This is a genomic window from Maritalea sp. (genome assembly GCF_051251695.1).
GTDB lineage: Bacteria > Pseudomonadota > Alphaproteobacteria > Rhizobiales > Devosiaceae > Maritalea.
Window position 1 is genome coordinate 1 of sequence record NZ_JBPOEU010000010.1, and the last position, 57,671, is coordinate 57,671.

Annotated in this window: 52 protein-coding genes (1 of these 52 running past the window's edge); 18 read left to right on the top strand and 34 right to left on the bottom strand. The window is 49.2% G+C overall.

The window, feature by feature from the left end; all coding sequences use genetic code 11:
* The 4 genes from guaA to ACSHWX_RS07370 form a co-directional block, all read right to left on the bottom strand.
* On the bottom strand, positions 1-617 hold a 617-nt coding region (gene guaA / locus ACSHWX_RS07355; protein WP_435667554.1), incomplete at its 3' end, for a glutamine-hydrolyzing GMP synthase.
* 89 nt (positions 618-706) lie between these two features.
* Positions 707-1,159, bottom strand: a complete 453-nt coding sequence (locus ACSHWX_RS07360; protein WP_435667555.1) for a DMT family transporter — start codon at positions 1,157-1,159, stop codon at positions 707-709.
* Positions 1,156-1,674: an N-acetyltransferase family protein gene (locus ACSHWX_RS07365; RefSeq protein ID WP_435667556.1), complete on the bottom strand. Its 519-nt coding sequence runs from the start codon at positions 1,672-1,674 to the stop codon at positions 1,156-1,158. Before ACSHWX_RS07365 ends, ACSHWX_RS07360 begins: the two co-directional genes overlap by 4 nt.
* Before the next feature lie 18 nt (positions 1,675-1,692).
* Positions 1,693-2,244 (bottom strand): helix-turn-helix domain-containing protein, encoded by a 552-nt coding sequence (locus tag ACSHWX_RS07370; RefSeq protein WP_435667557.1) that lies wholly within the window; start codon positions 2,242-2,244, stop codon positions 1,693-1,695.
* A 256-nt stretch (positions 2,245-2,500) separates the two neighbouring features.
* On the opposite strand from ACSHWX_RS07370, the gene ACSHWX_RS07375 reads away from it, so the two are divergent.
* On the top strand, positions 2,501-3,973 hold the full coding sequence (locus ACSHWX_RS07375; protein ID WP_435667558.1) for a DEAD/DEAH box helicase: 1,473 nt from the start codon (positions 2,501-2,503) through the stop codon (positions 3,971-3,973).
* 43 nt (positions 3,974-4,016) lie between these two features.
* Here the strand turns inward: ACSHWX_RS07375 and ACSHWX_RS07380 are convergent, their stop codons facing one another.
* The 4 genes from ACSHWX_RS07380 to guaB all read right to left on the bottom strand — a co-directional run bounded on the left by ACSHWX_RS07380 (position 4,017) and on the right by guaB (position 8,726).
* Complete coding sequence (locus ACSHWX_RS07380; protein WP_435667559.1) at positions 4,017-5,405, bottom strand: HD-GYP domain-containing protein; 1,389 nt, start codon at positions 5,403-5,405, stop codon at positions 4,017-4,019.
* Between the two features lie 80 nt (positions 5,406-5,485).
* Positions 5,486-6,784, bottom strand: coding sequence for an RsmB/NOP family class I SAM-dependent RNA methyltransferase (locus ACSHWX_RS07385; RefSeq protein ID WP_435667560.1), 1,299 nt, complete (start codon positions 6,782-6,784; stop codon positions 5,486-5,488).
* Positions 6,785-6,791: 7 nt separating this feature from the next.
* Positions 6,792-7,217, bottom strand: coding sequence for an MAPEG family protein (locus ACSHWX_RS07390; RefSeq protein WP_435667561.1), 426 nt, complete (start codon positions 7,215-7,217; stop codon positions 6,792-6,794).
* Positions 7,218-7,223: 6 nt separating this feature from the next.
* Positions 7,224-8,726 carry an IMP dehydrogenase gene (gene guaB / locus ACSHWX_RS07395; protein ID WP_435667562.1) on the bottom strand — a complete coding sequence of 501 codons (1,503 nt, stop codon included), beginning with the start codon at positions 8,724-8,726 and terminating at the stop codon, positions 7,224-7,226.
* A 206-nt stretch (positions 8,727-8,932) separates the two neighbouring features.
* On the opposite strand from guaB, the gene ACSHWX_RS07400 reads away from it, so the two are divergent.
* Positions 8,933-10,324 carry a DHA2 family efflux MFS transporter permease subunit gene (locus ACSHWX_RS07400; RefSeq protein ID WP_435667563.1) on the top strand — a complete coding sequence of 464 codons (1,392 nt, stop codon included), beginning with the start codon at positions 8,933-8,935 and terminating at the stop codon, positions 10,322-10,324.
* 11 nt (positions 10,325-10,335) lie between these two features.
* Here the strand turns inward: ACSHWX_RS07400 and ACSHWX_RS07405 are convergent, their stop codons facing one another.
* Positions 10,336-11,169 carry an RlmE family RNA methyltransferase gene (locus ACSHWX_RS07405; RefSeq protein WP_435667564.1) on the bottom strand — a complete coding sequence of 278 codons (834 nt, stop codon included), beginning with the start codon at positions 11,167-11,169 and terminating at the stop codon, positions 10,336-10,338.
* The gene (locus tag ACSHWX_RS07410) at positions 11,166-12,449 is read right to left on the bottom strand and encodes a Ppx/GppA phosphatase family protein (RefSeq protein WP_435667565.1); all 1,284 of its coding nucleotides are present in this window, start codon (positions 12,447-12,449) and stop codon (positions 11,166-11,168) included. The genes ACSHWX_RS07405 and ACSHWX_RS07410 overlap by 4 nt, the downstream gene beginning before the upstream one ends.
* Positions 12,450-12,755: 306 nt before the next feature.
* On the opposite strand from ACSHWX_RS07410, the gene ACSHWX_RS07415 reads away from it, so the two are divergent.
* Entirely contained in the window at positions 12,756-15,071 is a 2,316-nt protein-coding gene (locus tag ACSHWX_RS07415) for a putative bifunctional diguanylate cyclase/phosphodiesterase (protein WP_435667566.1), read from the top strand.
* Positions 15,072-15,082: 11 nt separating this feature from the next.
* On the opposite strand, the gene ACSHWX_RS07420 is transcribed toward ACSHWX_RS07415, so the two are convergent.
* The gene (locus ACSHWX_RS07420; RefSeq protein ID WP_435667567.1) at positions 15,083-16,021 is read right to left on the bottom strand and encodes a crotonase/enoyl-CoA hydratase family protein; all 939 of its coding nucleotides are present in this window, start codon (positions 16,019-16,021) and stop codon (positions 15,083-15,085) included.
* 178 nt (positions 16,022-16,199) lie between these two features.
* On the opposite strand from ACSHWX_RS07420, the gene ACSHWX_RS07425 reads away from it, so the two are divergent.
* The 6 genes from ACSHWX_RS07425 (at position 16,200) to ACSHWX_RS07450 (ending at position 23,928) form a co-directional block, all read left to right on the top strand.
* Positions 16,200-16,856, top strand: a complete 657-nt coding sequence (locus ACSHWX_RS07425; protein ID WP_435667568.1) for a glutathione S-transferase — start codon at positions 16,200-16,202, stop codon at positions 16,854-16,856.
* 72 nt (positions 16,857-16,928) lie between these two features.
* Positions 16,929-17,804: a carboxylating nicotinate-nucleotide diphosphorylase gene (nadC, locus tag ACSHWX_RS07430; RefSeq protein ID WP_435667569.1), complete on the top strand. Its 876-nt coding sequence runs from the start codon at positions 16,929-16,931 to the stop codon at positions 17,802-17,804.
* A 13-nt stretch (positions 17,805-17,817) separates the two neighbouring features.
* The gene (gene cysQ, locus ACSHWX_RS07435) at positions 17,818-18,624 is read left to right on the top strand and encodes a 3'(2'),5'-bisphosphate nucleotidase CysQ (protein ID WP_435667570.1); all 807 of its coding nucleotides are present in this window, start codon (positions 17,818-17,820) and stop codon (positions 18,622-18,624) included.
* Positions 18,625-18,770: 146 nt separating this feature from the next.
* A complete protein-coding gene (locus ACSHWX_RS07440) occupies positions 18,771-19,319 on the top strand; it encodes a helix-turn-helix transcriptional regulator (RefSeq protein WP_435667571.1) in 549 nt (182 codons plus the stop codon).
* Between the two features lie 11 nt (positions 19,320-19,330).
* Positions 19,331-20,527 (top strand): efflux RND transporter periplasmic adaptor subunit, encoded by a 1,197-nt coding sequence (locus ACSHWX_RS07445; protein ID WP_435667572.1) that lies wholly within the window; start codon positions 19,331-19,333, stop codon positions 20,525-20,527.
* Positions 20,524-23,928 (top strand): efflux RND transporter permease subunit, encoded by a 3,405-nt coding sequence (locus tag ACSHWX_RS07450; RefSeq protein WP_435667573.1) that lies wholly within the window; start codon positions 20,524-20,526, stop codon positions 23,926-23,928. Before ACSHWX_RS07445 ends, ACSHWX_RS07450 begins: the two co-directional genes overlap by 4 nt.
* A gap of 353 nt (positions 23,929-24,281) precedes the next feature.
* Here the strand turns inward: ACSHWX_RS07450 and ACSHWX_RS07455 are convergent, their stop codons facing one another.
* The 8 genes from ACSHWX_RS07455 to ACSHWX_RS07490 all read right to left on the bottom strand — a co-directional run bounded on the left by ACSHWX_RS07455 (position 24,282) and on the right by ACSHWX_RS07490 (position 33,536).
* The gene (locus tag ACSHWX_RS07455) at positions 24,282-26,204 is read right to left on the bottom strand and encodes an ABCB family ABC transporter ATP-binding protein/permease (RefSeq protein ID WP_435667574.1); all 1,923 of its coding nucleotides are present in this window, start codon (positions 26,202-26,204) and stop codon (positions 24,282-24,284) included.
* Positions 26,205-26,207: 3 nt separating this feature from the next.
* The gene (locus ACSHWX_RS07460; protein WP_435667575.1) at positions 26,208-26,531 is read right to left on the bottom strand and encodes an ArsR/SmtB family transcription factor; all 324 of its coding nucleotides are present in this window, start codon (positions 26,529-26,531) and stop codon (positions 26,208-26,210) included.
* 40 nt (positions 26,532-26,571) lie between these two features.
* Positions 26,572-28,503 carry a LysM peptidoglycan-binding domain-containing protein gene (locus tag ACSHWX_RS07465; RefSeq protein WP_435667576.1) on the bottom strand — a complete coding sequence of 644 codons (1,932 nt, stop codon included), beginning with the start codon at positions 28,501-28,503 and terminating at the stop codon, positions 26,572-26,574.
* 205 nt (positions 28,504-28,708) lie between these two features.
* The gene (gene cimA, locus ACSHWX_RS07470; protein ID WP_435667577.1) at positions 28,709-30,301 is read right to left on the bottom strand and encodes a citramalate synthase; all 1,593 of its coding nucleotides are present in this window, start codon (positions 30,299-30,301) and stop codon (positions 28,709-28,711) included.
* A gap of 2 nt (positions 30,302-30,303) precedes the next feature.
* The gene (locus ACSHWX_RS07475; RefSeq protein ID WP_435667578.1) at positions 30,304-30,774 is read right to left on the bottom strand and encodes a GFA family protein; all 471 of its coding nucleotides are present in this window, start codon (positions 30,772-30,774) and stop codon (positions 30,304-30,306) included.
* Positions 30,774-32,216 (bottom strand): cysteine--tRNA ligase, encoded by a 1,443-nt coding sequence (gene cysS, locus ACSHWX_RS07480; RefSeq protein ID WP_435667579.1) that lies wholly within the window; start codon positions 32,214-32,216, stop codon positions 30,774-30,776. Before cysS ends, ACSHWX_RS07475 begins: the two co-directional genes overlap by 1 nt.
* A gap of 258 nt (positions 32,217-32,474) precedes the next feature.
* A complete protein-coding gene (locus ACSHWX_RS07485) occupies positions 32,475-32,837 on the bottom strand; it encodes a c-type cytochrome (RefSeq protein WP_435667580.1) in 363 nt (120 codons plus the stop codon).
* Between the two features lie 156 nt (positions 32,838-32,993).
* Positions 32,994-33,536 carry a VOC family protein gene (locus ACSHWX_RS07490; RefSeq protein ID WP_435667581.1) on the bottom strand — a complete coding sequence of 181 codons (543 nt, stop codon included), beginning with the start codon at positions 33,534-33,536 and terminating at the stop codon, positions 32,994-32,996.
* 247 nt (positions 33,537-33,783) lie between these two features.
* On the opposite strand from ACSHWX_RS07490, the gene ACSHWX_RS07495 reads away from it, so the two are divergent.
* Positions 33,784-34,563: a HalD/BesD family halogenase gene (locus ACSHWX_RS07495; protein ID WP_435667582.1), complete on the top strand. Its 780-nt coding sequence runs from the start codon at positions 33,784-33,786 to the stop codon at positions 34,561-34,563.
* Positions 34,564-34,567: 4 nt separating this feature from the next.
* Here the strand turns inward: ACSHWX_RS07495 and ACSHWX_RS07500 are convergent, their stop codons facing one another.
* Entirely contained in the window at positions 34,568-35,788 is a 1,221-nt protein-coding gene (locus tag ACSHWX_RS07500) for an FAD-dependent oxidoreductase (RefSeq protein WP_435667583.1), read from the bottom strand.
* A gap of 53 nt (positions 35,789-35,841) precedes the next feature.
* Positions 35,842-36,849 carry a fumarylacetoacetate hydrolase family protein gene (locus tag ACSHWX_RS07505; protein WP_435667584.1) on the bottom strand — a complete coding sequence of 336 codons (1,008 nt, stop codon included), beginning with the start codon at positions 36,847-36,849 and terminating at the stop codon, positions 35,842-35,844.
* Positions 36,850-36,988: 139 nt separating this feature from the next.
* Here ACSHWX_RS07505 and ACSHWX_RS07510 point away from each other — a divergent pair, with 139 nt between their 5' ends.
* Entirely contained in the window at positions 36,989-38,074 is a 1,086-nt protein-coding gene (locus ACSHWX_RS07510; RefSeq protein WP_435667585.1) for a DUF2865 domain-containing protein, read from the top strand.
* Here ACSHWX_RS07510 and gltX read toward each other — a convergent pair.
* The 4 genes from gltX to ACSHWX_RS07530 form a co-directional block, all read right to left on the bottom strand.
* Positions 38,019-39,350, bottom strand: coding sequence for a glutamate--tRNA ligase (gltX, locus tag ACSHWX_RS07515; protein ID WP_435667586.1), 1,332 nt, complete (start codon positions 39,348-39,350; stop codon positions 38,019-38,021). The two genes, ACSHWX_RS07510 and gltX, sit on opposite strands and share 56 nt — an antisense overlap.
* Positions 39,351-39,369: 19 nt before the next feature.
* A complete protein-coding gene (locus tag ACSHWX_RS07520) occupies positions 39,370-41,043 on the bottom strand; it encodes an NAD+ synthase (protein ID WP_435667587.1) in 1,674 nt (557 codons plus the stop codon).
* A gap of 133 nt (positions 41,044-41,176) precedes the next feature.
* Complete coding sequence (locus ACSHWX_RS07525) at positions 41,177-42,247, bottom strand: hypothetical protein (RefSeq protein WP_435667588.1); 1,071 nt, start codon at positions 42,245-42,247, stop codon at positions 41,177-41,179.
* 162 nt (positions 42,248-42,409) lie between these two features.
* Positions 42,410-43,786, bottom strand: a complete 1,377-nt coding sequence (locus ACSHWX_RS07530; protein ID WP_435667589.1) for a class II 3-deoxy-7-phosphoheptulonate synthase — start codon at positions 43,784-43,786, stop codon at positions 42,410-42,412.
* A gap of 196 nt (positions 43,787-43,982) precedes the next feature.
* Here ACSHWX_RS07530 and ACSHWX_RS07535 point away from each other — a divergent pair, with 196 nt between their 5' ends.
* Entirely contained in the window at positions 43,983-44,714 is a 732-nt protein-coding gene (locus ACSHWX_RS07535) for a VIT1/CCC1 transporter family protein (protein ID WP_435667590.1), read from the top strand.
* Positions 44,715-44,786: 72 nt separating this feature from the next.
* Here ACSHWX_RS07535 and gor read toward each other — a convergent pair whose 3' ends face one another.
* The 3 genes from gor to rpiA form a co-directional block, all read right to left on the bottom strand.
* The gene (gor, locus tag ACSHWX_RS07540) at positions 44,787-46,172 is read right to left on the bottom strand and encodes a glutathione-disulfide reductase (RefSeq protein WP_435667591.1); all 1,386 of its coding nucleotides are present in this window, start codon (positions 46,170-46,172) and stop codon (positions 44,787-44,789) included.
* Between the two features lie 102 nt (positions 46,173-46,274).
* Positions 46,275-46,772 carry a DUF2059 domain-containing protein gene (locus ACSHWX_RS07545; RefSeq protein ID WP_435667592.1) on the bottom strand — a complete coding sequence of 166 codons (498 nt, stop codon included), beginning with the start codon at positions 46,770-46,772 and terminating at the stop codon, positions 46,275-46,277.
* A 14-nt stretch (positions 46,773-46,786) separates the two neighbouring features.
* The gene (gene rpiA, locus ACSHWX_RS07550; protein ID WP_435667682.1) at positions 46,787-47,464 is read right to left on the bottom strand and encodes a ribose-5-phosphate isomerase RpiA; all 678 of its coding nucleotides are present in this window, start codon (positions 47,462-47,464) and stop codon (positions 46,787-46,789) included.
* A 251-nt stretch (positions 47,465-47,715) separates the two neighbouring features.
* Here rpiA and ACSHWX_RS07555 point away from each other — a divergent pair, with 251 nt between their 5' ends.
* Together ACSHWX_RS07555 and moaA are read left to right on the top strand one after the other, a co-directional pair.
* Positions 47,716-48,312 (top strand): L,D-transpeptidase, encoded by a 597-nt coding sequence (locus ACSHWX_RS07555; protein ID WP_435667593.1) that lies wholly within the window; start codon positions 47,716-47,718, stop codon positions 48,310-48,312.
* A 134-nt stretch (positions 48,313-48,446) separates the two neighbouring features.
* The gene (gene moaA, locus ACSHWX_RS07560; protein ID WP_435667594.1) at positions 48,447-49,460 is read left to right on the top strand and encodes a GTP 3',8-cyclase MoaA; all 1,014 of its coding nucleotides are present in this window, start codon (positions 48,447-48,449) and stop codon (positions 49,458-49,460) included.
* Positions 49,461-49,487: 27 nt separating this feature from the next.
* On the opposite strand, the gene ACSHWX_RS07565 is transcribed toward moaA, so the two are convergent.
* Together ACSHWX_RS07565 and ACSHWX_RS07570 are read right to left on the bottom strand one after the other, a co-directional pair.
* On the bottom strand, positions 49,488-49,964 hold the full coding sequence (locus ACSHWX_RS07565; protein WP_435667595.1) for an Lrp/AsnC family transcriptional regulator: 477 nt from the start codon (positions 49,962-49,964) through the stop codon (positions 49,488-49,490).
* Between the two features lie 148 nt (positions 49,965-50,112).
* Positions 50,113-50,619: a thermonuclease family protein gene (locus ACSHWX_RS07570; protein ID WP_435667596.1), complete on the bottom strand. Its 507-nt coding sequence runs from the start codon at positions 50,617-50,619 to the stop codon at positions 50,113-50,115.
* A 101-nt stretch (positions 50,620-50,720) separates the two neighbouring features.
* Here ACSHWX_RS07570 and ACSHWX_RS07575 point away from each other — a divergent pair, with 101 nt between their 5' ends.
* Positions 50,721-52,241: a sensor histidine kinase gene (locus tag ACSHWX_RS07575; protein ID WP_435667597.1), complete on the top strand. Its 1,521-nt coding sequence runs from the start codon at positions 50,721-50,723 to the stop codon at positions 52,239-52,241.
* 32 nt (positions 52,242-52,273) lie between these two features.
* Here the strand turns inward: ACSHWX_RS07575 and cobT are convergent, their stop codons facing one another.
* On the bottom strand, positions 52,274-53,305 hold the full coding sequence (cobT, locus tag ACSHWX_RS07580; RefSeq protein WP_435667598.1) for a nicotinate-nucleotide--dimethylbenzimidazole phosphoribosyltransferase: 1,032 nt from the start codon (positions 53,303-53,305) through the stop codon (positions 52,274-52,276).
* Positions 53,306-53,329: 24 nt separating this feature from the next.
* Between cobT and ACSHWX_RS07585 the strand changes: the two genes are divergently transcribed.
* Together ACSHWX_RS07585 and ACSHWX_RS07590 are read left to right on the top strand one after the other, a co-directional pair.
* Positions 53,330-54,235: an adenosylcobinamide-GDP ribazoletransferase gene (locus ACSHWX_RS07585; protein ID WP_435667599.1), complete on the top strand. Its 906-nt coding sequence runs from the start codon at positions 53,330-53,332 to the stop codon at positions 54,233-54,235.
* A gap of 29 nt (positions 54,236-54,264) precedes the next feature.
* Positions 54,265-54,951, top strand: a complete 687-nt coding sequence (locus ACSHWX_RS07590) for a retropepsin-like aspartic protease family protein (RefSeq protein WP_435667600.1) — start codon at positions 54,265-54,267, stop codon at positions 54,949-54,951.
* 10 nt (positions 54,952-54,961) lie between these two features.
* Here the strand turns inward: ACSHWX_RS07590 and ACSHWX_RS07595 are convergent, their stop codons facing one another.
* The 3 genes from ACSHWX_RS07595 to ACSHWX_RS07605 form a co-directional block, all read right to left on the bottom strand.
* Positions 54,962-55,273 carry a hypothetical protein gene (locus tag ACSHWX_RS07595; RefSeq protein ID WP_435667601.1) on the bottom strand — a complete coding sequence of 104 codons (312 nt, stop codon included), beginning with the start codon at positions 55,271-55,273 and terminating at the stop codon, positions 54,962-54,964.
* Between the two features lie 65 nt (positions 55,274-55,338).
* Positions 55,339-56,343 carry a tRNA dihydrouridine(20/20a) synthase DusA gene (gene dusA, locus ACSHWX_RS07600; protein WP_435667683.1) on the bottom strand — a complete coding sequence of 335 codons (1,005 nt, stop codon included), beginning with the start codon at positions 56,341-56,343 and terminating at the stop codon, positions 55,339-55,341.
* Between the two features lie 80 nt (positions 56,344-56,423).
* Entirely contained in the window at positions 56,424-57,110 is a 687-nt protein-coding gene (locus ACSHWX_RS07605) for a gamma-glutamyl-gamma-aminobutyrate hydrolase family protein (protein ID WP_435667602.1), read from the bottom strand.
* Positions 57,111-57,329: 219 nt separating this feature from the next.
* Between ACSHWX_RS07605 and rimK the strand changes: the two genes are divergently transcribed.
* Positions 57,330-57,671, top strand: the 5' end (the start) of a protein-coding gene (gene rimK, locus ACSHWX_RS07610; protein WP_435667603.1) for a 30S ribosomal protein S6--L-glutamate ligase. It continues 564 nt past the right edge of the window; the window shows 342 of its 906 coding nt (coding positions 1-342); the start codon lies at positions 57,330-57,332; its stop codon lies beyond the right edge, outside the window.

Here is a 57,671-nt window from a genome sequence, read left to right on the forward strand (position 1 = left end):
GCACCCATGGTCCAGTCGCCGGTACAGCCGCAAACATTCATGACGAAGTTGCGGTAAAGCTCGGCGCCTTTTGGCGTATGGTGTACTTCTGGATGGAACTGAACCGCCCAAATGCGACTTTCCTCATTAGCAATAACAGCCAATGGCGCGCCAGTTGAAGTCGCGACAACTTCAAACCCGGTTGGAATTTTCGTGACCCGATCGCCGTGGCTCATCCAAACCTGCTGTTCACCGCCAACGGCCCATTCGTCACCAAACAGAGAGCATGGTTTTTCGATGTTTAGTGTTGCCCGGCCATATTCAGCATCATGACCCGCTTCTACTTTACCATCTAGCGCCACACAAAGTGCTTGTTGTCCGTAACAAATTCCCAAAATTGGCAATCCCGCATCCAGCAAAGATTGGTCAATGTGGGGTGCATGTTCGTCCAGCACGCTTGCAGGTCCACCGGAAAGAATAATTCCGCGTGGGTTCATGTCTTTAAGCGCAGTGGCCGCGCTCGAAAATGGATGGATTTCGCAATAGACATTTAGTTCGCGCAAACGCCGAGCAATTAGCTGGGTAACTTGCGAGCCGAAGTCTACAATTAGGATGGATTGATGTTCTTTTGCTGTCATGGCGACGCTTTACCTTCAAACAGTAGGTTGTGCAACCAGCAATTGGTCTGATTCAGGGCAAAATCTTATGGTTGTTCAAATTTTTCGGCCTAACGCCACACAACCAGCATCAAACCGGCTGACATGAGCGCCACGCCCGCCATCGCCTTGATACTTATGTTGCGCTGCTCCAAATCAAACCATGCAAATTGGTCGTACAATTGGCTAGCAATGATTTGGCCAAAAACGACAATCAAAATGAATGGGCCAACACCCAATTTAGGCACCGCTGAAATGGAAATCAGCACTTGATAAACTCCAACCAACGCACCCAACCACACCCATTTAGGTGCGGCATTGAGTTGAGACAAATTTGGCAAGCTGGTTTTTGTGATGATGGCGATGACGCCGATCGCTGCGGTTGCCAGTAAAAACGCCACAAGCGCAGCGGCGATTGTGCTGTCGAATGCAAGCGACATACGTGCATAAATTGGTCCTTGAGCTGCAATCAACGCACCGCCCAGAAACGAAGCAAAAATCAGCCAAATATTCGCGACGTTCATTTCAGCAACTTATACATGTATGTGGTGGCATGAAACTCATCGCCCACAGCATTCTTTGCAAACTGAGGAATGATGCCCGCGACCTTGTACCCAAGCGAGGTGTAAAGCGGTTCTGCACCGTCCCCGGTGCGGGTATCTAGGGTAATCAGTGATCGCCCTTGCTCGATTGCAGCACGCTCCAGCACCTGCATGACGCGCTTGGCATATCCTTTTCTTCGAAAGTTCGGGTGAACCATCAGTTTTGAGATTTCGGCGCGATGGGGTTGATTGTTTGGCATCCCAACAATTAACTGTCCGGTGCCAGCAATTTGTTCGCCTTCGAGCGCCACAAACATAAGCCGATCGCCGTTTTCGAGTTGTGGCATTATTATTTTCTGCCAAAACGCAGCTGCATCAATTGGACCAAGCGGTGCAACAAAGCCAACGGCTCCATCTTGCGACACCGTCTGACACAGAATGTCTACCAACTGGTCCAGATGCGTCTCAATCTCATCCGCGCTAATTTGCTTTATCATTATTAGAACTCCAGTTCGTCACACCAAAACAAGAAGATATATTGCGCCTGAATGCTCCGGCGTTGAAAACCGCGAGGCCTCAAACAGTTGATAACGTAGGCAATCGCCTGACTTTAAATGATGGGTTACCCCGTCAGCCAGCAATTCGAGTTCGCCTTCCAGCATATAGAGATGATGCTCAAGGCCGCTCAGCGATGGTTGATCATAGGAAATTCGTTTCCCAGGCTCCAAAGCGCAGCGCACAAGTTCTGCACCTAGACCTGTTGCCGGCGGGGAAATGCTTGTTCGGGTAAACCCATTTGCCTCATCGCGCCAAACCTTTTGGCTTTCATAGGGTAAATATGGTTCGAACTCTTCCTCTACCATGGCCAGCAATCTGGACATGGGTAGTTGGTACACAGCGCATAATTTTCCCAATACTTGGGCGGTTGGACTAACTTCAAACTTTTCGAGCCTTGATAAAGTTGCTCGACTAATGCCGCTTTTTATTGCCAATTGATCAAGCGAAAGCGCATGCTCGGCTCGAAGCAGTTTGAGGCGTGCCGCCAAGCGTTCTGGTAGATCTGTCATAGCAATCTCTTAAGCGAGAATAATTCTCTTTTATGAGATTATCAAGTTTTGAGGAGAGGTCAAGCGATTAAGGATAATGGCATGCAATGCAGCCATGCATTAATATCCCTTGACTTGGAGCGCGACATTGGACAATAAAGCGCCAACTTAAAAGCGGCCTTTTATTGGCTGCAGCGCCGACTAGCAACATTTTGTTGTTTTGTAAAAATGGTCAATGACGATCAAATGCAATGTAGTAGGCGTCAAAATTGGAAAGATGCCTCCTTTGACATTTGAATCGTTCGGCCTTAGCCAGCCGATCCTAACATGCTTGGCTAATTTAGAATATTCAGAACCAACTCCTATTCAATCTCAAGCTATTCCCGCTGCCCTTGAAGGCCGCGATATTGTTGGCTTGGCGCAGACAGGAACTGGTAAAACCGCAGCGTTCGCACTGCCGACTATTGCTCGGCTTGCTGAAAACATCCCTGCAACAAAACAGCGCAAAATTCGTGCTTTGATCATTTCGCCTACTCGCGAATTGGCAGCTCAAATTCACGACACAATAAAACGGTTCACAACACGTGTGCCTTTGCGTTCTACCATTATCGTTGGTGGTGTTTCATATCATCGTCAAAAGCATGCTTTGCAGCATGGTGTAGATATTTTGGTCGCCACGCCTGGTCGTTTGATTGACATGATCGATCAAAAGTTCATCGATTTGAGCGCTGTTGAAACTGTTGTTTTGGACGAAGCTGACCAAATGCTTGATATCGGGTTTTTACCTGCTATCCGCTCCATTTTGGAATTGTTGCCTGAAAAACGTCAAACGATGTTGTTCTCAGCGACAATGCCTAAAGAGATCCGCAAGCTAACGACCAACCACTTGACCAACCCGCTTGAAATTTCAGTTATCCCTGAAACCAAAACTGCGGACCGGATTGAGCAAAAAGTTATCGCCATCGGCCAAAAAGCCAAGATGGAATCAATCAGCGATCTTTTGTTGGAGTATGAAGGCGAGCAAATCATCGTCTTTACCCGCACAAAGCACGGTGCTGATAAAGTGACCAAGCGTTTGGGCGTTTCAAACATTCGTGCGGCTGCCATTCATGGTAACAAATCGCACAATCAACGCGAACGTGCGCTGCAGGATTTCCGCAAAGGAAAAACGCGCGTATTGGTCGCGACTGATATTGCTGCACGCGGCATCGACGTTCCAGGTGTTGGTTTGGTCGTAAACTATGACCTTCCAGAAGTTCCAGAAGCATATGTACACCGTATTGGTCGTACAGCGCGTGCTGGCGCATCAGGAATTGCTATTTCACTCGTATCTACTGAAGAATTGGGTCTGTTGGGCGATATTCAGCGCACAATCGGTGTACCGATCTCAGCATTTGACACAAACGGCGAACCAGTTGAATTGGACATTCCGCGTTCATCTGGCGCAAAACGTTCGTTCCGTCGTGGTGGCGGTGGAGGTGGTGGCCAACGTCGTCCTCGCGGTTCTGACGGCAATCACCGTAAAGGTGGCAATGCAGGCGGCAATCGCTCACGCGGTGGCGCGAAGCCTGAAGGTCGTCGTGATGGCGGTGAACGCGCTGAGGGCGGTCGTGGCGATAAGCCATTTTCAGCTAAACCAAGACGCGACGGTCAGCAAAAGCGCAGCGGCCCACCTAACGGTAAACGTCGTGGCGGTCCAGCTGGCGGCGCTGGCGGTGGCAACCGATCACGCGGACCAAAAGTTGCTTAAATGAATTTGAAGAGGTCGAAATTGTTTCGGCCTCTTTTTTTGTCTAAGCTACTGCACTTGAAGATTTGGGCAATTCATCGAACTTGGCCACAGCGCGCTTAAGCGCTTCAAAACAATCGCGATCGATTGCGCTATCGACCATATCTTCTAAGATCGACATGGACTTTTCCACCGACATTGCTGCTCGGTATGGGCGATCTGCCGTTAGCGCATCAAAGATATCTGCAACGGTTACGATGCGTGTATCCAAATCGATCTCATCGCCTTCTAGCCCGTCAGGATAGCCCTTGCCGTCCAAGCGTTCGTGATGACCGCCGGCGACATGTACTAGACTGCGAAACGCGGTAACATTGGATAGGATTTGGCGTGAATATATCGGATGCTTTTTGACCGCCGCAAACTCGATGTCATCCAAACGTCCCGGTTTGTCCAAAACCGTATTGCTCACACCCAACTTGCCAATATCGTGCAAGAGTGCGGCTCGGCGCAGATTGCGTCTTTGAGCTTGAGATACGCCCATTTCCTCAGCGATGAGATCAGAAAACAACATCACTCGATCTGAATGACCAGCTGTATATGGACTTTTAGAATCGACCACTTTCGCGAAGCCTTGAGCGACATCGTCCAGATAGTCCTCGTCGGCAATAATCTGATTTTGAGTTGGTTCATGTTGGTATATGGCAAGCGGCAAGTCCGGATCTGCCAATGTCTGCCAAAATGCATCGTCTTTTGCGACGACCAAAAATGCTTTGACCAAATTGGGGTCGAACCAAGTGCCGCTGCGAGACTGAACAACTTCAATTGCTTGCGCTCTTCCCCCCGCTTCGAAGAACACATCAACAATTTGGCTTAAAAGCGCGATTTGAGAGAATTTTGGAATGGCTTTGCCCTTCCTGCCCTCGGGATTTCCGCTGCCATCCCAGTGTTCGTCTAAACTCAACAGCGCTTCGGCAACTGGTTCGGAGAACCGCATCTGCCGCGCAATTTCCGCACCTCGTTGGCATCTGGTTTCCAAAAGCTGGCGTGGAAATTCTTGCCCTAAACGCAATGACCTAATAATTGATCTGAATTTTTCGGCGAATGTCGCCTTTGGACCAGTGTTCCGAATAACAAAACTCAATGCTTGGGGCAGACTACCATCTACCTTTTTATAAGCAAATTTGAACGTGAGGTCGTCTGTCAGGTAGTGCGCACATAAGCGCGACGCATTGCTAGAACAGCCCAAATCTTTCAACAGAACCGCATAATACAGGTGTGATAAGTCCTCGTGCCGGAAATTTAGAAACTTGCCAATGGACATGCCCACCCAACAGGCGCGCGCTGAGTGTCCTTTTGGCTGCCCATCAGTTATATCAAGCGCTTGGCTTAGAGCGGCGATTAGCTCTGCAAGTCGAACTTGATTTTTCTGTTCCTGTTGAAGGGCAACAGCCATACATGCACCAGTGAGTTGTCATCAAAGGTGCATAATCACATCTGTCAATTAAAAATGCCTAAACGTGACGTGCCGTGCCCTTACGCGGTTCGCTGTAGAACAGAGAAGAAAAAGCCATCGGTGTTTGTTGACGCAGGTGTCAGCGTTACGGATTTCAAGTCGCTCGACCATGGCATCGGTTTATCAAAACCATAAAGGTCTTGCCAAACTTCGCCTGCGGACAAAAGTTCGAAATTCGGATTTTCTTCCATAAAGGCGTAGATTTGCCCCTCGTTTTCCTCAGGGAAAATCGAGCAAGTTATGTAAACGAGAAATCCGCCAACTTTTACAAAAGGAACTGACTGAGAAAGCACTTCTTCTTGCTCTTGCAGGCGCTGTTCTAAAAGTTGCTTGGTCAATCGCCATTTAGCATCCGGGCGGCGACGCCAGGTGCCCGAACCTGTGCAAGGTGCATCTAAAACGACCCGGTCCATATTGCCAATTAGATCCGTTAGCGGTTCGTCATGGTGGGGCTGACGCACTTGAATATTGTGCAATCCGGAACGCTTAATCCGATCCCAAATAGGCGCTAAACGAGACTTATCGCTATCGTAAGCAAACAATTGGCCTTTGCTTTCCATCATTGCGCCCATGGCCAAAGTTTTACCCCCAGCGCCAGCACAAAGATCGAGAACCTTTTCACCCGGACGGGCAAAGATCAGCTCTGAGACAATCTGGCTGCCCTCGTCCTGAATTTCGTAGCGGCCTTTTTTGAACGCCTCTTCAGCTTGCACATTTGGTGTGCGCGAATCTCGCGTGCCCGCCGCAATTCGAATGCCGTTTGTTGCAATAGAGGTCGGCTCCGCATTAGTGTGCTTAAGTGCTTTGAGTACTTTCTCGCGCGTCGACTTCAGATGATTGACCCGAATGTCCAATGGCGGTCGCTGTGCCAGCGCCTGCCCTTCGGCGATCCATTCCTCCGCAAAATTGCTTTCAAACGAACTTTGGGTCCATTCTGGAATATCGGCCTGCACGTGCTCAGGTGCGTCCAACAATGGATTGTCGCGCAAAAGGGTCTCGATTTCTTTTTCCGACAAAACTTCTGGTGCGAACTTGTCGCCTTCAAAGCTGGCATTCAACTTTTCAGGCACTTCACCCCAGTCACGAACCAAAGTCGTAAAGGCGAGACTGCGTGCGCTTTGTGACCGCGCCACATGGGCGTGCGACAGTTTTTTGCGCAATGCATCATAGACAATGTTGCCGATTGCGGCGCGATCGCCTGAGCCCGCAAAACGGTGAGCGAGGCCCCAGTCCTTTAGCGCATCGCCAACAGGCCGCTTGCGTTTTTCAATATCCGCTAAAACTTCAATAGCGGCATTCAGCCGACCGGGTAAACGCATTTGCGCCTCACAAAATTAGAGTTTGAATGGCAAAGCCGAGCCACATTATAGCGAGAATGGCCATACCAGTCACATACGCGACGAAACGGCGATATACCCGGTTCGTCGTGATGTGGATCGCTGTATGTATATAGCGAGAAAAAACAAAAAGCACTGCAAGAATGGCCAACCACAGGTTTGTTTGATTGGTGGCCAAGCAAATTGCTGCCAAGGCATAAAACATAACCGGCAATTGGAATTGGTTGGCAAGATTGTTCGACGCCAATTGTGCCGACAATGGCCATGCTTTGCTTTCAACCGCGATGTCAGAAACGTTGATCTGTTGAGAAGAAACAAGCGGCAGCCGACGGCGGCCAAGTATGATGAGAACCAAGAAGGTCAAAAATACTTGTGCGAACACCGCCAACAGCAACAATTTCTCTACGAAAATCATGTGTGGTTAACGCCCGCCACGATAATTTGGGCTTTCGCGAGTGATCGAAACGTCGTGTACGTGGCTTTCACTTAGCGCAGCACCCGAGATTTTTACGAACTCGGCGTTGGCCGTGAAGTCCTTCAAGTTAGCAGCGCCGGTGTAACCCATAGAGGCACGCAAGCCGCCTGCCAATTGGTGCAAAATTGCACCCGCGGCACCTTTGTAAGGCACTTGGCCTTCTATGCCTTCGGGCACAAGTTTCATCGAGTCGCTGACATCCTGTTGGAAATAACGATCAGCAGAACCGCGCGCCATAGCGCCCACAGAACCCATGCCGCGATATGATTTATATGAACGCCCTTGATAGAGGTAAACTTCGCCTGGGCTCTCATCTGTTCCTGCTAAAAGCGACCCGACCATAGCGCAACTTGCACCACCGGCCAATGCTTTAGCTAAATCGCCTGAGAATTTGATTCCGCCGTCTGCAATGATTGGAATGTCAGATTTCGCAGCTTCTTCAGCACAGGCCATGACAGCAGCCAGTTGCGGCACGCCTACCCCAGCAATAATCCGCGTTGTACAAATTGAACCCGGCCCAATGCCAACTTTAACAGCATCCGCACCCGCGTCGATTAGCGCCCGCGTTGCTGCGGCAGTAGCGACATTACCCGCGACGATGCGGATATTGGAATTTTCTTTTTTGAGGCGCGTTACAATTTTAGCCACCTCAACATTGTGACCATGTGCGGTATCGATAACCAGCAGATCAACTTCAGCTTCTATAAGCTGCAAGCAACGCTCATACCCTTTGTCGCCGACCGTAGAAGCCGCTGCGCAGCGCAGTCGGCCTTTGCTGTCTTTAATAGCGTTTGGGTGCAATTGGGCTTTTTCGATATCTTTAACAGTGATCAAGCCAACACAATTGTAAGCATCGTCCACCACCAAAAGCTTTTCAATGCGATTAGCGTGTAGCAAACGTTTGGCTTCGTCTTGGGTCGCCGCATCACGGACTGTGATTAGGTTTTCTTTGGTCATCAACTCCGAAACGGGCTGATTTGGGTTTGTCGCAAAGCGCACGTCGCGGTTCGTCAAAATACCGAGCAGCTTGCCCGATTTCCGACCGCCAGTGCCACCGCCTTCAACCACTGGAATGCCTGAAATATTGCGGCTTTCCATAACGCCGAATGCGTCAGACAATTTCGCGTCTGGTCCAATCGTGATCGGGTTAACGACCATGCCACTTTCAAAGTGCTTGACCTGTTTGACTTGCTCAGCTTGTTCTTCTGGGGTCAGGTTGCGGTGGATAACACCAAGTCCACCAGCTTGTGCGAGCGCAATGGCCATTTTTGACTCAGTAACAGTGTCCATAGCCGACGAAAGAATTGGCAAATTCAATTCGATGTCTTTTGTGACCCTTGCTTTCAGGTCAACATCAGCAGGCATTACACTTGACTGGGCTGGCTGCAACAAAACGTCGTCGAACGTCAGTGCGGTATCACCGGTTGCTGTAGAAATGATTTTTGCCACGGGCGTGACCCTCCGTCTAAAAACACGAATGAAAGGATATGCATGAGACTGGTGGAGAGCTTCGCCACCATTCTACTGGTTGGCGAGGGTCACTACCATGACATCAGCCCTTTGCATAGGGGCGGATAAAACAAATTCTCATGACATTTGCGTCACAATGAATGTCGTGCGACTATGTTGGTCCAACCATTGAGTCTTTAGGTATTATGTCAAATCGCATCACACCGCTTATTTTGGCGGTGGCATTGTTCATGGAAATGATGGATTCCACCGTGATCGCCACGTCCCTGCCAGCTATTGCGGCGGACATTGGATCTGAGCCAATTTCGCTCAAATTGGCGTTGGCGGCGTACCTTGTTGCTTTGGCCGTTTTTATTCCCATCAGCGGCTGGATGGCTGACCGATATGGTGCGCGAAATGTGTTTCGCGGCGCAATTCTGGTGTTCATGCTCGGTTCTGTGGCATGCGCTTTTGCCGACTCGCTAACTACTTTTGTTTTAGCTCGGTTTTTACAGGGTATTGGCGGATCGATGATGACGCCTTTGGCGCGGCTGATCCTAATTCGCAATACACCGAAGAAGGACCTGATCAACGCTTGGGCTTGGCTGACCATGCCCGCATTGTTTGGTCCATTGGCGGGTCCACCGGTCGGCGGATTTTTGACCACCTATTTCTCTTGGCACTGGATTTTTTACATCAATATCCCCATCGGGATAATTGGCATTATTTTGGCCAGCAAATATCTAGGCGGCACCGGACACCGAGAATCACGCAAGCTCGACTGGATTGGTTTCTTATTGACTGGCAGTTGCTTTTCCGGGCTTATTTTTGGGCTTTCAGTTGTCAGCTTGCCCGCGCTACCACCAATATTTGGTGTGTCGGTTGCGATTGCGGGGTTGATTTGTGGGCTGCTCTACATTGTCCATGCACGCCGCGTTGAAAACCCTGTTCTGGATCTCAAAGTATTTGAAGAGCCTATTTTCCGTACCGCGACCGTTGCCGGTTTTGTCTTTCGTATTTCAATTGGGGGCACACCGTTTCTTTTCCCGCTCATGCTACAAATTGGGTTTGGTTACTCACCGTTTGAATCCGGCATGATTACCTTTATCGGTGCGGGTGGTGCGATTTTGATGAAGTTTTTCCTCAAACCTGCACTTGGGGCGTTTGGCTTCCGCTCGCTTTTGATCGCTGGCGTTTGCGTATCGGGTGTTCTTTCGATCACCCACGGCTTCTTCACCGCGCAAACCCCAATTTGGATCATCATGTCGATCTTGTTGTTTATGGGGTTCTTCCGCTCGATGTATTTTACATCGCTAAACACGCTGACATTTACCCAAACGCCGAGCGATTTATCAGGCTCCGCTACGGTCATTAGCTCAGTGTCTATCCAGCTGGCGTTTGCCTTTGGTGTTGCGTTTGCCGCTCTGCTGCTTGAGGGCCTTGCATTCGTGCGAGGTGTCGAAGTGGGGGTTGCCGAAATACAAACAACATTCCTCATCCTCGCGGTACTCACCTTCTTGTCGTTGATCCCTCTCCTTGGTTTATCAAAGCAAGTTGGCGACGAGGTGTCCGGTCACATTGGCAAAACGGTAAGCTAAGTGTTGAACGCCTAGCCCTTAAACCCTTTGGCGATGAGATAAGTTTCTGCCGAATCTTGACGAGATGCTGGCGGCTTAGCGTGCAAGGTCGTCTTGAAGTGCTTCTTAAGCTCTCTCAGCAATTCATGTTCCGTACCACCTTGGAAAACCTTGGCGACGAATATACCGTCTGGATTGAGAATTTTGATGGCGAAATCGGCTGCAATTTCCACCAGCGCCATAATGCGGATATGATCCGTTGGTCGATGCCCAGTTGTCGGCGCTGCCATATCTGACAAAACCAGATCAACTTTTTTGCCCTTAAGGGCTTTCATCAAGGCGTCTGGCGCATCATCATCATTGAAGTCTTTTTGCAAAAAGATAACGCCGGGCAACTCGCCCATTTCCAAATAATCGATACCGACGACCTTCGGGTCTTCTTGGTCAATACCCAAAACCTCTGTACAAACTTCACACCAACCGCCGGGCGCGCAGCCCAAATCAACAACGCGCATGCCGGGCCGCAGTAGATTGTGCTTCTCGTTCAACTCAATAATTTTGTAAGCCGCGCGGGAGCGACGTCCCTCATGATTTGCTTTGCGCACATAGGGATCGTTCAACTGACGTTTTAGCCAATTGGTAGATGACGTTGTCCGCCCTTTTGCCGTTTTCACGCGCGCGTTCAATCCCCGCGCATCGGTATTGCGCTTTTTGGATTTAGCCGGCTTCGCGTCTTCACCTTCGCGCGCCTCTTTGCGTTGTTGGGTGTTGCGCTTTAGGGCTCTGGCGTTGATTTTTGCTTTTTTAAGGCCGCCCGCTTTAGTGCCTAAACGCTTGGTGCCTTTAACTTTGACTTTCTCTTTCATGAGACGGTCCTTTGGTTTGAACTTTGGCGCATAGGCTCAGATTTCAGTTTGGATTTACGACGACGGCGCGGGCCGCTGCTGGCTGGACGCGACCATACCCGGTCCTGCGACATGAGGGAAATTAAAATCCCCTCGCGCAAGCCCCTGTCGGCAACTCTTACCCGATCACAGGGCCACTCACGACGTATGGCTTCAAAAATCGCACAGCCGGGTAACACCAAGTCTGCGCGTTCTTTGCCAATGCAGGCGTTTGCTTTGCGCTTTTCATAATCCATATTGATCAGCACGCGCATGGTGTCAGCGATTTGTTCAGAGCGCATCCACAATCCGTCCACTTTTGAGCGGTCGTATCGTTCTAGCCCTAAATGCAAACCAGCCAGTGTTGTTACCGTGCCGGACGTGCCCACAAGGTGCATCGGATGTTCCTCAAGCGTGCGCTTAAGCTTATCGCGCCCTTTAAACTTTTTGAGATGGCTCGCAACATAGGCGACCATTTCTTCAAAACTTTCAGGGGTGACGTTTACACCGTCGAACTTCTCTGCAATCGAGACAACACCAACCGGCAAGGATTGCCATGATCGAATGGAGGATGCCATTTTGCCAGGGCTTTTGGGGCGCCCGCCGCGAAAATCCAACCAAGCCAGCTCCGAAGACCCGCCACCAATGTCAAAAATGATAGCACCAGCAACGCCGGGTTCAACCAGATCAGCACATCCTGTTACGGCGAGTTGGGCTTCGGTTTGTCGATCCACCACCTCTAGCGAAATGCCGACCTCAGTTTCTATTCGGGATAAAAATCCCGCGGCGTTTTCAGCAGAACGGCAAGCTTCGGTCGCAATCAAACGCACCTTGGCCACGTTTTGATTCTCAATTTTGGATTTACACGCCCGCAACGCATCTATCGTGCGGTCCATGGCTTCTTGAGATAATCTGCCAGTCTGGGACAATCCCTCGCCCAACCGCACGATTCTTGAAAAACCATCCACAACTTTAAACCCGGCTGCAGTGGGCCGCGCCAACAGCAGTCGGCAATTGTTGGTGCCAAGATCCAATGCACCATATAGGCCACTTCTACTGGAGGTAGAAGGATTTGCACTATTCGGCTTTCGGCCACCATGTGGCTTATTATTGCTTTTACGCGCCCGTTTTTTCTCGGCTGACTTGGGCTGTGGGGGATGCTTTGCCACCTCTGAAGCGTCGGCATCTGAATGCGGACGGTTCTTGGGCGACTTAGATCCCTGACTTTGCTCGTCAACCACGGGCCGAACATCATCGACCACATTATGCTCCGTGCCCAACGTCGCTTGCCGATGATACGGCGCGCCGCGTAGGCTTTTGTTTACATGTTGGCAGCGATGATAATTCAATCAGTACAAATGCGCAATTGGTGATGGCGCTTCATACTCAAATATTCGACGAGATCGATCGGGAACAAACAAAATTCAACAAACCGCAAGAACCGTTTGAAAACAAACAAAAAACATCAAATGTCGTGAAGTTGGGTGTCTAAATCATAATTAAAGGTTTTAACGGCAAGTATATATTTACCCGGTATATTCAAGTCAGAATATTAGATAGGTTTTAAGATGTTTGGAAGACTTTTAGACACCATCAGGTCAGAGCGACAGCTTTCTCCGGTCATTCGCGCGCACCTTGTTGATGGTTTGTTTCACCCCTTCACTTCGTTTGTGACCGGCGTGGTTATCGGGTTTGCGATTGCCATTTTCATCTTTGTCTACACGGATGACGGGCTGGTTCGTGCGTTCGGATATACACTAGCGCTTATCTCTGTATATCGGTTGATCATCGGCCTTATCTATATGCGTCGAGGGCGCACTATTGGTGTGCATGAGGCAAAAAACTGGGAATTTGCGTTCATGTCTGGCGCAAACCTGTTTTCCTTATGTTTGGGTCTCTTGGCATTTTTTGCCATCGTTAGAGAACCAAACACTGAACTTCACGAAATCCTAGCCATTACATGTGCCGGATATGGCACGAGTATTGCCGCGCGCAATGCTGGCCGCCCCTACCTTGCTCTGTCACAACTTTATCTCACAACCATTCCAATGTGGATTGGCTTGATCGTCCAGACTCAACACTCAACGATGGTGAACAATTTTGGCTGGGCCGGACTGGTACTGTTCACAATCGGCATCAGCGACATTACGATTGCGATGCGCAAGACTATTATTGATGCGCTTGAGAACAAGCAGCGCGTTGAAGTGCTCGCTAAATCGTTTGAAGAACAAGCGAAGCGCTTTGATGCAGCTCTAACCAACATGTCACATGGCTTGTGCATGTTTGATCAAGATCGAAAACTCATCGTTTGGAACACAAAGGTCGCGGATATAATTGATGTCGACCCGAGCTTATTTAAAGTCGGCACGTCTATCCAAGAAATCCTCTCGGCTTTTCATTTGGAAGACCATTCTAAAATCGTTGATCAATCGGGCTCATCTGAGACTGACAGTGACGGTTTGCGTGAAACAGCTAAACTGAGCAACGGTCGGTATGTGGCAGCCTCGTCTAGACGAATGGAAAATAACAATATCGTCATCGTTTTTGCTGATGTGACCGAACGAGAAAAAGCTGAAGCCCGCATTCGCAACTTGGCGTGGGTGGACCAACTTACAGGCTTGATGAACCGTGTTTCTGTACACGAGTTATTCGTCAAAAAACTGCATGAAATGAACGATGCTTCTGAACTTGCGGTTCATTACATCGATTTGGACCATTTTAAGAGCGTAAACGACACATTGGGACACCCAATTGGCGATATGTTGCTCCAACAAGTTGCTGATCGAATTTGTGATGTTTGTCTTGATGAAGGCGACGTTGCCCGAATGGCAGGCGATGAATTCTTGGTCATTCAATCGCTTGCGCCACATGCACGTACCCCGCGCGACCTCGCCCAACAGATTGTTGATGCGCTACACCAGCCGTTCAATGTCAATTCGCATTTTATTCAAATCGGCGCCTCAGTGGGTATCGTCATTGCACCAAAAGATGGCAAAGACGCGGATCTGCTGCTCAAACGTGCCGATATGGCGCTTTACGCGGCGAAGAAAGCTGGGCGCAATAAACTGGCCTATTTTGAGCCTCAAATGGATCAGCGGATGCAGCAAATGCGGGCGATGGAACTCGACATTAAGCAAGCGCTTGAAAAACGCCATTTCAAACTTGCATTCCAGCCGATTGTAGACGCGCACGACAAATCAATTGCCAGCTTCGAGTGCTTGATCCGCTGGACGCATCCAACCAACGGAAGAATGACCCCGGCAAAGTTCATTCCTGCTGCCGAAGAAACGGGTCAAATCATTGAAATTGGGAGATGGGTGACAAAAGAGGCCATCAAGATTGCTTCGAAATGGCCCGTTCGCACCCAAATTTCTGTGAATTTTTCTGCTGTTCAGTTCCAAGATTCGCGCTTTTCGCAATATCTGACTTCTCAGTTGAAACGGTATAAATTCCCACCAGAACTGTTGGAGTTAGAAATTACTGAAACAGCCTTCATTGAAGATATGGAAAAAAGCCAAAAGCAGCTAAATCAACTGCGGGATATTGGCATCAAAATCTCACTGGATGATTTTGGTACCGGATATTCATCGTTGAGCCAATTACAACGGTTTGCCTTCAACAAAATCAAGATTGACGGCAGTTTCATCCGCGATCTTGAAACAAACCCAAGTTCTGCAGCCGTCGCAACAGCTGTCGCCGAAATCGGTAAAGCGCTCGACATAACAGTTGTCGCAGAGTGCGTTGAAACCCAGGAACAATTGGACTTCCTAAAATCGGTTGGCGTCACCCATATCCAAGGTTATTTCACCGGTCGGCCAATGGATGCCGAAGCAGCTCGGGCACTCATCGGCGAACAGATGCCAGCAGTTAGTGACGTTGGTTAGAGCTTCACTGATCAACCGCCATTGGATTTGTTGGACTGGGCGTTTACGAGGCGTTGCATGATCTTCAACTCCTTCGGCGTGACCTGGATGGCAGCGTCGACCCAAAGTTTCACAATGTCTTCCAACTCACTAAAAGAGAGCGGATTGGCACGTTTTGCGGCCAAGTGATAGGCGCAGGCAGCTTCTTGTCTATTGATCGTTCTTGAAATGAACTTTTTGATATCTTTGTGTCCCTCACCCGGTTCCGACAGGATGTGTACAACACCAAGATCATATAGTTCTTCAGCATCCATTGATTTGCCAGTTCTAACCAACTGCTCAGCTTTGGCGAACCCTAATTTTCGGCCCAACAGCGTAATGCCGCCCATGCCGGGAAACAGGCCAAACAGATGCTCAGGGAAACCAAATTTGGCGCCCTTTTCAGCGCAAATTAGATCGAAGGACAACAGGGATTCAAATCCACCGCCCAGCGCATCACCTTGGACTAGACCGATGGTGATAACGCCTTGGTTGGTGGTTTTCCATGTTTGGTAAAGAATTTGGACACTTGAAAGTCCATACTCAAAAAGCCCTTGGCGGTCCTTCCGAGCGATGCAATTTGAGAAGTGCTCTAAGTCTCCTCCCAAACAAAAAAAGTCAGGATCTCTTGATCCGAGCACGAGGAACTTAAAATGCTCCTGCATTTCTTGCTTAAAAGAAGAGATGTTTCGATGCATTTTATGAAAGTCATCCAGCAAACTCGGATTGAACGCGGCCCGGCCATTGAACTGCATGTAGGACCAAACTGTCGAATTGGAGATGTCGAAGTTACTTTCAATTTGCCCAAGGTTTGGCCAGAACCGATCAATGTTCTCTTGGCGATTGAACGGAAGGTCAGAATTGGGAAGAACCTTATAAGCAAATTCTTCCTGAGATGACGATTGTTGGCGCTTTGCTAGGTTTTTGGTCATGTGAACACTTCAAATATTACTAAAATATGGTTAAACTAAACGACATCCGACATGAAAATGCAAATCAGATTGTTGGAAAATTGCGATTTTAAGTAGCTCTGCGTACATTTGCGTCAGCGCGGGGATTTCTTTGATGTTGAATCTAGAAGTTCCCCTAAATTATTGATAAACAATAAGAATGACAGACCTTCCAATCCTATACAGCTTTCGTCGCTGCCCCTACGCAATGAGAGCACGGCTCGCAATCATGTCCGCGAAGCTCTCATGTGAATTGCGCGAAATCGTTTTGCGCGACAAGCCGGCACATATGGTGGAGATATCACCCAAAGCAACTGTACCTGTATTGCAATTGCCTAACGGCACGGTTTTAGAGGAGAGCCTTGATATCGTTCTTTGGTCGTTGGATGCCAACGACCCCGAACAACTGCTCGACCCTCCATCTGGTTCCAAACAAGATATGCTCGACCTGATCGAGCAAAGCGATGTCGAATTCAAGCCCTTGCTGGATCGCTACAAATATAGTTTCCATGCCGAACCGGAATTGGCGAAAGCGGCGCGGGACAATGCGGTTACATTTTTGCAGATTTTGGATCAAAAACTGGCAGATGCGTTTTTATTTGGAAACCGAATTGCGCTTGCAGATATTTGTATTCTGCCTTTTGTGCGACAATTCGCATCGGTGGATAAAGACTGGTTTGAAGCGCAAGAGTTTAAAAACACCATTGAGTGGCTCAACGCGTTTCTGGTGTCCGACCGATTTTCCTCAATTATGTCAAAGTTTCCGCTTTGGGCACCCGGTAACCCTACAATCATATTTCCCAGCCAAACCGACTGAAACAAGTTGAATGGCTTGCAGCCCGGTCGAAATCCTTCTAAATCAGAACCAACACAATATTGAGGTTCTCCATTGACCAATTCACCAGCTCACCCCGCAGAACTCTCTGCTCCAATTGTTGAGCAAGCGGTTCGAAACGCTTTGCTCGAAGATTTAGGCATGGCGGGCGACGTCACAACACAGGCAACTTTGCCCAAAGAAGCTGTTGCGGTGGCCGTCATGAATGTTCGAGAACCCGGCATTATCGCTGGTATCGATCTCGCACGCGAAGCATTTAGGCAGATCGATCCCACATTAACATTTGAAGCTCTGGTTACTGATGGCGAAATCGTTTCACCGGGCGACAATATTGCTCGCATATCGGGCAATGCGCGCCATATCATGTCTGCCGAACGGGTCGCACTTAACTATATGTGCCATATGAGTGGTATTGCCAGCTATACGCGGGTGTTCATGAATGAAGTTGACGGAACAGACGCAAAAGTCTGCTGCACCCGTAAAACGACGCCCGGCCTTCGTGCGTTTGAAAAATACGCTGTCAAATGTGGAGGCGGGTCGAACCACAGATTTGGTTTAGACGACGCGATTTTGATCAAAGACAACCACATTGCAGTTGCGGGTAGTGTCAGTGCTGCGGTTCATGCGGCGCGTGCATTCGCTGGGCATTTGATGTCCATTGAAGTTGAAGTCGATAATCTCGAACAGTTCGCAGAGGCATTAGACGCTGGCGCCACCGCCGTTCTGTTGGACAATATGTCCCCCAAGAAACTGCGAGAAGCTGTGCGTTTGAATAAGGGGCAAGCTCGGCTGGAAGCATCTGGCGGCGTTGATCTGAAATCTATCCGAAAAATCGCTGAATCTGGCGTTGAGTTTATTTCGACAAGTAAAATCACAATGGCATCAATGCCACTGGATATTGGTCTTGACATCGAAGTCGAAAATACCTGATCGGACAATAATTGTGATTGATGAACTAACTCAGCAAATGTTGGTCGCCGCACGGTTGGCTGGCGCGGAAATTATGCGCCATTACAATGCCGGTGTTGACGTTGAGCACAAAAATGATGGCTCGCCGGTTACTGTCGCAGATCAAAATGCTGAGGACATAATTGTCAATCATCTGGCCTCCACAAACCTCCCTCTTTTGGGAGAGGAAAGCGTTGCTGCAGGCAAGATTCCTGAACTGGGCAATCGTTTCTTTGTTGTTGATCCGCTCGACGGGACGAAAGAGTTCATCAAGCGAAACGGCGAGTTCACCGTAAACATTGCTTTGATTGAAAATGGCTTACCCGTCGCTGGCGTTGTCACCGCTCCGGCGCTTGGGCTGGAATTTGTTGGCGATGCCAACGGCGCATTCTCAATCACAACAGACGCTGACAGCAACGCAAGCTACGTAAAACTATTGACACGAGCAGACGGCCCCCGCAAAATTGTCGCCAGTCGATCCCATGGTCACAAGGCACTGGGTACGCTTTGCGAAATGCTCGACATTGAGGAAGATATCAGCGTTGGATCTTCCCTAAAACTGTGCCTTGTTGCAAGAGGCGACGCATTGCTCTATCCGCGCTTTACGCCAACATGTGAGTGGGATATTGCCGCAGGTCAGGCCATCTTGCTGCGTGCTGGTGGGGTCGTGCTGAAACTGGATGGCGCGCCACTCAACTACGGCAAAACGGCCGATAAATTTTACAACCCTTACTTTGTTGCAGCGGCAGACGCCAAGACCGCAGCTGACGCCGTGCAGATCATGACAAAGCTTGTTGGATAACTAATCTTCTGAATTCAGTCTCCTCATTGTCTATTAACCCAATGGGCCAATTTGTCTTGGTTAACACGACAAATTGAACAAAAGTCTCTTGTTCTTAAGATTCCACTGCCTATATATATTCGATATATATCGAACGAGTATGGCCTATGAATGTAAGAACAGTCTGTCTAGCGATTTTAACGCAAGGCGAAACGACCGGATACGATATCCGGAAGCGTTCGACCGAAGGCGATTTCTCCTTTTTTCTTGAAGCAAGCTTTGGGTCAATCTACCCCGCACTTTCAAAGCTTGAAGAAGAAGAATTGGTGACCAGTTGTGTCCAACAACAGGACGGAAAACCCGCAAAGCGAGTTTATGCAATCACCGATAGTGGTCGCGAGAGTTTCATCAATTCGCTGTTTGAAGACCCTAATGAGGATGTATTTCGTTCAGAATTCTTCTTATTTTTGCGATTTGCAGAAGAATTACCACGCGACCTGGTTGAAAAACGAATTTTTGAGCGTATCTCAAAGATCGACGAAGAGATTGCGTCGATTGAAAAAATGGGGGCCGATCTGGAGGCTAAAGCAGATCGATGGGTATTGGAGTATGGCTTAACATGCGTACGACAGGCCAAAGCCTACTTAGTTGAGCATAAAGATGAAATTATCGCTATGGCGCAACCAATAGATGTTGCTGCTAAGGCAGCCGAATAGGGAAAAATATAATGCGCTTTTTGATGTCGTACGGCGTGGCGTTTCTTTTGATTGTAGGTATTGGGGCTTGGATGGCTTCGGGCAGTATAATTCAAGGTGGCCAAGGTGAAGGCAACGGCGAACAAGCTGTTTTGGATGCCATTGATCTACCGGAAGAAAACCGGATCAAATCTTTGATGGAAGAATTTGGGCTTATCCAAAAAGAGGATGAGGCCGAAGCAGAAGTGGTTGAAGTCGCTGTTGAGGAGCCTGCGGAGGTTCTTCAGTCTGTTCGGACAAAAACATTTGTCGCTCAGGAATTACCGCTAACTGTCACCTTGCGTGGAAATACCAAGGCAAGCGCACAAGTTTCCATTCGTGCAGAGACAACGGGCATTTTGAAGACACGTCATGTCAACAAGGGTGATCATGTAAAAGCAGGCGATTTGCTCTGCGAGATTGATCAAGGCACCCGCAAGGCTCAACTTGCTCAAGCCCAAGCGTCGTTGGCAAATGCAGAACTTGATTTTGCGACAAACAAGTCACTTCGCGAAAAAGGATTAGCGGCAACAAATACCGCAAGCCAGTTTCAAGCAAATTTACAAGCTGCCCGCGCAACATTAGATAGCGCCACAGCAGAGTTAGAACGCACTATTATCCATTCAGAAGTCGCTGGGATCGTTCAAGACCCGATCGCTGAACCGGGTGATATGCTGAGCGCAGGGGCTGCCTGTGTGACCCTTATCCAACTCAATCCGATCCTGTTTGCGGGCGACATTCCAGAATCTCGCGTCAACGCGGCGGCTATCGGCCTTCCCGTAACGGTGACAACCATTACGGGTCAGGAAGTGGTTGGCACACTTAGCTACATTTCACCAAGTTCGAACGCAGCAACACGAGCGTTCCCTGTGGAAGTTGAAATTGCGAACGACGACTATTCTATTCGTGCCGGGCTCACTGCAGAAGCAGTTGCATCTCTTGGCACTGTGAAGGCACACTTTGTGCCTCAATCAGTACTAACGTTGGATAATGAAGGCACAATCGGTGTACGGGCTGTAAAGAGCGAAGAAGTATCGTTCCATTCAGTTCAGATCGTGCGCGATACAACGGATGGTATTTGGGTGACCGGTCTGCCCGATAATGTGGATATTATCACGCTTGGGCAGGAATATGTAATCGCTGGACAAAAGGTCGTTGCGGATAACACTAGCGACGAGAAAACATCATGATTGGTGCATTAGAGAACATACTAAGACGGCCAAAAACGGTCGTCACCATAATGATCGTGCTGCTCGCAGCCGGTATTTCCGCATACATTTCCCTCCCTAAAGAGGGACAGCCTGCGATCGACATTCCATATCTTTATGTGTCGGTTTCCCAAACCGGCGTATCCCCTGCGGATGCGGACCGGCTTTTGGCGCGTCCTATTGAAAACGAGTTGCGCAACCTAGATGGCCTTAAAACCATCAGCTCAACTTCGGTAACTGGACACGCGTCAGTATTCTTGGAATTTGACATCAATTTTGACAAAGATCAGGCTCTATCTGATGTGCGTGAAAAAGTTGACCGTGTAAAGTCGCAGTTGCCAGCCGATGCTGACGAGCCGAGCGTGAATGAAGTCGCCATCTCTGATTTTGCCACTGTCACAGTTGCGGTTTATGGTGATGTTCCAGAACGTGCGCTTTCCAAGACCGCTCGAAAACTAAAAGAGCAGCTTGAGGGCATTCAGTCTGTCAGCTCGGTTAACATGTCTGGCAATCGTCAAGAAGTTCTCGACGTTGTTGTGGATATCATCAAACTTGAATCATACAATCTGACCACAAGTCAATTGTTCGACGCCTTGGCGAAAAACAACCTCGTTGTGCCCGCTGGAACATTGGACACTGGTCAAGGTAAATTTGCAATTGAAGTACCCGGTCTCATTGAAAAGGGTGCCGACGTTTTCAACCTACCTTTGAAAACAGACGGCAATACCATTGTCACGTTCGGCGATGTTGCAACCATCCAGCGTACATTTAAGGATGCGAGCGCATTTACACGGGTCAATGGCCAACCGGCTGTTATTCTTGGTGTGTTCAAGCAATTGGGCTCCAATGTTATCGACCTATCGGATAGTGTTCGTAAGCTCGTTGACGAAACGGCCGTTGATCGTAACGCGGCAATCAAGACCACTGTTATGATTGACCAAGCTAAGCCTGCTCAAGATATGTTGGGCTCATTGCAGTCTGCTGTTTTGACAGCGGTTGCTTTGGTGATGATTGTGACGGTTGCGATGCTTGGTGTGCGCCCTGCCCTTATGATTGGTCTGGCGATCCCGACTTCGTTTATGATGGCATTTTTCTTCCTTCAGCTAATCGGCATGACCGTGAACATGATGATCATGTTTGGATTGGTTCTAACCGTTGGTATGCTGGTGGATGGGGCCATTGTTATTGTTGAATATGCCGACCGAAAAATTTCGGAGGGCATGGAAAGACAAGAGGCGTTTATTCGAGCGGCCAAACTCATGTTCTGGCCCGTCGTATCGTCTACTGGTACAACATTGGCTGCATTTTTACCTATGCTCATGTGGCCGGGCATCATTGGCAAATTCATGAGCTATTTGCCGATCATGGTGATTATTACACTGATTGCGTCGTTGATTACGGCCATGGTGTTCTTGCCGGTTATCGGCGGACTATTGGCGCGCAAACGTGTAAGTGCCAAAGAACAGGCTGCAGCACAGGCGCTTTCTGGCAGTGATAACTTCGACCCGAAAACCATTCCGGGTGTCACTGGACTTTATGTGAAGTTCCTCAACTCAATCATCCGTCGCCCCATCATGGTTTTGGTGGTTGGCATCGGCTCGATTGTCGGCATTTTCATGTATTACGGTGCCAACAGCACTGGCGTGGAAGCCTTCCCATCGATTGAGCCAGAATATGCCACAGTCGCGGTCACAGGGCGTGGTAACTATTCACCAGTTGAAGTGCGTGATTTACTGATTGAAGTTGAAAGAGAAGTTCTTAAAGTCACCGGCATTAAAGATGTCGTGCTGAACTTTGGCAGTGACGGCGCTGTTTCGTCACCTCCACCTGATACATTGGGCAACCTTCAACTCGAATTCGAACCATTCTCTGACCGTCGCTACGCGACACAGATTTTTGCTGATATTCGCGAGAACATCAAAGACATCTCTGGGGTTGGGGTTGAACTGCTTGAAGCAGAAGAAGGCCCGCCGACGGGTAAAGATGTCAGTATGCGGGTTGTCGCCCAGTCTTATGCCGACCTAGCGCCCACGGTAGCCAAAATCCGCAACTATGTTGAAAATGATTTGGGCAACATGATCGAAGTTGAGGATGGTCGTCCCCTTCCCGGTATTGATTGGAAAATCAATGTAAACCGCGAGCAGGCCGCTCTTTACGGCATCGGTGTTCGTGATCTAAGCCCATATGTTCAACTGGTAACAACAGGCGTATCCATCGGCACTTATCGGCCTGATGACGCGATTGACGAGCTAGATATCAAGGTTCGTTTACCTAAAGAACAGCGTAGTTTTGATGCTCTAGATTCTCTTCGCATTATTACCAATGCAGGTCTGGTTCCCGTCTCAAACTTTATTACCCGCGAAGCGGTGCCAAAAGTTGCACAAATTTCGCGTCGCAACGGGCAATATTCAATGAGTGTTCGAGCAAACGTTTCGCCAGAACTTGTGAATGGCGAACCTGTTATGGCTGCGGAAAAAGTTGAAGAGTTGAAAACTTGGGTTGCTGCGCAAACTTGGCCACAAGGCATTGAGTTTGAGTACGCAGGCGCTGATGAGCAAACCAATGAGACCAACGCATTTATGATGCAAGCCGGTCTTGGCGCGATGTTCTTGATGTTCCTGATCCTGTTGACCCAATTCAACAGCTTCTACCAAGTGGCGATTACCCTATCGACCGTGGTTATGTCGGTTGCCGGGGTGTTACTTGGTATGTTGGCGACCGGACAAGCGTTCTCCGCAATTATGACAGGCGTGGGGATTGTATCGCTCGCAGGAATTGTGGTGAACAACTCGATTGTTTTGATCGATACTTATAATCGGTTTAGGAGCGAAGGGGTAGACGCCATCACTGCGTCTTTGATGACCGCGTCTCAACGTTTACGCCCTGTTTTGCTGACAACCATCACCACGATCTTTGGTCTTATTCCAATGGCCTTAGGCATCAACCTGGACTTCTTCACGCGACAAATTGTTGTTGGCGATCCTTCAGGTGCGTGGTGGATACAGCTGGCAACAGCGGTTATTGCAGGCCTTTCATTCTCTACCCTGCTGACGCTTATTATGGTGCCCGTAATGCTGGTCGCACCGACTGTTTGGAAAACTCAATTGGCACATCTGTGGCAAATGATTACCTATCCGGTCCGCGCTATTGCGGCATGGAGAGTTGCTAAAGCTGAAGCTAAAACAGATGCTCCGGTTGAAGAGCAAGCTGATGATGAAGCAGTTCCTGCAATTGCTGCACAACAGGTTCAAGATCAACCTGCGGTCGCAAAAATTCCTAGTGATGCCGATAGTTCGAAAGAATACATCACGGGCGAATTGACCACAGAGGAACGCGATGGTGTGACCATCGTATCTCGGGCCACACCGGCGGCAGCAGAATAACAGCCACAGCTGAATGAACTTACAAATTTGGGCGCAGCATAATTAAGTGCTGCGCCCATTTTTTTATCCGGAACCTAAAGGCAAACAACAAAGTTTGGTTCTGTACCCGCGTCGACGTTTACCTTAAACCCCGCTTCTTAAATGGGACCTCAATCGCTTAGCGCGATGATCTCTCCCTCGCTCTTCACAAAAACCATTCAGCTTAACAGCACGGCTTTGGCGTTGCATATGTTGCAACTCCAAATGTAGACCATTTGCGATTTTGAGGGGGAATTCTGACCTGTAAAAGGTCAGGCAGACGGAAAAAAGCTCGACGCAACAACTAGTCGCGTCGAACTTAGTCTAACTTGGGTTTATTTTGTTGGAACACGATCAGGGTTCTTACCCAAGTACCCTTCGGTGTCAGTTTCACGGGCAAGACGGAGTTTTTCACCCGCTTCATCCACTTCGCGCTGGCGGTTCCACATTTGGGCATAAAGACCATCTTGTTCCAGCAAGTTTTCATGGTTGCCGCGTTCTGCGATTTCACCTGCTTTAAGCACGATAATCTCGTCTGCATTGATAACCGTCGAAAGACGGTGGGCAATGACCAACGTTGTGCGGTTTTGCGAAACATGATCCAAGGCCGATTGGATTTCGCGCTCGGTTTGCGTATCAAGCGCTGACGTTGCTTCATCCAAAATCAAAATTGGCGGGCTCTTCAAAATGGTCCGCGCAATCGCCACCCGTTGCTTTTCACCACCAGACAATTTCAATCCGCGTTCACCCACAGGCGTATCAAACCCTTGCGGCAATCCTTCAATGAAGTCCGCGATTTGGGCAAGACGAGCCGCTTCCATCACCTCCTCATCTGTTGCATCAGGACGGCCATAGCGAATGTTGTAGGCGATAGTGTCATTGAACAGAACTGTGTCTTGCGGCACCATACCGACAGAGGCACGCAAGGATTTTTGCGTAACGTCGCGCACGTCTTGGCCGTCAATTTCCACACTGCCTTCAATCGCATCGTAGAACCTGTAGATCAGTCGCGAAATTGTCGACTTCCCTGCCCCCGACGGGCCAACAACCGCGATGGTTTTGCCTGCGGGCACTTCAAAGCTTACGCCTTTGAGGATTTCGCGATCTGGGTCATAATGAAACTGAACATCGTTGAATTTGACGTTCGGGCCTTTAATGTCCAGCGGCTTGGCATCTTGTTTATCAAGAATTTCAGCGTCTTTGTCGAGCAGCTCGAACATGTTTTCAATGTCGGTCAGTCCTTGACGAATTTCCCGATAGACAAATCCGATGAAGTTGAGCGGACGATAAATCTGCATCATATACATGTTGATCAGAACGAAATCGCCGACCGTGATCGCGCCAGAAAGAACACTATTCACCGACATGATAGAGATGGTAATCATGCCAACCCAGAAGATAACCGCTTGGCCAAAGTTTAAGAACCCAAGCGACGTCCACATGCGGATCGCTGCGCCTTCGTACGTGGCCATAGAATCGTCGAAACGACGCGCTTCCATTTCTTCGTTGCCAAAATATTTGACGGTTTCAAAGTTCAACAAGCTATCGATGGCTTTTGAATTGGCTTCGGTATCGCTTTCGTTCATTACGCGGCGAATACCAATCCGCCAATTTGAGGCCTTCACCGTAAAAAAGATGTAGCCAACAACGGTAAGCACCAAAACTGCAAGATAGGGCAATCCAAAACGCCACACGAAGATGGTCGAAATGATGATGAATTGCACGACCGTTGGCGCGGTGTTGAGCATTGTAAACCGTACGATGGTTTCAATGCCCTTCGTTCCCCGCTCAATCACACGCGACAGACCGCCAGTGCGGCGCTGAAGGTGATAGCGCAGTGACAAATGATGCAAGTGAATGAATGTGCGATGTGCCAATTGTCGAACCGCGTGCTGGCCGACAGAGGCGAACAAAACGTCACGCAATTGCATGAAGCCACTTTCAACAATATGGCCAAGACCATAGGCAATCGCAAAAATGATTGGCAACGATATGCCTAGCATTTTTGCTTGATCTGTCCCTAAGGGCAAACCCAAAGCGTCGATCACTTGGCTATAGAACAGTGGTGCGAGCGTGGATGCACCCATTGCGGCCAGCAAAGCGACGATGGCCAGCAGCACTCTTGCTTTCAAGTCGGGACGATCTGAAGGCCACATATAGGGCCATAGGTTTTTAAGTGTTGTAAACGTTGAGCCTTCTTCAGCACTCACCGTTTGGCTTTTAGAAGAAGCCGGGCGACCTGTTGGCGCTAGAGCCATGCATTACTCCGATTTTTGAGGAATTCTAGTCTGGGTGAGCGGTGTCACCGTTTTGTCGAATAGTGATTGCACCGCGCAAAATTGTTCGGCGCTGATGCTATAACAGTTTTTTGTGCCTTGCCCACGGCGCTCAATTAGCCCTGCTTCAAGCAGCACTTTAAGGTGCTGAGAAACTGTTGATTGAGCCAATTCAACACATGACATAACGTCACCGCAGCACGGTGTTCTTATGTCAGACAGATAGCGTAAAATGGCCAAACGCGCCGGATGTGAAAGGGCGCGCATGGCTTTAGCAAGTTGTTGATCGTCAGGTGAAATATTATTCATCGTAATATTACGATAAAGAGAATTTACACCGATGACAAGCCTATTCTTCGTCCGGCAACTCAAACACTTGGCCGGGGAAGATCAGTTCAGGACGCGAGATGCTGTTGCTATTCGCCTCATAAATTGTTGTATATTTTATACCACTACCATAGACACGACGTGCGATTGTCCAAAGATTGTCGCCTTTGCGAATAATCGCATGGCCAGAGACAAAACGTTGTTCGTCACCCTCACCAACTGATGTTGCCGTAATCGTACCCACCTCAGCTTCAGCGACATCCACAGTCGCTTCAACTGCCTCAGCGGTTTCAACGATATCGTTTGTGGCAGGTGCGTCAGCAGAGACGTTATTTTCTTGAACTGGAGACGCCTCTTCGACAACTTCAATCTCAGCCGCCGCCTCCTCAACTGGTGCTGGTTGAGTAGTTTCCGCTTCTGTGGTGTTCGCAATCTCTACAGTGGGTGCTTCAACCACCTTATCGACAACCACACTTTCCTCAACTGGCGTTGTGGGTGCAACTTCTTCAACAGTGCTGGTCGCTTCAGGTTGAACTTGTTCAACTTCTGCGACAATGATCTCTTCTTCAACTGGTGCTGGTGTTTCAACCGGCTCGGTTTCTGCAACATCCAACGCAAAGTCTTCAATCACGAAATTGACTTCAGTTCGTGCAGCCACTTCCGCTGTATCCGCCGCAAGTAAGTCCGCCCGGATGCGTTGATTTTCCTTCGTCAGCACATTTTGTGTCTCGATCAACCAGCGCCCGTCAGCCACAATCGCATCAGCAACATACTTGTTGTCGACATATACCCGCATGGTCGCGCCATTCGGGCCAGCACCGGCGATGAAATTCAATTCACCGTCAATCTCAATTGCATCAATTGTTGGCTGAATGACGGCTTCAATCGCCGCGATCTCAGTTTCTTCGACCTCGGTTGTCGCAACCTCCTGATCGTTGGCCACAGGCACATCAGGTGTTTGCGCAGCTGGCTGTTCGATGACAGCAACCGCTGTTTCTTCAACTTGCTCTGGCGTCGTATCCACGACTTCAACTGCGTTTGCCGGCGCTTCAACTGCTTCGTCTTGAGCAGCTTTTGCGACCTCAATCACGTCTTCAGGTGCAGCAACCTCAACAGCCGGGACAGCCGGAACAGTTTCTTTGATTTTATCCTCAGCCACTTCAACCACTGGCTCGGCTGGTGCAACAACTGCCTCAACAGTTGTTGTTTCAACTTCGGCAGAAACCACTTCTTCTGCCGCAACAGCTGTTTTGTCTGCGCCAGTTTCGTCTGCGCCAGGTTCATCGGCCTCAGCGACTTCCGAAACGTCCTCAACTGGTGTTGCTTCGGGTTCGATAAGAGTAACTGGTGTGTCTTGTTCTACAATCGGCGAATCATTTGAAGGGTTTGACTCGGTTTGTTGCGTGTCCGCGGGAGCGACTTCAGGTACTGATTCAACTTGTGCAACTTGGGTTGGTTGTTCGCTCAAACCTTGAATGATATCGCTGGCTTGCCCGGGCACTGATGCAACAACGATTGGCTCTTTGTCCCTGCCCTCATGTATTAAAACTATTTCTGATTTCTCAGCAATTTTTACATTGCCTTTGGCATCCAGCGCCTCAACGGTGATTTCAACGCCGCCAGTTGCAAGTGCATTCTCAGGTACAAAAACCCACTCGCCTGAATTCTCTGGCTTGGTTTTTCCCAAAATCTGGCCGTTGGATTTTACGACTATTGTGTCATCCACATCCGCGGTGCCTACAATGACGACAAACCCGTCAGCGGCGGCGCGTGCGATGGTGAAATCCGGGGCTTTTGCCTCGACCATGACTTCATCTGTTGCTTGTGTATCGTCCTGCGTCGACGCAGCTGGAACCATTTCAGGCTCAACAGCTTTAACGTCAGATGTTTGCTCGCTGGATGAATCTTTTGTCGCTTCAGCGGTTTTAGCCTCATCGCTTCCACGATTAAACACTTGTGTCGCGACACATTGTAAAAATGGCTGTCGCGCATTGCTCGCACATGTGGAAATTGCCGGTGCTGCTACAACGCCGGTAACGACTGCCGCTGTTGCAGCAGCAAAGCCTAACGCTACAAACAGATTTGAATTCGTTGCACTCTCAGCCAGGGTCGCCTCCCGATTACTTAGCTGGTTGGACCGTTAAACTGCAGGTTTGTTCTCATCCCTGCTCAGTCTTTAGTAATTTATACGTAACAGACTCATACAGCGCCTCGAACGAAGCATCAATGATGTTTGCAGAAACACCGACGGTAAACCAACGTTCACCACTTGCATCCCGTGATTCAACCAGCACACGGGTGACCGCGCCCGTGCCACCGTTTAAGATACGCACCTTAAAATCTACGAGTTCTAGATCATCAATTCGGTCTGAATATTTGCCCAAATCTTTGCGCATCGCTAAATCGAGCGCGTTGACTGGTCCATTGCCTTCGGCCACAGACATCAACATTTCGCCATCCACTTCGATTTTGACCACCGCTTCTGACATGGTCGTCAACTCGCCACGCGCATTGTAGCGACGTTCAACGGTTGTTCTAAAGCTTTCGACCCGAAAATACTCCCGCAAATCACCCAGTGTTTTGTGCGCTAGAAGTGCAAATGACGCATCCGCGCCATCGTAGGAATACCCCCGCGCTTCTCGCTCTTTAACGGCACGTAAAAGACCATCAAGTCGAGGATCATTTTTTTCCACTTGGATACCAATTCGAGCAAGAACCGTGATCAGGTTGGATTTCCCTGCCTGCTGAGACACCATCACATTGCGCTGATTGCCAACTATTTCAGGCTCGATATGCTCGTAACAAGATGGGTCTTTTTGCAATGCAGAAGCGTGGATGCCTGCCTTGGTGGCAAAGGCAGATGCGCCAACATAAGGCGACTGCCGGGCTGGTGCTCGGTTCAGTAATTCGTCAAAATTGCGCGACAAGGCCGTCAAATTCAGCAGCTGAGCGGATGTTACGCCGGTTTCAATCGTCGAGGAAAAGGGCTCTTTAAGCGCCAAAGTTGGCATAAGCGAAATCAAGTTGGCGTTGCCACATCTTTCGCCAATACCGTTTAGTGTTCCCTGCACCTGCCTGACCCCAGCGCGTACCGCCGCTAGCGTATTTGCCACCGCCTGTTCGGTATCGTTGTGCGCATGAATGCCCAAATGTTTACCCGGCACAACGCTCGTCACTTTCGTCACGATCTCGTGGATCTCACTGGGCATGGTGCCGCCATTGGTGTCGCACAGCACAATCCAGCGCGCACCAGCCTCAAATGCCGTCTTTGCGCATTTCAGTGCATAGTCAGGGTTTGCTTTATAGCCGTCAAAAAAGTGTTCACAATCAACAATGGTTTCGCGACCACTCGACACCGCTGCGCGAACAGACGCATCAACGGATTGCAAGTTTTCATCCAAGCTAATGCCCATTGCCAATTCAATTTGGCGGTCCCAAGCCTTAGCGACAAAACAGATGGCTTCGGCCTCAGACTGCAACAATCCTTGCAGGCCCGGATCATTTTCAACAGATCGGCCCGTCCGCTTGGTCATGCCGAAGGCGGTGAATTTAGCCCGCTTCGTGCGTTTTTTGGAAAAGAACTCCGTATCGACCACGTTAGCGCCAGGGTAACCGCCTTCAATATAATCAACGCCCAAATCGTCCAACAGCTTGGCGATGGTAATCTTATCTTCAACAGAAAACTCGATCCCAGCGGTTTGCGCTCCGTCGCGCAACGTCGTGTCAAACAGATATAGGCGTTCTTTGGTCATGATTACTCTTTTGGCCAAGTTGTTGTGTCGTGGTCCGGGTGTTGGAAGTTTTGCAACTTCACACAAGATTGCTCCACCCCATATGTGTCCTCACGGACTTTGAGTTTATGCAAAGTATCAAAACTTTGAATGCGCGATTTAGTAGCCAACTGCTTGTTCGGGGCGACTTTGTCTGGATCATCAAAAGCACCAATGGCCAAAGACACCCCGTCCCCATGCCATTCATACGTCAGCGGCGTGCCGCAATCTTTGCAAAAGCCACGTTTGGCGATGTTTGAACTAACGAAATAACTCACTTCACCGCGAGACCATTCAACTTTATTGTCGGCAAATGTCGCAAACGCACCGAAATATCCGCCGGTTTGTTTTTGGCACATGCGGCAATGACAAATTGACGATGCAAACTCATCTCCATGAGCCTTAAACCGCACAGCACCGCATTGGCAGCCGCCAGTGTGAATTGTTTCGCTCATCAAACCAGTTCCCAAGTCGTGATGCGCTCACCCGCATCGTTTTTGCCATCGTTGAGCTTGATACCCATTGCTGTCAGTTCATTCCGGATGGTGTCCGCATCTGCCCAATTCTTGTTGTTCAAATGCTCAAGGCGCGCAGCGATTTTTGTTTCAATCTCGTCTGCGTTCTCATGAACGGGGCCCTCAGATTGAGCCTTTTCAAACGCCTGCATACCGTCAAACATGACAACACCCAGCAAGTTAAGCGACCCAAATAGTCTTTGTGCATTGTGTTCTTTGTCACCGCCTGCATGGCGATGGAGTTCAGCCAAAACGCCAGACATGTTTAAATCATTTGCAAGATGCGTAAGCAGTTTGGAACATGGCCCGAGCGCTTCATATTCTTCGCGATTTTCCTCGCCAAAACTCAATCCCAATTTCAACATCACCGATTTCCAACGGTTGAGGCTTTTTTCTGCTTCCTCAAGTCGTTTTTGCGTAAAATCAATCGGCTCGCGGTGATTAGTCATCAGCATGGCAAGGCGCAAAACATCGCCGGGCCACTTGCGTCCGCCAAATTTCTCGGTCTCCAAAAGATCAGCAATAGTGTAGAAATTGCCCAAGCTTTTGGACATTTTCTCACCTTCGATTTGCAAAAATCCGTTATGCATCCAAACATTGGCCATATGTCGATTGCCATGCGCACAGCGCGACTGGGCCAGCTCATTTTCATGATGTGGGAAAACCAAATCGATACCACCGCCATGGATGTCAAAATGCTTGCCAATATATCGCTCGGACATGGCTGAACATTCGATGTGCCAGCCCGGGCGACCCCTACCCCAGGGACTTTTCCAACCGGGTTGCTTTTCGTTTGAAAGCTTCCACAGCACAAAGTCACCGGGGTTCTTTTTGTGGGCTTCAACTTCAACCCGCGCACCTGCCTGCATATCGTCTAAATTGCGGTTCGAGAGTTTGCCATAATCAGGCATGGACGTGACATCAAACAGCACTTCGCCGCCTGCTTCGTAGGCGTGGTCTTTTTTGACGAGCACCTCGATCATTTCGATCATTTCAGCAATGTTGTCTGTCGCGCGAGGCTCTATGGTTGGGTCAAGATTTCCGAGCGCTAACATGTCACTTCGATATTGGCGCGTTGTGCGCTCCGTCACTTCGCGGATCGCGGCATTTAAGCTTATTTTTGGATGTTCTTTGACCGCGCGCGCATTGATTTTGTCATCAACATCGGTGATGTTGCGCACATAAACCACATGCTCGGTGCCGTAAACATGGCGCAGCAGCCGATAAAGTACATCAAAAACAATGACAGGGCGCGCGTTACCGATATGCGCATAATCATAAACGGTTGGGCCACACACATACATGCGCACATTATTCTCGTCGATGGGGACGAAGGTTTCTTTAGAGCGCGTCAGGGTGTTGTAGAGTTTAATTTCAGTCATTTGCCTCAACCATAAATGGTGTTTGCCCGTAAGGCAGCGAGGTCAATTTTTACGAAAATTTGTCAAATAGAGAACCACGCCGCCAATGTGAATTAGCGAATAATAATGCAGCCGATAATACAGATTGCGTTTTGGTTCTTCATGATGGCGGCACTGTGCATTGGCCATTGAAATAAATCAAGCCGTTACAAACAAAAAGCGCCGCAAAATGCGACGCTTTAATTCATTGAATATCAAATCGTTGATATTTTTGGCTGGTTAGCCTTTCTTGACGCGATACTGATCGTGACAAGATTTACAGCTTCCACCAAGCACTGGAATAGCGGCACCCGCTGTTGCGTCTGCTTCCAATTTATCAAGAATGCCGACAAACATGTCCCATTCTTCCCAAATTTTTGGGCTGGCTTCAGAAGTTGCGCTCATTGAACCTTCTGGAAACAACATTTTTAACTTCGCCGCCAAAGGTGCAACTGCTGCTGCATCACCAGCTTTAAGCGCTGCGCCCATTGCCTTCATCGCCGCCTGACGCTGCGCAATTGGATCTTCGTCCGCAACGATTGCGCTGCCACCAAATGCCAGTGAAAGTCCTGCTACTGCCGCTAAAACAATCTTAAATTTCATATTGCCGTCCCTATCCCTAATGCTGATTGACCAAACTTATATGTCGATTATGCAAGAAAAAAGGCAACAATCCATGAAAATTGTGGTCGTCACCGCTTCACAAGTGCTCACTTAAACGTGAAGCAGTGATCGACCAACAGATATTCGACGATGTTCTTAGACGTCTTCAAGCTCTTTTGCGTGCAACCAATCTGCGTGTTTGGGCGCTTTTTTGGTTCTTGACCATTCTTCTAGCATTTCCCACTTCACGCTATCCAAGCGCTTGAGCAGCTCATCTTCTTTAGGGTCAGGACATGCCAGTTCAACACGGTGACCGTTTGGATCGAAGAAATAGATAGAATGGAAAATTGAGTGATCTGTTACGCCCAAGACCTCGACGCCATTTGCCTCTAGGTGCTCTTTAAACTCAATTAGTTCATCGCGATCTTTTACTTTGAAAGCGATATGCTGCACCCAGATCGGGGTGTTTTCGTCGCGTCCCATTTCCGGTTTGGTTGGAAGTTCAAAGAATGCCAACACGTTGCCATTACCTGCATCTAGGAAAAGGTGCATGTATGGATCTGGTTCATGGGTGGATGGCACATGGTCTTCAGCGATCGCCAATACAAAATCCATATTGAGCATCTTGGTGTACCACTCAACGGTTTCTTTGGCATCTTTGCAGCGATAGGCCACGTGATGGATTTTCTCAATTTTCATGATCGCCTCTCCAATTAGTTTCATCTGTAACTATAAAGTCAAATTAGTTACGAATGAAACTAATTGCAAGCACATTTTGCATTTTTGCCAACGACAATTTTTGGCTAGGTCTATTTACTGCGAATCAAAGCTCACTTTTTGACAGGTTCTGAAATGTCTGCTCGCAATGATTCAACTTTTATTACGTCAGAGCGCCGTTATAGTCGTCGTATCCGAAGAATGAATTTCTGAGACGCGAGGGAACATCATGGATTTGAATGAGATCGTCGACTTGACCGCATACCCAATTGATAGCGCTGCGTTTCGTGCGCAATGTCGCAAAACTTTTAACGAGCAAGGCATTTTGATTATGCCGCAATTCGTGACCCAAACCGCGATTGCAACTATGTATGCTGAGGGCTGTGAAAATCAGGAAAGCGTTTTTGCCAGCACAAAAGAACACAATGTCTATCTCAGCGCACCAGACCCTAAATTTGCGCATGACCATCCCCGCAACCGGCTCGTTACTTCCTCAAAAGGATGTCTAACGGACGATCAAATCCCCGCGGCCTCGGCTCTACGCGCTCTTTATGATGAGGAAATTTTTCGCGGGTTTCTTTGCGACGTGCTTGGGGAAGAGGCTCTTTACGAATATGCAGACCCTTTATCGTCCATCAACCTGCATTTTGCGGCGAAAGGCCAAGAGCTTGGCTGGCATTTCGACAATTCATCATTCGCGATTACGTTGATGGTGCAACCGCCTGAAAAGGGTGGCCTGTTCGAATATGTCAGTGCAGTGCGCGACGCAGATGCAGGTGATATGAACTATGATACCGTCGGCGAAATTCTGGATGGACGTACTGCTGTCGAGCAAGTGAGCGCTGATGCTGGGACGCTGGTGTTTTTTCGCGGACGAAATTCCATACACCGGGTTGCGCCAAACGAAGGCGATCAGGTGCGTATGCTGGCCGTCCTCGCCTATAATACAGAACCTGGCATTTCTCTGTCTGAAGAAGCTCAAATGACCTTTTACGGGCGCAAAGGTTAGAAGATCAGATTGGATAAGCACCATTCAATGTCGATAACGCCCGATCTAGCATCTCGTCGTCACTGAGATCAGAAAGATCAAGTGCCGGCGTTCCGCCATTGAACCCCATCAGAATGGGCGCGCCAATGAATTTATATAGGTTGAGCCACTGATTGAATTGCCCCGGTGGCAACCCATTGTCTGGCGTGCCCAGCCAAGTGACTTCTTTATCCCAAAAGACGTCGTCAAACTTGAGTACAAATTTATCCAAAACACCCATCCCGAGCCGAGCGATTGCATTTTTCTTGTGATCGGGCAGCGGCGGAGAAAAGCCAATATCGCCGCGTTTGAGGACACCAAGTGGCACTGTGACGATAACAGCGTCAAACCGCTGTTCATCCGCATTGTTAATTACAAGATCAACACCACTTGATGCCAAGGATATCTGTTGAATGATAGCGCGTAGCTTCACAGGGTATGTTCCTGAAAAGTGCTTCAAAATTTGCGCATAGCCGTCAGGCAAAATCACTTCGTCACCGGAATAGTCGTCTTGCGCTAGATAGGCATCAACATTGATTTGATCCCGCTCAGCGCCGGCATCATGTTGCACATAGATGACATCTTCTAACCAGCTTGGCGCATCTTCTTCATCAATTTCCTGCCCACCGTTTACGCGGATTATGTCACTGTCAGGGGTCACAATGCGTGCAAGATCCAATTTGTCGGCGATTGTCGTCAGTGGATTTCCATTTATCCCATGGATCCAACTTGCCCCTAAATCAAGTGGCACGCCCAGTCGATTATCGGTCCACAACCGACCACCAATGCGATCTCGTGCTTCAAACACCTCGACATCTCGTCCAGCCCTGAACAACGCATGGGCCGCGGCGAGCCCACTGATGCCTGCGCCAATAACTGCGATTTTGTGTGCAGATGTGTCTTTAACGGAATTAGCTGTACGAATGCCCGATTCGTAGGCGGCATGTACCGTGCTATTATAATCTGGATGCACCGCCTCACCCGCAAAGAATATACGATTTGCGATGGGTGCTTCAAGCCTTTGACGGTCTAGCTGTTTTGCTTCGCGCGCAACATAGGAATATGACCCGCATGAAAATGGATCTTTGCTCCAATTGGTTCTGATATATCCCGTTGCATTGCGCGGGTTTTGCGCCATGGCGGGAATGGGCAGAAAACTCGCCATGAACGCAGCACCCATTGGGGCAAACAAATCACGCCGTCTCATGTCCAGTTCCTCTGCTTCAAAGGCAATGCTGCTGGTGCAACATCGCTCGGCACCTAGTCTTCTAAAACCGTCACGGTCTGACTGATTTCACCTATTGGAAATGTTCCATCTTCTGCCAAAAAGCGGATCGCAACCTTATCGCTCTGTTTTAAGAAAGGCGTTGTGGCTTTTTCATTTTTTGCTTTTTCCGCCGTACGCGCTTCAACGATGCAGGAAAAGCCAATTCCATCGCTACCGATTGGAAGAATTTCATCATGGGTGTTCGCGACTGTGCCTGAGCCAAGAATTGTCCCCGCACTCAGATTACGTGTTCTGGCGGCTTCAGCAATCAATTGCGGGAAGTCAAACAGCATATCGATGTGAGTACTTGGTTGGCCATAAAGCACGCCATTTACCCGTGACTGAAGTTTCCCCGTTAGTTTTTTACCATCCCATGCAGCGCCGAATTCGTCCGGCGTTGCAACAATGGGTCCAAAACTTGATGATGGTTTGGCGTGAAAAAACCCAAATCCGCCCTGCAAATCATCTGCGACCAGACGGCGCAGTGAAACATCATTGCAAATCGTGATGAGCCGTATGGCCTGTTCCGCCTCTTCAGCATTTGCGCCCATCGACACAGGGCCAAGAATGACAGCCAATTCGGCTTCAAAATCCACCGCCAGCTCGTCGTCCGGCACCACGATATCATCATGAGCACCTAACAACGTGTCTGATCCGCCTTGATACATAATTGGGCGTGCGGTTTGCAACTCAGCATCTTTGGACCCCACCGCAGTTCGCACGCGCTCTAAATGGCTCATATAGGCACTGGCGTCGATCCACTGGTATGCGCGGGGCAAAGGCGACATGGTCATTGAGGCATCGAATGGTTTGCCTGAAATATCACCCTTGTTGAGTTTTACGCTTAGCGCACTCAATGGGGTTGATACTTCATCCCAGCGGTCCAATGCATCTTGCAAAGTGGGCGCAATGGCGCTGGCTTGAGTGAACCGAGAAAGGTCTGTGGAGACGATAGCCAATTGGCCATCGATCGTGCCATTTCGCAATGTTGCAAGCTTCATTTTTCTTCCCGCGCAAGATTTGTTGAATGAAATTTAATACGGATTTGGCAAGCTTGTGCCAAGCATATTAAATCTTTGCCTTTAAAATGGCAGATTGATGAGCTAATCCAAAACTATTGTGGGCTAAGTGAGTAAATTCGTGCAACGTTTTTTGGCAGTTATATTTGCCCTTTTTGTTGGTATTGCTACCGCTGCGCCTAGTTTTGCGCAGGCGGACAGCTGTAGTTCGCTGAAACGTAAGATTCGTTCTTACGAACGCAACTCAGATTTTAAGAATGGCCAAGAAAACGACTCAATGGCCAAATCGGCACTCAAAGAAGTCAAAAAGTGGGAAAGCCAGTTTGTGCGTTCCGGCTGTCAAAAAGTGCTGAACGCTGGCGGCAAGCTCAATAACAGTTGTCGTTCAATTGCCCGAAAAATAAAACGGGAACGCAAGGCATACTCAAACGCCGTTGCGCGCGTGAAGAAGGGTAGCCAAGTCGCCAACGCCCGCGAATCTGCGTTGCAACAATATGCTCGGTTCGGCTGTTCATCCCGATCTGGCGCTTCAGTCACCAAACGCGACACTAAACCAGAGCGCAAGACGCTATTTGAGCGGTTGTTTGGCGGCGATGATGACACAATATCTGATGACGATTTTTACTATTCTGCGCGGGAAACTTACCGCACCGTCTGCGTGCGCACATGTGACGGATATTATTGGCCGGTGAGTTTTTCCACGGTGCAGGACCATATCTATAGTGATGCTGGTGCATGTGAATCGTTGGCGACTGGCGAAGGCCAAGTCGACCTATATTATTATAGCAATATAGGCGGCTCACCCGAAGACATGGTCAATTTAAACGGCAGCCCCTACTCCGCCTTGCCAAATGCATTCCGGTATCGGCGCGAGTTTGATGCCACGTGTCGGGTTCGCAAAGCGTCGATTTATGGTGTGATCAATTTTGGATCAGACCAAAATTCGTCAAATGCTGTCATTACTTTTGGAGACATTAGCTTCCCGCTGCCACGTCGTGACCCGAGGCAAGTTTTGCAGGTAGAAGTTGCAGCAGCGAATTTTGTGCCATTGCCGCGTCCCCGCCCAAATCTTGGGGGCGAGAACGTTGTTGCTGTTGTTCAGTCAAGCTCAACTAGGGACCTGCGATTGGTCATTATTGGCGAAAAATCAGTTAGGCTAGTCGGTCCAGACACGCCTTACGCCCCAACAGTGGCAGCAGGGTCTTAAGTTCAGGACCATGCGACTGACCACTCAAAGCCAAGCGAAGGGGCATAAATAGCCCTTTGCCCTTACGGCCAGTTTCTGCTTTCAACTGATCCGTCCACATGCCCCAAGTATTTTCATCCCAAGGCTCTGCTGGCAAATACTCTTTGGCTGCGTCGATAAACTCTCGGTCTTCTTCGGCAACGATTGATTGCACTGGCCCTTGAACGAGTTCTTGCCATTGTTTGATTTCATCAAACTTGGCTAGGTTCTCATGCACCGTATTCCAAAGTGCTTCACCATCTTCAATGCCCAATTCAGCCAAACGATCCTTCACGGCATCAAACGGCATAGCGTGAACCATGCGCGCATTGAACGCATCCAACTCGGACGGGTCAAAACGGGCTGAACTGCGCGACACCATTGAAACATCAAAGCTTTGTGCCAACTCTTCAAGCGATGCGTGGGGGGCAACTGGCTGGCTGGTGCCGGTCAAAATAGCGATCAACGCGACAGCCATCGCTTCATATCCCTCTTCACGCAAATGAGTGATCGACATCGATCCTTTGCGCTTTGAGAAGCCCTCACCGCTTGCATCTGTCAAAAGGTTGTGATGACCAAAACTTGGAACGTTCGCGCCCAAAGTCTCAAACAGTTCGATTTGCGCGCCGGTGTTGGTTACATGGTCTTCGCCACGAATAACGTGGGTGACGCCCATATCAATGTCATCCACGACAGAAGGAAGCGTATAAAGATAACTTCCGTCTTCGCGGATCAATACCGGATCAGACATCGTGTCTGTGTTTACTTTTTGCTCACCGCGCACCACGTCAGAAAACAAAACTTCTTTGCCTTCAAGCTTGAACCGCCAATGGGGCTTGCGCCCTTCGGCTTCAAATTTGGCTTTATCTTCGTCCGTAAGGCTCAGCCCAGCGCGATCATAAATTGGCGGCTTGCCCATCGCCCGCGCACGTTTGCGACGGCGATCAAGCTCATCTGCGGTTTCGTAACACGGATAAAGACGACCATCTGCAATCAGCTTGTCGCGAGCAGCATCATGGGCGCTCTTACGTTCTGATTGACGTTCCAAACGGTGGGGTTTAATGCCCAGCCAAGCCAGATCAACTTCAATGGCATCAGCATATTCTTGTTTTGAACGTTCCAGATCCGTATCATCAAAACGTAGGATGAATTGCCCACCGGTTTTGAGTGCAAACATCCAGTTCATCAAGGCAGGTCGGGCGTTCCCGAGGTGAATATTGCCAGTTGGCGAAGGCGCGAAGCGCACGACTGTGGTCATTGAATTAACTTCCTTGAAATTAGATCGCTCTTGGAATTAGGTCACGATAACCGTTTGTAATTGGGTATTTACGGCCAAAACCAAATGCTTTGGCGGTCAGTTTCGGTCCGGGGGCCGATTGGCGTCGCTTATATTCGGCGATATAGAGCAATTTTTGCAGTTTGGCGACAATTTCTGCGTCAAACCCTTCGGCAATGATTTCCTCAACAGACTCTTCACCTTCAACAAACCGCGCCAAAATAGCGTCGAGCATTGGATAAGGCGGCAAACTGTCTTGGTCCTTCTGGTCCTCGCGCAATTCAGCACTTGGTGCTTTGGTGATGATCGAATTTGGGATCACCTCGCCTTTTGGCCCCAAACAGTCAGACGGCATGTTTTTGTTGCGCCAATCCGCCAGATGATAGACCTGCATTTTATAAAGGTCTTTGATTGGGTTGTAGCCGCCATTCATATCGCCATAAATCGTTGCGTACCCAACGGCCATTTCGGACTTGTTGCCGGTGGTGATCAGCATAGAACCAAGTTTATTGGATACGCCCATCAAATAGGTGCCGCGCATGCGCGACTGTAAGTTCTCTTCTGCCAGTCCGGGCTGCATCCCTTCAAACAAAGGCGCTAGCGCCTCGGTTGCAGCTTCTACCGCATCGCCGATTGAAACAATGTCATAGCGAACGCCCAACCGCTCGGCGCAGTCCTTGGCATCTTTCAAACTATCTTGAGATGTATATCGATAGGGCAACATAATGCAGTGAACGTTTTCTGGCCCCAGCGCATCAACCGCCATTGCCGCAACGATAGCGCTATCAATGCCGCCAGAGAGCCCCAGCACAACCGATTTGAAGTGGTTTTTATGGATGTAATCCCGCAACCCAAGCACACATGCGCGCCAAGGCGCTTCGTCCTCGGACACAAGATCGGAAATTGGTGCGTCATTGCACACCCATTGATCGTCTTCGCGCACCCAATCAGAGATCAACAATTGCTCTTCAAAGCTTTTGCATTGGAATGCGAGGCTTCTGTCAGCGTTGAGACCAAACGAAGCCCCATCAAAAACAAGCTCGTCTTGGCCACCAACTTGATTGAGGTAGAGAAGCGGCAATTGAGTTTCAACAACCCGCTGAACGACTTCATTGATGCGCACATCTTGCTTGTTGCGCCAGTAAGGCGAGCCGTTAGGGCAAAGCAGCATTTCTGCACCCGTTTCAGCTAAGCACTCGCAAACCTCTGGCCACCAGATATCTTCGCAAATTGGCACACCAATTCGAACATCATGAATGTTGAACGGCCCCGGCAGACCACCGGCTTCAAAATAGCGTTTTTCATAAAACACGTCATCATTGGGCAAATCATGCTTTGCACGCCAATCAACAATTTTTCCGTCTTGCGCCAACAGCACCGCATTGAAAAGCTTGTCGCTTTCGCGCCAAACGCAAGGGATCAGCGCCGCGATATGCTCGCCTTCGGTCTTTTCCGCCAATGTACAAGCCGCTTCCATCGCGTCGGCAACAAATTTGGGTTTAAACAGCAAGTCTTCGGGGAAGTATCCGGTGATGTAGAGTTCTGGAAAAAGGATGATATCGGCGTTCGCCGCAATAGCCTCGTCAACCGCCTTCTCCCCTTTGGCCAAGTTGGAAGAAAGGTCGCCAACGGTAGGGTTGAGCTGGGCAAGGGCAATGCGCAAATTGTCAGTCACGAAAGATATCCAAAACCGGTCAAAATCAGCGCTAGATGTAACGATTTACGGCACGATACGCAAGGTGCCACGATGGCATAGAAAAAGCGCACAAAAGATGTTGCGCGCTTTGGAATAAATCAACGATGAAAGACTAAAATTGAACTTTCAATTCAGCAAGCAAGCCATATCTCCAAAGAGAAAGCGCGTCGATCCGTTCCGGTGTCAAATAATACGTACCGCCCGTACTTGGGCCGATGTCGTAAGTCCCATCTGAATTGGTATCAACGGGCTCCGTAACGTCAGCAAGCCCATAAACTAGGTTTCCTTGCCCGCGAAGGTATGTCGCGCGTCCACCGACGCGAAAAGCAACGTTATCGGTCACATTATAGCCAACCATCACGTCTGCTGCTGCGCCCCACGCAGAACCATTAAATTTGGACTCGGTAGCTTTATATGTGGTGTAAGCTCCGCGCTTGATTGCTCCAAAACTGTGCCCACCTAAGACGCCGGTTACCGACGCATAGGGTATTGCTGCGAATTCAGCCGTCAAATCAAATTTTCCTGCAGTTGCTTTAGTTGAGACACCAAGACGCAGCGCATTAATATTCAACGAATGATCAGCATGATCAACTGGTAAGAAATAACTCTTGGTACCAGTTGTCCAAGATATTGATGAGTTGTCTTTGATCGGACTGAAATCTGCTCCGCCAATCGTTGGGGCGTCATTTAGATATTGATATCCAACAAAACCACCAAATGCAGCACCCATATCGTCAGAGCCAAGCTTTACAGGCAAATAACCAAAATCAGCTACCGCATATGCCATTCGACCGAGTGTTGTGTTGCCGCTCGTGACGCCGTTATCGTAGTTCGCGTCTAGATGGATTGAATATCCACCATAGGCGTGTAAATACGTGTCCGTCGCCAAGTCATTCAAACGCAAAAAGACTTCGCCAAACTGTGTGGTGTCGGAAGTGCTGCCACTGGTTGCTGGAACAGTCAGTCCGGAACTGGTGATACCTTGCGTGGATATAGAACTGCCACCGCGCGAGTAGTGATACCGAAGACCCGCTTCAAACTCCATCAAAGGATCAGCTGGAGCGTCCCAATCGTTGTAGCTGCCGCGCATTTCTGTTGGATAATCCAAGTCTGCCGCAAGGGCGGGACTCGCACTTACCAATGCAACCACTGAAACAACAACCCCAAAACCAAAACGCCGCATGGAACCCTCCGAATGCGCAACTAACAAAAGTATTGGCCTTATTTATGGGTGATTAAGGTTAAGACGCCGCTAAAACTCTCTTAAGAAATTGATAATGCAACAAAAAACACCGCCCCTTTTTCAAGAGTCGGTGCTTGAGATTTTAAACTCAGGTTTGGGTTGTTAGATTGCAGCCAAATTGCGTGGACGTACAGGACGTTGATCGCGCATTTCTTCTGCAACTAAAAACGCCAATTCAAGCGCTTGCGACGCATTAAGACGTGGGTCGCAATGGGTGTGATATCGGCTTTCAAGATCTGCTTCGGTAACAGCAGAAACACCGCCCACGCATTCCGTTACGTCCTTACCGGTCATTTCAACATGAACGCCACCTGCATAGGTGCCAAGCTGACGATGAATTTCAAAGAAGCTCTTTACTTCAGACAAGATGAAGTCAAATGGACGCGTTTTATAGCCCGTTGAAGCTTTAACAGTGTTGCCGTGCATTGGATCGCATGACCAAACAACCGTGCGGCCTTCGCTTTTTACCAACTCAATCAAACGCGGTAATTCGTCGTTGATTTTTTCCGCACCAAAACGGGTGATCAACGTCAAACGGCCGGCTTCGTTTTCTGGATTTAATTTGTCCAAAAGTCGTTTCAGGTCGTCATTTGAAAGTGATGGACCACATTTCAATCCAATTGGATTTTTAATGCCGGAGAAAAACTCCACATGCGCTTCATCAACTTGGCGGGTACGATCGCCAATCCAAAGCATATGCCCGGAGGTTGCATACCAATCATTGGTAATTGAATCGCGGCGGGTAAAGGCTTCCTCATACCCCAAAAGCAAAGCTTCGTGGCTGGTGTAGAATTTAGTTTCGCGCAGCTGAGGCGTGTTGTCGCCATTGATGCCGAGCGCTCGCATAAAATCGATTGCATCATCAATTTTTCGTGCCACATTTTCGTATTTATTATACGGGTCAGTGTCCTTGATGAACTCCATGGTCCATTCGTGGGTGCGTTCCAAATTCGCATAACCGCCAGAAGCAAAAGCCCGGATAAGGTTAAGCGACGCTGCTGATTGACGATACGCCATGGTCATGCGGTTGGGGTCAGGCACCCGCGATGTTTCATCAAAGTCGATGCCGTTGATGATGTCGCCACGATAGCTTGGCAGTGTTGTGCCATCTATTGTTTCATTGTCTGATGAGCGCGGCTTGGCGAATTGGCCAGCCACGCGACCAACTTTTACCACGGGCTTCGATCCGCCTGAGGTCAATACAACCGCCATCTGCAAAAACACGCGGAAGAAATCACGAATGTGATCCGCATGATGTTCCGCAAAACTTTCAGCACAATCGCCGCCTTGCAACAAAAATGCTTTGCCGTGCGCTACATCGGCCAATTGCTCTTTGAGCCCGCGCGTTTCGCCTGCAAATACGAGAGGCGGAAATGATGAAAGGCGCTCTTCAACAGCTGCCAGTTCCGCCTTATCTGGATAAGCCGGAACCTGGCGGATGTCTTTCGATCTCCAACTATCAGGTGTCCAGTTACTCATTTTATACTCGCTTTCAGGTTTTCTTCGTTTAATGAACCATAAGGATTTAGCAAACTTTTGCCTCGCAAACCAGCGATGAATGCTAAAAATAATGCGAATTTAGACTAAAGGCGACGTTCCACCACATTCTAACAAAGAATTGTTATGTTATTGTCTGACAAAGGAAAGTTCGCTTCAACAAGTTGGTACAACCTATATGCGCAACCTCAATCACAACCACACACCCGAAGCGATCCGCAAAAGACTGAGTGCTGGCCCGAGCATATCATATTTGCGCGATTGGATTTATGGCGGGATCGATGGCGCTGTAACCACATTCGCAATTGTTGCAGGTGTCGTCGGTGCAGAACTTTCAGCCGGAATTGTACTCATCCTTGGGGTGGCCAACTTGCTGGCTGATGGTTTTTCGATGGCGGCATCCAACTATTCAGGCACAAAGGCTGAAATTGACGACTACAAACGGGTACGCGCCGCTGAAATCCGCCACATAACCGATCACCCAGAAGGCGAACGAGAAGAAATAAGGCAAATATTTGCGTCCAAGGGATTTGCTGATGCGGAATTGGAAGAGATCGTCCACCTCGTCACATCCAACCAAGATATGTGGTTGGAGGTTATGCTAGCCGAAGAATATGGCATAGCCGCTGTTCAAAGATCGCCAGCAAAGGCAGCAATTGCCACCTTCTTGGCATTTCTTGTCTGTGGCGCAGTGCCGCTCATCCCCTACTTACTCGGACTTTCCGCTAGTGCCGTTTTAGCGGCCGCGATGACTGGCGTGGTATTTTTGGCCATAGGCGCGGCCAAATCTATGTGGTCGACTGCCACATGGTATATGAGCGCATTGGAGACGTTTGCCATTGGAATGTCAGCAGCTGGCCTTGCCTATTTGGTTGGGGCAACGTTGAAAGCGTTGGTTGGTATTGGCTAAAGTAAAGAGGATGCGCCACAAATTCTCGACCAACTTGTGGCGCACAAAGTTCTGTAACCTACGGTTCTTGAACTAGTTAGCGCGCTTGCCGTCTACCAACTGATATGTCGGCGCTTTAAGCGTCACCAACTCTTCCGCTGCGGTTGGGTGAACCGCGATTGTGCGGTCAAAGTCTGCTTTTGTTGCCCCCATCGAAACAGCAATCCCCACCATTTGGATCATCTCGCCTGCCGATGGACCCACAATATGCACGCCAAGCACCTTGTCAGTTTCGCCATCCGTGATGAGCTTGAACAACATTTTTTCAGGTCGTGACGTTAGCGTGTTTTGCATGGGGCGGAATGTCGACAAATAAACATTCACTTTTGAGTGTGCTTTGGCTGCTTCGTGTTCCACCATACCCACAGTGCCGATTTCAGGCTCAGAAAATACGGCAGTTGGGATGATCGAGTGATCAACCGCTGTCGGGGTGTCATTATACACTGTTTCCACAAAAGCTGCGCCTTCGCGAATAGCAACGGGTGTCAATGCAGCCCTGTCTGTCACGTCGCCAACGGCATAAATTGAGTGGCAACTGGTTTGTGAATAGGCATCAACATCAATTGCGCCGGACTTGTTCAGCTTCACATCTGCGGTGTCTAAGCCAAGTCCCTCGATATTTGGTACACGGCCCGTTGCAAACATGACTTCGCCAAATTCAACGACTTCGCCTGTATCAAAGCTCACATCGATATTGCCATCAGCACAACGATCCATGCGCTCAATGTTGGCATTAAGTTTGATTTCAACACCACGCGCTTTCATTTGCTCTGCAACGATTTCGCGCACGTCTTCATCAAATCCACGAAGGATTTGATCGCCGCGATAAAGCAAAGTGGTTTCAACGCCTAAGCCAGCAAAGATGCCGGCGAATTCCACCGCAATATAGCCGCCACCATTCACCAGAATTTTCTTAGGCAGTTCTTTAAGGTGAAACGCTTCATTGGACGTTATGCCGAGTTCTGACCCCGGGATGTTTGGAACGAAAGGTCGTCCGCCGGTCGCAACAAGAATTCGATCCGCAGAAAGTTCCTCATTTGCCTTCGCCAATTTTACGCTGTTTGGCCCCGTGACAACGCCGCGGTCGCGAATGATTTCGACATTGGCACCGCCTAAGATATTGCCGTAAATGCCTTCAAGACGATCAATTTCTTTGTCCTTATTGGATAGAAGCGTGGACCAGTTGAATTCTGGTTCACCAAACGACCATCCAAAGCTTTGCGCCACTTCAAACTGTTCAGGGTAACGGCTTGCCAACACAAACAATTTCTTTGGCACACAGCCGCGAATTACACATGTTCCGCCAAGTCTATATTCTTCGATAATGGCAACTTTTGCACCATATGTAGACGCCATACGCGCAGCGCGCACGCCGCCTGAGCCAGCGCCAATCACAACCAAATCATAGTGTCGGGACATGCAAGTTCTCCGGTTTAATTCTCATGTTGGTTTTCGTTGATCACAAAAAAGCCCCGCATACAAGATACGGGGCTTCACGAATTCGGGATGGACTTAAAGAAATTAGAGGTCGAAACCCTTTTCTTTAAGATGCGAGCGCAACCGAACTGCAAATTCGGTCGAAAGATTTTCTTCTGCAACGCGTGCGGCGGTCTGCAGATTTTTATTGATCTCAATGTTACCAGCGAGAATTTTCTTGCCGACGTCTGTTTCATAAAACGCGATGATTTGGGTCAACTCATCCATTGTATAATGAACCGCATAAATCCGCGCGAAGTTGTCGTGTACAAGATTGTCGCCCTGCAAATATTCTTTGGCAACGTCTCGTGCGCCCGCCAAAATATCTTCACCGATTTCTGGGTTTTGCTGCACAAGGTGGTCAACCGACTCTTGTGCTGTTTGCAATATGGTTCGCTGGAAAAGCGCACCAGTGTCCGTCAAAACCACGTATCTTTTCGCTAGCGCTAAATGCTCTGGTGCGATTTCTTGTGCTTGGGCTGCAACAGTCAGCATCATGGCAGTCGCTGCTGCGGCGACTAAGCCAGCTATTCTCTTTATCATTTTCATTTGTTCCCTCATGCCTTGCCATCTAGTGTAACGACGCCATCTGGGCTGGCCAAGTAGGCTTTTTCGCACATATCAATGAATAGCCCATGCTGCACGACACCTGGAATGTCCAGCAACGCTGTCGATAGTGCTTTTGCATCCGAAATGCGGCCAAAAGATGCGTCTAGAATAAAATGTCCACCGTCGGTGACAAACGGTTTGCTCTCACTGTCCATTCTTAATGCGAGGCCACCTTCGGCTTTAAATCGGTCTAAGATGGACTGTACAAGATTTTGCGTTGCGCCTAGGCCAAATTTATTCACTTCGATTGGCAATGGAAACGCGCCCAATGTGGAAACCATTTTAGACGTATCAGCGATGACAATCATTTTGGCGGATGCCGCCGCCACGATCTTTTCGCGCAACAATGCCCCGCCCCCGCCTTTGATCAATTGCCGTGCTTCATCGATTTCATCTGCACCATCAACAGTGACATCAAGCGCGTCGATTTCATCTAAACTTGTTAGTGGAATATTGAGCGATCGCGCTTGCGCGGCGGTGACTTCGGATGTCGGCACACAAAGGCACTCAAAACCATTCGCAACCTCAGCACCCAGAAAATCGACAAAGTGTTTTGCCGTGGAACCGGTGCCCAATCCTATGCGCATTCCTGATTTCACTTCACCCATTGCGGCCTTTGCCGCCATTTTTTTAAGCTCGTCGCTCACGCTATCCCCAGTATATTTTGTGCATAAAGTTGGCTTTTGCACTGCAATAGCAATCAATTGAACGGTTTTAAACAAATTTTATTGCCGAATCTGGCATAAAACTCATATGAGCGATTGTTAAACACGATGTATTAACCATAATATCGCAAATCTAGAATATCAGATTGAACATGAAATATGAGATGGCGGTTGGTCTATCTGTATTTAGGATTATTGAGGAACCTGGGGAAATGAAGAATTTAAAACTCGCATTCGCGGTAATGCTGGTGGCAATGGTTGGGGCGATTGCACCCAACACCGCATTTGCTGACTTTTATTTTGACGGCACGACAAATGAGTGGGTTGATAGCGATGCGCCAAAAGCGTCGTCGGGTCGCCGCGGATCAAAAGTCAAACGCACAGAAGTCGACTACAAAACAAAACTCGCAAAAGGCACGATCATTGTCGAGACATCCGAACGTCGCCTATACTTCGTGTTGGGCAATGGCCGCGCGATGAAGTACGGCGTTGGTGTTGGGCGCGACGGTTTCCGTTGGTCAGGTACTCACCGTGTAACACGCAAGGCTGAATGGCCAGGCTGGACACCTCCTCCTGCAATGCGCAAGCGTGTTCCTGGACTTCCTGCCTATATGCCAGGCGGACCAAAAAATCCACTTGGCGCACGAGCTCTATATATCGGCAGCACAATTTATCGTCTACACGGCACTGCTGAGCCTTGGACAATCGGACAGGCTGTATCATCAGGTTGCATTCGCTTAACCAACAACGATATTGAAGACCTTTATAATCGTGCAAAAGTTGGCTCACGCGTAATCGTACGCCACTAATCGCAAAAGATGTTAGGTGAACGCAGGCCGTTCACTTAATACTCACTTGGAATTGATGGCCGTCCGACGAAAGTTGGGCGGCCTTTTCATTTGCAACGATTGCAAATTTGAAATGGGCTGCATAAGCTCAACCCATGACAAATACACACGCTCTAGCGCGACCGCTAATCGACAATTTTGGACGACACGTTGAGTATCTGCGCATTTCGGTGACGGATCGATGCGATTTCCGGTGTACCTATTGCATGGCGGAAAACATGAGCTTTTTGCCCAAAAGTCAGGTTCTTAGCTTAGAAGAGATTGAGCAATTGGCCCGTGCCTTCGTTGATCGTGGCGTAAAGAAACTTCGCCTCACCGGTGGCGAACCACTGGTGCGACGCGACATCATGACTTTGATCGAACGGTTGGGTGCGTTTTTGGGCGATGGGCTTGAAGAGCTCACTCTGACCACAAATGGTAGCCAATTACGCCGTTATGCCCCTGAACTGGTGCGACATGGCGTGAAACGGATAAACGTATCGCTTGATACGCGGGACGCTGCAAAATTCGCTGCCATCACCCGCTGGGGGCGTCTCAGCCAAGTTTTGGACGGCATTGATGCGGCATTAGAGGCTGGGTTGCACGTCAAGATCAACATGGTCGCCCTTAAGGGCGAAAATGACCACGAGATCATACCGATGATGGAATGGGCGCACCAAAAAGGCATGGACCTGACTTTGATCGAGACCATGCCCATGGGCGCAGTGGACATTGAACGCGCTGACCAATATCTGCCCCTATCCAAAGTGCGCGAAAATCTGGCCAAACGGTTCACGCTGTCTGATGACCCGTTAAAAACCGGCGGTCCAGCTCGATATTTACGTGTTGAGGAAACCGGCGGACGCTTAGGGCTTATTACGCCCCTTACCCACAATTTTTGCGAGACTTGCAATCGCGTGCGCATGACCGCCACTGGCGATCTCTATTTATGCCTTGGTCAGGATCATAAGGTGAGCTTGCGCGATCCGTTGCGTGAAGAAGGCATAGAGGCGATTGATAAATTGCTCGACCACGCCATGGACATTAAGCCAAAGGGTCACGATTTTGAGATCGACCGGCAAAAGCCACAGGTCAATGTGTCACGTCATATGTCAGTGACAGGCGGCTAAAGTTTTGTCGCTGGGGTGACATTCACCCTATTTCTTTGTGTCTGTAACAAAATCAAGCGGCAAAGCTGTTGTGTATTTAATGCGCTCCATCGCAAAAGATGAGCTGACATCGCTCATCGACATTTCTGCGATGAGTTTTTGATAAAAGCGATCATAGTGGGCGATGTCTGGCACGACAACGCGTAAGACGTAATCTACGTCACCACTCATGCGATAGAATTCAACAACCTCATCATGGGCTTCAACAACGGCGGCGAATTTTTTCAACCAATCGTCATGGTGTTGGTTGGTGCGCACAGAAACAAAAACTGTAACACCCGCATTTACTTTTTCTGGATCAAGAATAGCGACGCGTCGTTTGATTACGCCATCTTCTTCCATTTTTTGGATGCGCCGCCAACATGGTGTTGTGGACAGCCCAACCTTTTTGCCGATTTCAGCCACCGGCGTGGTGGCGTCTTTTTGCAGAAGGGTCAGGATTTTACGGTCGATCTTGTCTAACATTTTTCACACCAAATTGGGAAATAATACCAATATTTGACATAGTGTTAGCTTGAAACAGAAACAATGGCAACGTTTTGGGCGTTTCACGCAAATTCATTTTAGTCGAACATAAATAGTCAACCCAACGTCAGCTGTCTCTTCGTATCTCTTATCTTGCTTTGTTTCTCCAGCTTTGAGGGGTTTCAAACTCTCCCCGCCAAAGGCCTGATGAATTGCGCCGCGCAAGTGCCTCATCAAACTTGTAGTCGCCATAGCTGATGGCCCAACCATTGGTGACCATCCATTTGCCGATGTCTTTTTCCGACAAATAACAAACCGCCAGCAACCTACGATATTTGTCCTCACCTTCGGATTTACACACCAAGACTTGCCCACCGATAAGCTGGATGAGTGCCGATTTTGCCTTAACACCACATCGCCATACACTATTTTTTTCATCACATTTTTGATCAAGTTCAGGCGCATCAATCCCCTTAAGCCTAATTCTAAGCCCGTTGATAACCAAACTATCGCCATCAGAAACACTTGCTACGCCTTTGATTTCAGTGATTTTTTGCCGATCTAGAACAACAACCATCCATATGAGCGCAGCCCCCATGGTGACAGCTATAACCAGTTTGAAGACGACTGAGATCATTTTGATGAATTTACGCAAGCGGATTGTGTCCGTAACGGGAGATTAACCAACATTGGCTACTCTGGTTTGATAACAGTAAACTGCGCTTAGCGCTGGACTATTTGTGAGTATTGCGTTTCATGTCCACAACTTCACAGCCAGATCTGGAAGTTTCCGCACGTCCTAGTATGCCGCGTTCGCGCCAGCGTACGGTGAGTGACGCGCGTCAACGGCTGACTTCTAGCTCCGGCACAAAAGCCTCGTACGATTTCGAACTGCTCAGCGAATATGCCAACACGCGCAACTCCGGCAAGATCGCGATGCCTGTTGTTGTGATTGCATTGTCATTGCTGGCGCTGATCTGGGTTCCACCCTTTGCTGTCGGAATTTGGGCAGGCTCCGTGATCCTTACCCATTTTGGCGTGGTCCTCACATGTCGACAATTCCTCAATTCGCCAAAAGTTGAATTTGAAGCGCGCCGTCACACCACAACATTCATCGTTGCTGAAACGATTTACGGTTTGGCATGGTCGAGCCTTGCGCTGTTCGCCTTTGCCGAAGCAGGTCAAGATGTCCTCGTTATCCAGTGGGCCATGTTGATGGTGGGCATTGCTGCCAACGCGATTTCAAGCCGTGCGATCCCTTCTGCTACATTGGCAAACTCCGCGCCCGCTGTTTTGACGGTTGGAACAACGCTTGTTCTTTCCCAAGGCATGCTGAGCTACGCTTTGGCGTTGTTGGCAATTGGTGGCGGGGTGTTCTTTAATTTCCTATCCCGAACTCTTCATCGCTCTGCCCTTAAAACCATCGAACACCGTGCCGAAAAAGACTCGCTAATCTATGAGCTTGAAGAAGCGAAATTGATGTCTGATGAGGCCCGGCGCGAAGCTGAGCAAGCAAACATTGCCAAGTCTCGGTTCCTGGCGACAATGAGCCACGAATTGCGCACGCCGCTGAACGCCATTATCGGGTTTTCTGAAGTGATGAAGTCCGAACTCCTGGGCCCAATGGAACACCCACAATATAAAGATTATTCGGGTGATATTCACGCGTCCGGCGAACATCTATTGAACCTTATCAATGAGTTACTTGATCTTTCTCGTATCGAAGCCGGTAAATATGATTTGAGCGAAGAAGCCATTTCACTGGTCGATATCGGCGAGGATTGCCGTCGTATGCTAGAAATTCGCGCCCGTGCGAAAAGCATCGAGCTTGTTGCTGAATTTGACGAAGCAATGCCCAAACTTTGGGGTGATGAGCGCGCTGTTCGTCAAGTCTGCCTCAACCTACTTTCCAACGCCATCAAATTTACGCCTCAGAGTGGACGCATCACCTTCAAAATTGGTGAAGGTGACGGCGGCACGCAGATTATGTCTGTTCGTGACAATGGACCCGGCATTCCTGAAAATGAGATTGCAACTGTGCTTTCTTCATTCGGTCAGGGTTCTCTAGCTGCAAAAACGGCAGAACAAGGCGCTGGCTTGGGCCTACCCATCGTTCAAAAAATCATGGAGCTGCATCAGGGGCGGTTTGATCTGTTCTCCAAATTGCGCTTCGGAACTGAAGCCATTGCCAGCTTCCCCAAATCCAGGGTGCTGAATGCAATGGCCCCTGTGAAAGAACGTCCAAAGCTCAAGATATACAAAACGGCCAAGGGCTAGTCAGCCCAAGGCTAGTCAACCAAACTCTAGTTTTAGTTCTTCATCTGACCTGCAACTGCAGCTTCTTCAAACGTCGCCATATTCTGATGAACATGTAGTGCTGTTTTCACAATTGATGCGGCAAGCGCTGCGCCTGATCCCTCACCCAAACGCATACCCAAATCAAACAATGGCTTCTTGCCCATCTTTTGCAGCACGTCGCTATGCGCTGCTTCAGCTGATTGATGTGCAAATAGACAATGATCAAGCGCCATTGGGTTGGCTGCGTAAACCACTGCAGCGGCGGCAGTGGCAACAAAGCCATCAACGATCACAGGGATTTTATTGTGGCGTGCAGCGATGATCGCGCCAGCCATGGCCGCGATTTCTCGGCCACCAACACGCGCTAGCGCATCAAACGGTGTTTTCATGTGTTCTGCATGTAGCGCCAGGCCGCGATCAACGGCAGATACTTTTCTGCTCAGGCCTTCATCATCAACACCCGTGCCCCGGCCAACCCAATCGGTGCCAGTACCGCCAAATAAAGCGGCGTAGATTGCAGCTGCTGAGGTTGTGTTGCCAATGCCCATTTCACCAATGCAAAGCAAGTCTGGTTTGCCAGCAATGGCTTCCATGCCGTAGGCAACCGTTGCCGCACATGTTTTGTCGTCCATTGCCGCTGCTTGGGTGAAATCCTCTGTCGGCAACTCAAGCGCCAACTCAAAAACCCGTAAGTTCAGTTCATTTAGCGCGCAAATTTGTGAAATCGCCGCGCCGCCATTGGTAAAGTTCGCGACCATTTGCGTTGTCACTTCTGGTGGAAATGCAGAAACGCCTTGTTTGGTCACCCCATGATTGCCAGCAAAAATGGCCACCATTGGATTGTTTAACGTCGGCTCGCCTTTTTCCTGCCAGCGCGCCAAATGCTCCACCATCTTTTCCAATTCGCCAAGCGATCCGGCTGGCTTGGTCAATTGCGCATCACGCGCGCGCACCGTTTCAACGGCTTGCTCACTTCCGTGCGGCAATAAAGACAATAGTTCTTCAAAATCAGCGAAAGGGCTTTTTTCAGCGTTGGTGGTCATGCTATCGACTCTTGGATCAAGTAAATGGGGCGTTCTTCTTACCCCACTGACGAGGAATTGCAATTGACCAAGCCTGCAAACTCAAAGAAGCCCGCAAAAACAACGGCGCAGTCCCCAACCAATGATAATAGTGACGATGGCACGCTTCCGCCAAAACGGGCCAACATGGTCGAAGCGATCATTATGGGTCTCAGGTTTTACTCTCGCTTGCCGACAGGAAATCAAAATCACCATGAGTTTAATTTCGCAGCAATGGTCCGCCCTCTCGCGCTGCCAAGTCTAATCATTGGCGTTGGCCCAGCGTTTATATTGCTGATGCTTACGGTCTTTGGCGCATCGCCTTTATTCGCTGCAGCGGTCGCCGTTGCCCTTTCTGCGATTATAACCGGGGCCATGGCTGAGGATGCATTTGCTGACGCAATGGACGGCTTGTTCGGTGGCCAAACAATCGAACAAAAACTGGAAATTATGCATGATAGTCGCCATGGCACCTACGGCACGCTGGGTATCGTCATCCCTTTCGTGTTGCGCATGATTTGCCTTGGAACACTTGTTGCTGTCGCGCCTATTGCTGGTGTCGCCATTTGGCTGGCAAGTGGTGTGCTCGCCCGCTCCGGCGCAACATGGATTGCCCAACAACTTCCCCCTGCCCGTGCCGATGGCCTTTCGGCAAATGCTGGCATTTTACCGGCGCGTGCATGCTATTTCGGCATTGCCCTATCCATTGCAGTTTCATTCGCGTTGATGGTGCCATTTGTGGGTCTGGGACGCTGGATCATCGCGCTGCTTGTATCAGCGATCGTATTGGTTTTATGGCGTCAAATGTTGGTGCGACTAATCGGTGGACAAACCGGTGACACAATTGGCGCAGCGCAGCTGATACTTGAAATTGCCATATTGTCTTCCTTTATATTTGGTATGGGGCTTTAACCGCGCGCTTTTGCGCTAAAGGAAACAATATGCTTTTTATTGGCATGGCACTGATTGTGTCTGTTGCCCTCGCCTTCCTCATTTCGGCTGATGTGGGCACTTTGATTGGGCTGGAACAGGAACAATTCGGCCAACTGGTCATTTTGATCGCCGTACTTGTGGTGGTTGCTGGCGGCAGTTTTGGTCGCCGTATCCGCTTAAACGAGATGCTTTCTGGCGCAGTGTTATGGGTCGGCATTTTCGCGCTTGCGATCTTTGGCTACAGTTTTCGCACAGAACTTGAACAATATGGCTCGCGCTTCCTCTCAGAACTAAATCCGGGTTCAGCCTATGTCAGCGAAAGTGGCGATGCTGTCAGATTTCGTCGTTCGATGGGTGGATCATTTCTTGTTGCGGCAGATGTAAACGGCAATGAGATCAAATTCATCTTCGATACAGGCGCGACCGCTGTTGTTTTAACCGTCGATGATGCACGTCGCGCAGGGATCGACATTAAAAAGCTGCGCTACACCGTTCCCGTCAGCACAGCCAATGGTGAAGCAAAGGCCGCCTTCACCAGATTAGAAAATGTCAAAATCGGTAGTATCGAACGGCGCAACATTGACGCGCTCGTGGCAGAGAAAGGTCAGTTGGAAACGAGCTTGCTTGGCATGAGTTTCTTGGAAACGTTGGCGTCATATACCGTGTCGCAAGACGCACTTGAACTGCGTAATTAGCGCTTAGCCGTTAAGCCTTGCTCAGCACATAGATCCTGGCAGCATCTGCAAGTCCGGCCCATTGATCATGCGCTTCGAATGGCACTTGCACCCATTCCTTCATGGGGCGACCTTTCCCGGACGGGTCAAATAAAGTCGCGCCTTCAATTTCTAGCGCGGCGCTGTGGTGTTCGCCTGTAAGTTTGAACACCATGCAATCTTGGAAAAAACTAGTGAATGCCTTGCCGCCAACTTTGAAACATTTTTTGCCAAACATTTGCGATGCCTCAGCATCCATAAATGTTTCGCCAACGGCATAAAAGCTTGTTTCTGGATCAGACATTTGAGCACCTAAATGTTATTGCACGAAGACTGGATTATAGAACACTTATCCGAATATCGCGAACTCTAGCTGGCCTGCGCCATTGTCTCGCCTTGGCGTAAAATCTCGAAAGCCTCAGCAATAAGGTGCGGCGATGCGCCCGGCTTCACGGTCTCGACCGTAAGCAATTGCCGATAACGACGTGCGCCCGGCTTGCCATATCCAAGGCCAAGCATGTGGCGGACAATCTGATTCAGCTTTGAGCCTTTAGTCATTTGAATTTCAGCATAATTCATCATCACTTCACATAGTGATTCAAGTGAAATCGGCTCCTGATCATCACCATAAAACCGAGCATCAACATCGCGCAACAGCCCCGGATTGTGATAAGCGGCACGGCCAAGCATCACACCATCGACATGTTCAAGATGGGTTTTGCACTGCTCAATCGTTTCAATGCCGCCATTGATCAGAATGGGCAGATCGCCAACATGTTTCTTCAACCGATAGACCCGGTCATAATCAAGCGGTGGGACTTCACGGTTTTCTTTTGGCGAAAGACCCTTAAGCCAGGCTTTACGCGCATGAACATATAGCGCATCGACTTTAGCTTCCAGCATGTGATCGACAAAATGCCGGAGGTCCGTTTCGCTGTCTTGATCATCGATGCCGATACGGCATTTGACGGTGATTGGCTTATCTGTTGCATCGCGCATTGCGCGAACACAGTCCGCCACCAATTCAGGTTCCGCCATCAAACATGCACCAAAACGCCCAGACTGCACGCGATCTGATGGGCAACCAACATTCAGATTGATCTCATCATATCCGAACTTGGCACATAAAGCTGTTGCAGCAGCCAGTTCCTGCGGGTCCGACCCACCCAGCTGCGCCGCAATCGGGTGTTCAACCTCATCATTATAGTTGAGCAACCAATCCGCACCACCCCGAATAAGCGCTGCACTGGTTACCATTTCTGTAAACAACAGCGCATGGCGCGACAAATGCCGGTGGAAAAACCGACAATGACGATCTGTCCAATCCATCATCGGGGCCACGGAGAATATGCGGGTTTCTGGTTTCACGTTCAGCTCATTTTCTTAGTCTAAGAGGCAACCAGCGGCGTTATAAAGCAATTGGCATAAATTGCCAGCCCGTCTCAAATAAGCAGTCAACGACAGATGTCCACAAAGGCACTGAATATCTGATCGCCGGGGTGGTCGGTATCAGCAAGTCGTTCTGGATGCCACTGAATACCCAGGGCAAACCTAAATGCCGGCAACTCAATCGCCTCAATAATCCCATCAGGGGATTTTGCACACATTACGATTTGCTCGGAAAGCTCAACAAGCGCTTCACGATGAAATGTATTCACTTCCATCTCATCAACACCAACAATATTGTGCAACATTGTATTGGCCTCAACCGCGACCTTATGCGTCCGCCCTGCTTCATCATGCGGCCCAGCACCATCAATCGTCGTGCGCAAGTCCGGTGTCATTTTCGCGCCATGCAAGCAACCCAATAGCTGCATACCAGCGCAAATGCCCAACACCGGCTTATCCTCAGCCAGAAACCTATTGATCAACTTCGTCTCAATCGCCAAACGATCAGAAACTGGAGAATGCGATTTCAGATCACCAACATAGAACGCATCCGGATAAGCAAACCGCCCGCCGGGGCAAAGTAACCCATCCGACATGGATATTATTTCATCCAAAACATCACGTTCGTACGGCATCCCCATCGGCAGTCCACCAGCATCGACGATAGCGCGAAAATACCCTTTTCCCATGGCATATTGATTGCCACCATCATTTGTATTTTCATCCATTAGAACTGCGATCTTAGGTTTCATTTTTGCAATCATTCAACCCATTCGATTCTATCTTGGGCACTATTATAGCAGCAGTGCAGTTTCGGCATATCTGTTCATCCAAAAGTACGTGGCAATTCTACTTATTTCGCTTGCACTATTGCGCAATGGGGATAAAGAGCGAATTATTGAGTTTGTGAAATTCATGAGCCGATTTGCATTTTCGCAACTGGCTCAAATCCACAAAAGGGGATGACAGAGATGAAAATAGCAATGCTGGCGCGTAACGCCAATTTATATTCGCACAAGCGTTTAAAAGAAGCAGCCGAAGAGCGGGGTCATGAGTTGGATATCATCAATACATTGCGCTGCTATATGAACATCGCTTCTCGTCGACCTGAGGTTTATTACAACGGTGACAAACTGCAGGGCTATGACGCTGTTATCCCGCGTATTGGTACTTCAATCACCTTCTACGGGCTTGCGGTTTTGCGTCAGTTCGAGATGATGGGCGTTTACCCGCTTAATGAAAGTGTTGGTATTGGCCGATCACGCGACAAGCTTCGCTCTATGCAATTGTTGGCGCGCGATGGTGTTGGTCTT

Coding starts and splice junctions, on each gene's coding strand:
- ACSHWX_RS07360 (WP_435667555.1), bottom strand. CDS start 1,159: ATGAACGTCGCGAATATTTGGCTGATTTTTGCTTCGTTTCTGGGCGGT.
- ACSHWX_RS07365 (WP_435667556.1), bottom strand. CDS start 1,674: ATGATAAAGCAAATTAGCGCGGATGAGATTGAGACGCATCTGGACCAG.
- ACSHWX_RS07370 (WP_435667557.1), bottom strand. CDS start 2,244: ATGACAGATCTACCAGAACGCTTGGCGGCACGCCTCAAACTGCTTCGA.
- ACSHWX_RS07375 (WP_435667558.1), top strand. CDS start 2,501: ATGCCTCCTTTGACATTTGAATCGTTCGGCCTTAGCCAGCCGATCCTA.
- ACSHWX_RS07380 (WP_435667559.1), bottom strand. CDS start 5,405: ATGGCTGTTGCCCTTCAACAGGAACAGAAAAATCAAGTTCGACTTGCA.
- ACSHWX_RS07385 (WP_435667560.1), bottom strand. CDS start 6,784: ATGCGTTTACCCGGTCGGCTGAATGCCGCTATTGAAGTTTTAGCGGAT.
- ACSHWX_RS07390 (WP_435667561.1), bottom strand. CDS start 7,217: ATGATTTTCGTAGAGAAATTGTTGCTGTTGGCGGTGTTCGCACAAGTA.
- ACSHWX_RS07400 (WP_435667563.1), top strand. CDS start 8,933: ATGTCAAATCGCATCACACCGCTTATTTTGGCGGTGGCATTGTTCATG.
- ACSHWX_RS07405 (WP_435667564.1), bottom strand. CDS start 11,169: ATGAAAGAGAAAGTCAAAGTTAAAGGCACCAAGCGTTTAGGCACTAAA.
- ACSHWX_RS07415 (WP_435667566.1), top strand. CDS start 12,756: ATGTTTGGAAGACTTTTAGACACCATCAGGTCAGAGCGACAGCTTTCT.
- ACSHWX_RS07420 (WP_435667567.1), bottom strand. CDS start 16,021: ATGACCAAAAACCTAGCAAAGCGCCAACAATCGTCATCTCAGGAAGAA.
- ACSHWX_RS07425 (WP_435667568.1), top strand. CDS start 16,200: ATGACAGACCTTCCAATCCTATACAGCTTTCGTCGCTGCCCCTACGCA.
- ACSHWX_RS07440 (WP_435667571.1), top strand. CDS start 18,771: ATGAATGTAAGAACAGTCTGTCTAGCGATTTTAACGCAAGGCGAAACG.
- ACSHWX_RS07445 (WP_435667572.1), top strand. CDS start 19,331: ATGCGCTTTTTGATGTCGTACGGCGTGGCGTTTCTTTTGATTGTAGGT.
- ACSHWX_RS07450 (WP_435667573.1), top strand. CDS start 20,524: ATGATTGGTGCATTAGAGAACATACTAAGACGGCCAAAAACGGTCGTC.
- ACSHWX_RS07455 (WP_435667574.1), bottom strand. CDS start 26,204: ATGGCTCTAGCGCCAACAGGTCGCCCGGCTTCTTCTAAAAGCCAAACG.
- ACSHWX_RS07460 (WP_435667575.1), bottom strand. CDS start 26,531: ATGAATAATATTTCACCTGACGATCAACAACTTGCTAAAGCCATGCGC.
- cimA (WP_435667577.1), bottom strand. CDS start 30,301: ATGACCAAAGAACGCCTATATCTGTTTGACACGACGTTGCGCGACGGA.
- ACSHWX_RS07475 (WP_435667578.1), bottom strand. CDS start 30,774: ATGAGCGAAACAATTCACACTGGCGGCTGCCAATGCGGTGCTGTGCGG.
- cysS (WP_435667579.1), bottom strand. CDS start 32,216: ATGACTGAAATTAAACTCTACAACACCCTGACGCGCTCTAAAGAAACC.
- ACSHWX_RS07485 (WP_435667580.1), bottom strand. CDS start 32,837: ATGAAATTTAAGATTGTTTTAGCGGCAGTAGCAGGACTTTCACTGGCA.
- ACSHWX_RS07490 (WP_435667581.1), bottom strand. CDS start 33,536: ATGAAAATTGAGAAAATCCATCACGTGGCCTATCGCTGCAAAGATGCC.
- ACSHWX_RS07495 (WP_435667582.1), top strand. CDS start 33,784: ATGGATTTGAATGAGATCGTCGACTTGACCGCATACCCAATTGATAGC.
- ACSHWX_RS07500 (WP_435667583.1), bottom strand. CDS start 35,788: ATGAGACGGCGTGATTTGTTTGCCCCAATGGGTGCTGCGTTCATGGCG.
- ACSHWX_RS07505 (WP_435667584.1), bottom strand. CDS start 36,849: ATGAAGCTTGCAACATTGCGAAATGGCACGATCGATGGCCAATTGGCT.
- gltX (WP_435667586.1), bottom strand. CDS start 39,350: ATGACCACAGTCGTGCGCTTCGCGCCTTCGCCAACTGGCAATATTCAC.
- ACSHWX_RS07525 (WP_435667588.1), bottom strand. CDS start 42,247: ATGCGGCGTTTTGGTTTTGGGGTTGTTGTTTCAGTGGTTGCATTGGTA.
- ACSHWX_RS07530 (WP_435667589.1), bottom strand. CDS start 43,786: ATGAGTAACTGGACACCTGATAGTTGGAGATCGAAAGACATCCGCCAG.
- ACSHWX_RS07535 (WP_435667590.1), top strand. CDS start 43,983: ATGCGCAACCTCAATCACAACCACACACCCGAAGCGATCCGCAAAAGA.
- gor (WP_435667591.1), bottom strand. CDS start 46,172: ATGTCCCGACACTATGATTTGGTTGTGATTGGCGCTGGCTCAGGCGGC.
- ACSHWX_RS07545 (WP_435667592.1), bottom strand. CDS start 46,772: ATGATAAAGAGAATAGCTGGCTTAGTCGCCGCAGCAGCGACTGCCATG.
- rpiA (WP_435667682.1), bottom strand. CDS start 47,464: ATGGCGGCAAAGGCCGCAATGGGTGAAGTGAAATCAGGAATGCGCATA.
- ACSHWX_RS07555 (WP_435667593.1), top strand. CDS start 47,716: ATGAAGAATTTAAAACTCGCATTCGCGGTAATGCTGGTGGCAATGGTT.
- moaA (WP_435667594.1), top strand. CDS start 48,447: ATGACAAATACACACGCTCTAGCGCGACCGCTAATCGACAATTTTGGA.
- ACSHWX_RS07565 (WP_435667595.1), bottom strand. CDS start 49,964: ATGTTAGACAAGATCGACCGTAAAATCCTGACCCTTCTGCAAAAAGAC.
- ACSHWX_RS07575 (WP_435667597.1), top strand. CDS start 50,721: ATGTCCACAACTTCACAGCCAGATCTGGAAGTTTCCGCACGTCCTAGT.
- cobT (WP_435667598.1), bottom strand. CDS start 53,305: ATGACCACCAACGCTGAAAAAAGCCCTTTCGCTGATTTTGAAGAACTA.
- ACSHWX_RS07585 (WP_435667599.1), top strand. CDS start 53,330: ATGGGGCGTTCTTCTTACCCCACTGACGAGGAATTGCAATTGACCAAG.
- ACSHWX_RS07590 (WP_435667600.1), top strand. CDS start 54,265: ATGCTTTTTATTGGCATGGCACTGATTGTGTCTGTTGCCCTCGCCTTC.
- ACSHWX_RS07595 (WP_435667601.1), bottom strand. CDS start 55,273: ATGTCTGATCCAGAAACAAGCTTTTATGCCGTTGGCGAAACATTTATG.
- ACSHWX_RS07605 (WP_435667602.1), bottom strand. CDS start 57,110: ATGAAACCTAAGATCGCAGTTCTAATGGATGAAAATACAAATGATGGT.